The following is a 43008-nucleotide window of genomic DNA, read 5'->3' on the forward strand; positions in this document are numbered from 1 at the left end:
GAACCGTTCACGTAAGTAAAAATAAAAATGATATAACAATAAAATATTTTAGATAAGTTATTAAAAAAACTTTCAAGTCATGGTGATGGAAGAAGTCACACCAAGTTTAGAAGATATGATTCGTGCGATTTTAATGCGAATTATGGAAAAAGATCAGGACTTTCAAGTCGAGGCCCTTAGAAAATCTCTTTTATCACGCGAAAAATGGGGTGGGTTTGGGGATAAGTGGGGACTGAAAATGGCGCTATTTCATGCACGTAATGAGCATATATCAAAACCGCTTTTTCAAATTTTCCCGRTTAAAAGGGAAAGTGAATGTGCTGGAATGAACGGGATGGACGTGGAAGTCGAAACATTTATTGTGCTACTTGCCCCTGAAAAGTTGTCACCACAAGGATTAGAAGTGTTAAGTTACATTAGCAAGCCTTTTAATTGAAAAGCGAGGAAACGATTCGTCTTTTTGAATCACGTGATACAAAGCGGATGACACAATTTGTCATTCAAAAATTAAATTATTTCTTAGATGAAGGAAAATAAATGGAGGTTTACAAAATGGTTGAATTAACAAATAGTGATGTTCGTCTAAACCAAACGTTTGGAACAAAAGAAGAAGCAATTCGTGCAGCAGGAAACCTACTTTTGGAACAAGGATATGTAGAAGAAAGTTATATTGAATCCATGATTAAGCGAGATGCCTTAACATCTACGTTTATTGGAAATATGGTCGCTATTCCACACGGGACTGACGATTCCAAGAAGGCGATAAAAAAATCAGGCATTGTACTGTTACAAGTGCCAGAAGGTGTGTCTTTTGATGGGAATGAAGCGAAAGTGATTATTGGAATAGCAGGAATTGACGGGCAACATATGGATTTATTATCCAATATTGCCATCGTATGCTCAGAAGAAGAGAATGTGCAAAAATTAGTTGAAGCGAAAAACGGAAAAAGCTATTATTGAATGTTTTGAAGGGAGCGAGATTGCATGAATCAAGTAGCTGTGCATTTTGGAGCTGGAAATATCGGTCGCGGATTTATCGGATTACTCCTAAGTCAAGCAGGCTATCATGTGATATTTTCAGATGTCAATGAAAATATTACAAACGAACTACACGCCAGAAAATCCTATAAAGTGGTACTCGCCGCAAACGAAAAAGAAGAAATTATGGTAACAAATGTAGATGCGATTAATAGTCTAACAGAACCTGAAAAATTAACAGACGCCATTCGTCAAGCGAAAATTGTTACAACAGCTGTTGGGCCTAATATTTTACCGAAAATTGCGAAAAGTATATCGTTAGGGCTGGAAAATCGACCAAACGAACCACTGCTCATCATCGCCTGTGAAAATATGATTGGCGGCTCCGAACTCTTAAAAGAAGAGGTCTATAAGTACTTATCTCCTGAAGGAAAAAAACACGCCGATTTATACGTTCGCTTCCCAAATGCAGCGGTTGACCGTATTGTCCCGAATCAAACGAATATTGATCCGCTAGAAGTGCTCGTCGAACCATTTTTTGAATGGGTAGTCGAAAAACCAGCTCATTTTGCGTTACCGGAAATTGAAGGCCTTCATTTCGTAGATGACCTAACCCCGTACATTGAAAGAAAATTATTCACTGTGAATACAGGACATGCTGTGACTGCTTATCTTGGTTATATGCGCGAGATTGATTCCATTCTATCTGCCATTCATAATGAACGCATCTTATTTGCAGTTAGAAGTGCTTTAGAAGAAACAGGTGCTCTCCTTGAGAAAAAATTTAATTTCTCTCACGAAGAACATCAACTATACATTGATAAAATCATTGATCGGTTTAAAAACCCCAATATTTCTGATTATGTCGACCGTGTAGGACGTTCGCCAATTCGTAAAATAGGGGAGAATGATCGTTTTGTACAACCCGCAAGACAGTTTGTTGAAGCGTTTAATGAAACGCCAAAAGCACTGGCAAAAGCTATTGCAGCTGCCCTTCATTTTAAAAATCCAACTGATGAAGAAGCCTGCTTGTTACAAAAATCAATTGAAGAAGAAGGGCTCGAGCAAACCATTTCGAATTACACAGGATTAAAACCTTATTCCATGCTCTTTGAACGTGTCAAAGAATCTTATTATGAACAAGTTTAACATGTAATTCAGGTGACAAGACACTTAAAGTTAGCTTTTTTCTATAAAACCATTTATAATGGAAAAGAATTTATAGAAAAAGGGGTAAGGAACATGAAAGAATATTTTATCGATCGATCGTACAAGGCATCTATGGGAATTGCAAACGCCGTTTTAGTTACACTTGGCATGGGATTATTACTGCAAACTATCGGAAATTTAGTTGGTCTCGATTTTCTTGTGAAAATTGGAGCAATTGGAAAAAATATGTTAATTCCGGGTTTAGGAATTGGAATTGCCATTTGTTTAAGAGCAAATACTCTCGTTGTGATTAGTGCTGCTGCCTCTGCAGTCATTGGGGGCGGCGGTATTTTAGCACTTGAAAATGGTGGTTTTGCAATCGCAGGCGGTGAGCCAGTAGGGGCCATTTTAGCCGTTCTTGTAGCCGTATGGACTGGGAAGCGCGTGAGTGGAAAGACGAAATTTGACATGATTGTTATACCAGGCGTTTCTCTATTAGCAGGAGGGCTTTCAGGCATTCTCTTTGCTAAAATTATGACGCCTATTTTAGTGACCGCAAGCGGTTTTATTACGTCGCTCGTGTCTGGTTCGCCGATTATTTCCTCAATGGTGATTGCCGCCGTTTTTGGTCTGCTAATTTTAAGTCCAGCTTCATCCGCTGCACTAGCCATTGCACTTCAATTGGACCCAACCGCAAGCGCCGCCGCATTAATAGGCTGTAGCGTTCAATTCGCCTCCTTTGCCATTCTAAGTTTTCGTGATAACAATTGGGGTGGCTTTTTTGCCCAACTAATCATTACGCCAAAACTACAAACGGCGAATATTATTCGAAAGCCAAGCCTCATGTTAATCCCCCTTTTAACAGCCCTAGTCGCTGGTCCCATTGGCGTCCTCGTTTTTAACTTACAAGCTACCGCAGAAATTGCCGGTATTGGCTTGTGCGCCTTTGTTGCCCCGCTCTACCTTATTGCTAATTACGGAATTGAAACATTCCTAGCGTTTGTCCTTGTCGCCGTCATCTTCCCAGCGGCAGTAGCCTTAATTGTACGTCCCATTTTATTACGTAACGAGAAACTTAAAATGGGCGATTTAAAAATCGAATTAGAATAAGAAGGCAACATAAAATCCCCTATTACATGTGTAATAGGGGATTTCAGACTGCTGACAAACGGCAATCTTCGTTGTTAAGCCTTCCGTTCCGGTGCTCACGTACTCAAGTACGCTCCACTCCGGTACTCGGCACTGCTAGAATCTCACCATTTGTCAGCAGTCTGATTTTGGTGAGAATCGTTTTGTTTTGCGTAACCTTTGAGTTTTCTACAAGCTGTCATAAAATCCCCTATTACATGTGTAATAGGGGATTTTACCGATGAGTTGTCTTGCCACTCACCTGATGGCCGGTTTGCCCGATGTTTCTGTATAAACATGTTCACTTGAGATAAAGATAACGGTTAGACTTTGAGTATGCAAGTAGAGAAGTGAAGTCTTACTAATTGGAAAATAACTTAGCATCAATTAGTTGGGAAAAAAGTTAATTTACATGTTCCCTGACTTTGACCGAATGATAATTATCATTTGGTAGCTACTTAACATATCGCCATCTTTTTAAATACGATACTGTATTCAACTACTTCAAGATTAAAATCGAAGTACTTGACGTAACGAAAATCCGTTTCTCAAGCCGTTTTCGAATTTGAACTTTGGTCTTAGTCGCGGCTATTCACCATCGCCTTCCTCCTGCCATCCAAGTTCGAAAAACCATCCATCAGACGTTACCGGCATATGACAAAGCTGAAAATTCAGCTTGTACACACACTATTTTAACGTAGAAGCGACTTTTTTGCGATGTGTGCGTAATGAACTAAAAAATCTTTCATTCGCAACGCCTCTCTTTCTTTTGTTACTATATTATATCCGTTTCGCCAATTTGTAAACGCTTTATAAGTAAAATAAGCCAAAAGATTAGTTTTTGGGAAAAATTGGCATTGAATTGCGCCTTACGTACTAGTTTTAAACCGAAAAAAGATTGACAGCCTTATTAAATTCTATTATGATAAATATCAGTGAGAATGATTATCAGTCTCGCAAATGAATTAAAAAAGGAGTAAAGAAATGAAAAAAATAGTATTAGGTATACTCGTTATTCTTACACTTGCGCTTGCGGCATGTGGGACTAGTGATTCAGATAAAGCAAATTCTAAATCTGAGGGAAGCAAAACGATTACATATCAGTCGGAAAATGGGGCGATTAAAGTTCCGAAAAATCCAAAACGCGTGGTCGTCTTAACTGGTTATGCGGGAGATTTAATTCAACTAGGTGTTCCAATTGTGGGAGCAGATTCGTATAGCATGGATAATCCGAACTTTAAAGAGGGGCTAAAAGATGCTAAACTTATCTCAGAGGAAAATGTAGAAGATATCATTGCTTTAAAGCCAGATCTAATCATTGGAGCGAGTACTTCAAAAAATCAAGATAAATTGAAAAAAATTGCGCCACTTGTTACTTTTACATATGGAAAAAATGATTATTTACAACAACATATTGAAATTGGTAAAACTGTAAATAAAGAAAAAGAAGCAACAGACTGGGCAAATGATTTTGAAAAACGAGCTGAGGAAGCTGGAAAAGAAATTAAAGATAAAATTGGTGCGGATACGACGATTTCAGTCGCTGAAAACTTTGACAAACAGCTTTATGTATTTGGCGATAATTGGGGACGTGGCACAGAGATTCTTTATCAAGCAATGGGTCTTAAAATGCCGCAAACAGTAAAAGATGCTGCCTTAAAAGCAGGATATTATGCCGTTTCACCTGAAGAACTTGGAAAATATACAGGGGATTACATGGTATTAAGTAAAACGAAAGGTCAAGATGCTTCCTTCATGGATACGGCTACCTATAAAGAAATTCCTGCTGTTAAAAATAACCGTGTATTACAAGTTAAAGCAAATGAATTCTATTTCAATGATGCTCTAACATTAGAATTCCAATTAAAAACATTTAAAAATTACTTTTTAGGAAAATAGAAAAGGTGGGTTGACATGTCCGTTAAAATACCGATCTGGTCCAGATTCGTCCTTGTGTTTTTATTACTTATAGCTATGTTCGGTCTTGCTTTATCGTTTGGATCCGTTCATTATTCATTTGGATTTCTCATTGACGGTTTTTTTCACGGACAAAACCAAAAAGAAATCACAACACTATATGAGCTCAGGTTGCCGCGAAACATCGCGGCAATTCTGATTGGCGCAGCGCTTGGAGTTTCAGGTAGCATCATGCAAGCTCTGACACGAAATCCACTCGCTGACCCCGGAATTCTAGGCGTTTCTGCTGGCGGAAATTTAAGTTTAGCGCTCATCATTGCATTTATGCCAAACCTTGCTTTCCCCGGAAAAATGCTTGCTTCATTTTTAGGCGCTGCCGCAGGGACGATATTTGTTTTAGCGATTAGCAAACAAGGTAATATCTATAAAATTATTTTGGCGGGTGCTGCCGTTTCAGCATTTTTAACAGCGATTGCAAGTGCGGTTAGCATCCTGTTTAAAACGTCAAAAGAAATGAATATGTGGACGTCTGGTGGACTTGTAGGGACAACGTTTCATGAAGTGGCTTTGATTGCCCCAGTCATTTTACTTGCTCTTGTTGTAAGCTTATTTTTTTCTAAACAAATTGGCATTTTAACTATGAGCGATGAGGTGGCTGTGGGGCTTGGCATTTCAATTCATCGTACGCGACTCCTGCTCTTTTTCTTTGTCGCTATTTTAACGGGTGCTTCCGTCGCACTAATTGGTGAGATTGCATTTGTCGGTTTAATCGTACCGCATTTTGCCCGTTTTATTGTAGGTGCCAACTATAAATACATATTGCCGATGTCCGCTTTAGTCGGCGCCTTATTTTTACTTATTGCTGATACACTTAGCCGTACGCTAAATCCGCCGTTTGAAATTCCAATTGTGGCGATTTTGTCCGTTATCGGTTTACCATTCTTTATTTACATCGTGAGAGGGGGATTAAAAGGATGAACAAATCACGTTTTATGCTTTTCTTTTTCTCCGGTCTTATCATCCTCCTTTTAACGGCCCTGTTTAATTTAACAGTGGGAACAGAAGCCTTGCCGTTTTCGCGTGTTCTCGCCGTTTTAACTGGGCAAGGTGAGATGCTTGAAAACTTTATTTTATTCGACCTGCGACTTCCGAGATTGCTTATCGTTTTATTCGGAGGTATGGCGCTCGTTTTATCGGGGAGTCTTCTTCAAACGCTGATGAAAAACGACTTAGCCGATCCAGGCATTATCGGCGTCAATTCAGGCGCCGGCGTAGGCGTAGCCATTTTTTTCTTGTTTATGCCATTTAGTGCGGTAAGTGTGAATTTGATGCTTCCGTTAGCTGGCGTCATTGGCGGGCTTGTGACCGCTTTTCTTATCATCCTTTTATCACGAAATAATCCGCAGTACCTCATTTTAAACGGAATCGGTTTCTCTTTTGCCATGAGTGGCTTGATGGTTGTGCTCATGTCCTCGGCGAACCGAGAGAAAGTCGATTTTCTAGCCAAGTGGCTGTCGGGTTCCATTTGGGGTGTTGAATGGCCGTATGTCTGGGTCATGTTTATAATGCTTCTGCTCCTTGTGCCGATTGTCTTTTTATACGGGCACAAATTAGACCTTTTAACTTTGGATGAAAATACCATTATTAATTTAGGCTTGCGGGCAGGTATTTGGCGCATTCTTTTTATTGGTGTTGCCGTCGTTTTTGCAGCCGTAACCGTATCAATAACAGGAGCGATAACGTTTTTAGGTTTAATTGGCCCGCATATCGCGAGGTCACTTGTTGGCCCTAAACACCGCTTTTTCTTACCTATCGCCATGTTAGTAGGGGCGGAATTATTTCTTATTGCAGATACCATCGCAAAACCCCTTCAACTACCAGCTGGCATTATCGTTTCGATTATCGGCAGTCCGTATTTTATTTACCTCTTATTTAAAAAATGAGGAAAAAACCAGTCGCATCTCATTGCGACTGGTTTTCAGACTGCTGACAAACGGCAATCTTCGTCGTTAAACCTTCCGTTCCGGTGCTCACGTACTCGAGTACGCTCCGCTCCGGTACTCGGCCCTGTCTAGAATCTCACCATTTGTCAGCAGTCTGATTTTGGCGTGCGTCGTTTTGTTTTGCGTAAACTTTGTGTTCTTCTACAAGCTGAAACCAGTCGCATTTCATTGCGACTGGTTTTTTTTTTAATCTTCTATAAAAAAGGCCATGATGATATCATCTACAGGTTCCCCATCTAAAATAAATTCTTTTTCCAAGCGGCCTTCTTCGTGGAAGCCGTTTTTCTGATAGAAACGAATGGCTTTTTCATTTTTAGAAAGCACACGCAATTGTAATTTCGTATACCCTTCTTTTTTAGCATATTCCTTTAAATAAGCCATAAGTTCTTGCGCAATGCCTTGCTTTTGATAATCTGGATGAACCGCAATATCAAGTGTGGCAACATGCTGATTGGATTTTAGAGGAGTGGGTGAATGATAGCCTAAAATCCCAACCACAACTCCGTCTTTAACAGCCACGACTTTTTCACCGGCAGGGTTTTTAGCTAAATATTCGGCGGGGGAGTCGAAATGGATGGTGCTAGGTGTGGTTCCTTTTGTCCAAACTAAATGTTCTAGCGTCATCATATCTTTTGCATCTTCTTTTTTCGAGTATCTGATTTCCAAAATTGCATCACCTTCTAATTGTATTTTTTAGCATAAGAAAAAGATTTTTTTAGTGTTTTAACGAGACCGTCATTCGAATAGAGTAGCACATTTCCTTTATAGAGTTTAAGTGTAAGTAAAAAGGCAAGCGCTGTTGTAAGGATTAAAATACCGAGCGAGATAAATATACCTGCGTTTGAGACGGATAATAAGTCCATGCGCGCGAGCATCATCATCGGTGAAAACATCGGCACATATGAACCTATAATGACGAGAATATTATCTGGAACATTGCTCGCTGCAATTGATCCCCAGTAGCCGAGAATTGAGAGCATCGTAAGCGGATAAATAAACTGCGCCACCGTTTCAACATTTGGAACCATCGACCCGACCATAGCCGACAAAATAATGTAAAGGAGCAGGCCAAACAAAATAAAGAGCAGGTTTAGGATTAAATAGTAGGGTGGGAATGCCGATAATTGATCGAGTATGCCCTTTACAAGGTCCGTGTTTTTCATAGCGAGCATCACACTGATTGAAACCACTGCATAAAAGCCAATTTGCGTGAGTAGCATTAAAATAATCGCTGTTAATTTAGCTAACAAATGGGTAGTCGCTGTCACACTGGATAAAATGACTTCCATAATACGCGTTCCTTTTTCTGTTGCAATTTCAGATGCGACAATATTCGCATAGCTCATGACGAAAATAAAAATAAGCAAGGTTAAAACGAGAATAGCGGCGTTCATAACTTCTTTTTGTTTATTCGTCAATTGGTCAGTTGATTCAACATGGTTTTTGACAGGCACAGGGGAGGTAATATCTTGCAACTGAGCTTCTGTAATTTTATAATCCTCTGCTTTTATGGCCACCTTGGCAGCCGTTAAGTCGGTTGTAATACGTGAGAGGACTTCTTGACCGGCTGTTTCTTCTGTTGTATAAACAGCTGAAATTTGGCCTTCTGTATCGGTGATTTTGAGGTAGCCGTCTAATTTGCCAGCGCTAAGTGCCTTTTTGGCAGACTCTTCCGTTTGAATGTTCGTTTTAACTTGAAAGTAATCCTTGTCTTTTTCAAACGGCGCGATAAAGGCTTCATTATCACTTAAAATCGCGATTTTTGTCATATCACCACTATCAAAATAATCAATAATTTTCGGAAGTCCTACGATAAAAGCAGCAATTAGAATAGGGAAGAGTAATGAAAATAGAAATGATTTTGTTTTCACACGACGTTTGTAGACTTGTCTTGTTATCACCCAAAATTTATTCATTTTCTTCACCCGCTTTCCATTTGAAAATTTCTTCTAGTGTTGGCGGTTCTAGACTGAACATGGGAATAAAACCATCTTTTGTTACGTATTGAAAGATAGGTTCGGCAAAGGTTTCATTTTCTAATTCAAGCTGCAAAATATCACCTGGTTTTTCGGAAATTTGCACAACGCCTGGTAAGCCAAGTAATTCTGCTTTTTGATAGGGGGATTTTAGTCGGATACGTTTATGACCAAAACTTTCCTTCACAGAATCTGTATTGCCACGCAGCACGGTTTTCCCTTTTTTTAGCATGAGTAATGAATCGCACAGTTCTTCTACATTCTCCATGCGATGACTGGAAAAAATAATCGCTGTGCCTCGCGCGCTCATTTCAAACACAATGCTTTTAAGAATTTCAGCATTAACGGGGTCAAGGCCGCTAAAGGGTTCGTCTAAAATAAGTAATTTGGGATTATGTAGCACGGTGCTGATGAGCTGGATTTTTTGCTGATTTCCTTTGGATAGGGTTTTAACGAGATCTGTTTTTTTGCCGACTACCTCTGCATGGGCAAGCCACCGGTCGATTTCAGGAAGAACGTGCTTTCTAGACATCCCTTTTAACTCTGCGAAAAATAGGAGCTGTTCTTCAATTGTGACGTTTGGATAGAGGCCACGTTCTTCGGGTAAATAGCCAATTAAGTTGGGGTCGATTTTAGTTGTGGGCTGGCCTTTCCACGTAATTTCTCCACTTGTTGCTTCTATAAAATGTAATACTAGGCGAAAGGTTGTGGTCTTACCAGCGCCATTTTGCCCGATTAAACCGAGAATTTTTCCGGGCTCAATTTTAAATGAAAGGTCATCCACTGCGGTTTTAGCGCCAAATTGTTTGGTGACGTGTTGCAATTCTAGTGACATCAATTCTCCTCCTTTTAAATCTATACCTTCTATTTTACCAAAAAATCTGAATAAATTACGGATTTTTTAAAATTCACGTGAAAATTTTTAATTTTTTCCTTTTATAGTGAAAAGATTGATTTAATATTCACATAAGATTTCGATATGATAAGAATAGCTCAAACTATTTAAAAACTTTTTAAAGAGGGTTGTAATATGAGGAATAAATTAACTTTCGTTGCCGACGAAATTTATGCAGAAATGAAAAAAGATATTTTAAATCATAAGTTCGAGCGTGAAGAACAGATTACAGAAGACTATATCGCGCGCAGGTTTAATGTTTGCCGGCCATTTGCGACAGAAGTCCTTGAAAATCTTGTTGAGACTGGGTTACTCAGTTATAGCTATAAAGTACATACCGTTAGTGAGGCGGATTTTCGTTTTATGTCACGTATTAAAATGACATTTTATAATTTAAGTTATGCCGTTCAAAAATTAGAAGAAAAAGATGTTCCAGTTTGTTTTGATTGTTTGAAACAAGAATTAACGAAAATCAAACTAGCCGCACGTGAGCAAAATTTAGAGGCTTTTATAGCTGGTATTCAAAACTTCTATGGCTGTATGATTGAGCACACAGAAATGCCAAGCTTAGAAAATAATATAAAATATTTAATTGATACATTAATTTTTCTGGAAAAAGAAAACGAAGATACATTTTTTAGTCATATCGCTTATGGCGTTATCGATTATTTAAGTGAACTAACAGATTCGCTTATTAAATACGAATTTGAGAAATGTCATCAAACTTTAAATCAATTTTATACCCATAATGTTAATCTGCTTTTTAACGCATAAAGAGGAGACCGCACGCGGTCTCCTCTTTTAATTACCCATCTTAAATTCATCGCTCGTTAATTCGAATTTTCCTTTTAAACCAGAAGTAATATAGACTTTTTTATCTTTGCTTACAAAGATAGCTTCTACGCCTTTATGTGATTCAATAAATTGGAGTCCTTCTTGAATGCCTTTTGAAAAAGCAGCGGAAGAAAGGCCGTCTCCTGTAATTGATTTTTTACTAATAATAGAAACACCAGCAATATCATTATCAAACGGATAACCTGTTTTCGGATCAAATAAATGATGGTATTTTTTGCCATCTACTTCCAAGTACCGTTCATAAATGCCTGAGGTTACGATAGATTTATCTTGTTCAGGTAATTTTCCAAGAATCGTATTGCGCGGAGAGAAGGGGTCTTGGATACCCACGTTCCAATCGCCGCCTTTTGGACTTTCACCTTGAAGTAAAATATTACCACCTAAATCAATAATAGAAGTAGTCACACCATTTTCCTTAAATACTTTACCAACCTCATCAGCGATAAAGCCCTTTGCGATACCACCTAAATCAAGTTCCATCCCTTTTTTTTTCTAAATAAATGGTTTTATTTTGTTCATCTAATTCAACGTTTTTATAATTGATAAGTGGCAAACGTTCATCAATTTCATTTTGAGAAGGTTTTCTCGCATCTGGAAAACCAATATGCCACAGTGACGTAATCGGTCCAATTGTAATATCTTTTGTCCCGCCTGTTTGTTTACTATATTTAATACCTTCTTTGACAAGATAAAAAATATCATCATCAACTTTAACCGGAGCAATGCCGCTTTTCGCATTGACGTTATCAATTTCGGATGTCCTCTTTTGTTCATCATTGACGTCAATTTTATCAGCTAGTTCACGCACACGGTCGAATCCTTTATCTAAAACGTCCTCTTTTCCCTTATCATAAATTTTGAGGGTTACAACAGTCCCCATCAAAAATTCAGTTTTCGTATACGGACTTGATGCTAAATCACGCTCAGTTTGGCTTGTTTCGTTTTTCGTCGCCTGTGAATTTTCGCCACATGCTGACAAGAGAAGAACTGAGCAAGCTGCTATACTAATAAGGAGTTTACTTTTTTTCATTATGTCACCTCGAATTTTTTCTTACGCTATAAATGTAACTTGTTGGGCTCACTAAGTCAATAAGGCTAGTGAACTATAGTCTGCGATTTTTTAGCCGAAAAAACCCATGTTCATAAATAAAAGCAGAAAGTGTAATGGTCCCGATTCCAACTAAACAACCAGCAATAACATCACTTGGATAATGCACGGACAAGTAAACGCGAGAAATCATAATAAGTAAGATAAAAAGAGCAAACAAAATCGGCACAACCACTTTACTGCTTTTTTTCTTTAAATAAAAAAGAAGAAGTAAAATAGCCAAAAAACCATAAAATGTCGTGGAGCCTGCGGCGTGTCCGCTTGGAAAACTGTAACCAGAAATGGGAATAAGGGGATCATCTGGCCGCTGTCTTAAAGTAATATGTTTGAAAATTTGAGGAATCAAAAGTTCGCCAGTAAAAAAGGTAGCACCAGCCCAAATCGCAAGCCTAACGCCTAATTTGCGCCACACAATGATAACCGTAATCAGCGAAAATAAAATCATCGCTATCGTCCCGCCAAGTTGTGTTAAAATTGTAAAAAATAGCGTCTTAGAATCCGTCACCCCACCCTGAAGGAGAGGAATCAATGTGTCATCTATTTGCGTAATAAAAGAAAGGTGAAAACTAACACCAATCCATAAAAAAAGAAAGAGTAAATAAGAAACCAAACTAATAATAAGTAATAAATACTTTTGCCCGCCTGAGTTAGCCATAAACATCCACCTCATTATTTTATAGTAAGAAAAAAGGATGAAAGAAAAATCTTTCATCCTCAATTTGATGAGCCATGATGGGCTCGAACCATCGACCCTCTGATTAAAAGTCAGATGCTCTACCAACTGAGCTAATGGCTCAAAAATGGCTGGGCTAGCTGGATTCGAACCAGCGCATGACGGAATCAAAATCCGTTGCCTTACCGCTTGGCTATAGCCCAATACTGGTGGAGGAGAGTGGATTCGAACCACTGAACCCTAAGGAACGGATTTACAGTCCGTCGCGTTTAGCCACTTCGCTACTCCTCCAAATATTAATAAATGCCGACTGCAGGAATTGAACCCGCAACCTACTGATTACGATTCAGTTGCTCTACCAGATTGAGCTAAGTCGGCACAAGCACATCTGAAAGTAGAGGCAATCTATATACAATCCGTCTCTTTAAATATCAGATGTCAAACAACTTCAATCAAAAGTTACTTCATTATAATAAACTATTTTGACCCATAATGCCAGCTTTATGATACCACATTATGAGAATGACCCGTACGGGATTCGAACCCGTGTTACCGCCGTGAAAGGGCGGTGTCTTAACCGCTTGACCAACGGGCCGTAGTGAAAAGTAATTTTACAGCCAAAATCTATTATATAAACATCTACCAAATTTGTAAATACCTAAATTAAAGTTTTATTTTTCTGAAAATAATTTTGATTTTGTTTGAGAAAAAAGGGTATATAGTGTTAAAATCAAGGGTTATTTTCGCACTTATTTTCCGTAGATAAAAAATAACGTTACAAGCTTGACGAGCTGTGCTATAATTTGTCATATTGTTTTTTATATCATTTAAATTTAAATAAAAAGGTAGGGAATATCATGGCTTCGCCTCTTAAAAGATTATTAATTGGCCGACCGCTTAAAAGTACTGAAGCTGGGGAGCAAAAACTAGGGAAATTAAAGGCACTTGCTGTTCTTTCATCAGATGCCTTATCATCGATTGCTTATGGAACAGAACAAATTTTACTTGTTCTTGTCACGGTAAGTGCTGCTGCAATGTGGTACTCACTTCCAATCGCACTATGCGTCTTAATATTGTTATTTGCACTTAATCTATCTTATAAACAAATTATTTATTCTTATCCACATGGTGGTGGGGCTTATGTAGTTTCAAGAGAAAATTTAGGGAAAAATGCCGGTCTTGTAGCGGGTGGTTCGCTTTTAGTTGACTACATGCTCACGGTTGCAGTTAGTGTTTCCTCTGGGACAGATGCCATCATTTCAGCAATACCATCTTTATTTCCATTTGCTGTTCCTATTGCAGTTGTACTTGTTATTGGCGTGACCATAATTAATTTACGAGGTATTACAGAATCCGCTAGCATATTAGCTATTCCGGTGTATCTATTTGTTTTCTCTATTATTGTGCTTATTTTTACCGGCTTAATTAAATTAATGCTTGGAATAGATGCTACCCATGAAACAGCTTCAGTTGGGACGCACGTTCAAGGTGTGACAGTGTTCCTATTGCTACGCGCATTTGCATCTGGCTCTGCTTCTTTAACAGGTGTCGAAGCGATTTCAAATGCTGTGCCACTTTTTAAAAAAACCTCAAGCCAAAAATGCCGCTAAAACGTTAACGATTATGGCTTCTTTATTAGGGTTTTTCTTTTTAGGGATTACCGTTCTAGCTTTTATGTACGGAACTGTACCAGAACTCAAGGTAACCGTATTATCGCAAATTGCAGAAAATGTCTTTGGTCGTAATTTTATGTTTTATTTTATTCAGGCTACAACAGCACTGATTTTAGTACTAGCAGCCAACACAGGTTTTTCGGCCTTCCCTTTACTAGCTTTTAATTTAGCTAAAGATAAATATATGCCGCGAATGTATTTAGCTAGAGGTGACCGTCTAGGTTATTCAAATGGCATTATAACACTAGCCATTGGTTCGATTGTGCTTATTATTTTATTTAAAGGTAAAACAGAGTTACTAGTGCCATTATATTCTGTAGGGGTGTTTATTCCATTTACCTTATCTCAATCAGGTATGATTATAAAATGGTGGAGAGAAAGATCAGAAGGATGGAAGAAAAAATTAGCCGCGAATTTATTAGGTGCGATTATTTCTTTCACAGTATTAATTGTTCTCTTTTTAACACGTATTGAATCTGTATGGCCTGTTTTTATCTTCCTACCGATTATGATTTATGTATTCCATAGGACAAGAAGCCATTATGTCAAACTTGGTCCACAATTAAGGGTCGATGAAACAATGGATTTAGATGTTCCCGACTTCAAAGGGAATGCAGTTATTGTAGCCGTTTCTGACACGACCAAAGTTGTAGAAGGTGCTCTAAAGTATGCTAAGTCAATTGGTGACACAGTTATAGCGGTCCATGTTTCAGTAGACCGTGAACAAGGGAAGGAGTTTGTTGAAAGATGGAATAGAGTTCATCCAGAAGTAAGAATTGCTCATCTCTATTCTACTTACAGGTCTATCTCTGAACCGCTTATGAAATTTATTGATACTGCAAAGCAAAAAGCAGATCAAGACAACTATTCATTAACTGTGCTCATTCCGCAGTTTATTCCTAAAAAAGGCTGGGAGAACATACTTCACAACCAGACTAGCTTAATGATACGCACTAGGCTCATGATGAAACGCGATGTAGTAGTGGCAACCTATCCGTATCATTTAAAGGAATAGTTTTCTTCGGGGGAAAGAAAATGTTGTGGAATAGGTCAAGCATAGCAAGATTTTCATTTGATGTAAAAAGTAGAAAATGATATTTTATGTCATAAAAACATTGAAAAACACTCTTTTCGTTAATTGAAAAGAGTGTTTTATTTTAGGATAGGTAAGTAAAAATTTAAAATTACTCATTTTGTCAATTATTTTTTCACTGTTATGAAATAAAAAATAAACAAAAAAATAAGTTTGAGTGGGTATTTTTTTTAATAAAACCTTCAAACTTGACAAATTTGTGACGTTTTGAAAAAGGCTTGAAATATGAGGTTTATCGGAGTATACTTGTCTTGTAAGCGAGAGATTTTCACAAAGAAAGGAAAGTAAGGGGTGCGTTTAATGTCGGAGCAAGATATACGGTATTTTTTATTACCAGCTTGTATTATTTTTATTCTCGGAATAGCGGCTATGAATAGCGTAGCTTCCCCGTTATTAAACTTTTTTATTGTGACACTCATTTCGTGTATAACTGGGATAATCATTGGAACAGCCCATCAACTTGTTAAATTGATTACGGGGAACATTCGTACATATCGTGCTAAAGAGTCTCCGAAAAAAAAGATGGGTACACAGTATAACAAAGCATAATTTAGTCAGATAATGGATTGAATCATAAAAATTATTCAGACAACAAGCAACAGTAAATTGAGAATGAAAGTTCTCTTACCAATCGGTAAAACTTTCATTCTCAATTTGCAAAGTGCTTGTTGTCTATTTTTATTTTACGGACGCCCTTGTTCTCGAAAGAAAAAATGATACAATTAAAAGTATAAGATTTGAAGTGAAAGGGGATTTTGATGGCCACATTAGCAGATGTCGCAAAAAAAGCGAATGTCTCAAAAATGACAGTTTCGCGTGTTATCAACCATCCTGATCAAGTATCTGATGAACTTAAGGAACTTGTGTTTAAAGCAATGAAAGAACTTGATTATGTACCTAATTTTGCAGCAAGAGCACTTGTACAAAATCGAACGCAAGTAATAAAATTTTTAATCTTAGAAGAAATTGATACGGTTGAACCTTATTATATGAATTTATTAACGGGAATTAGCCGCGAATTAGATAAACATTATTATTCTCTACAACTTGTAACTAGAAAATCTAAAAATATCGGTTCCTATGATGGTCTTATTGTTACAGGAATACGTGATGAAGATTTCGAAATCGGTGTTTTAGACATTGAAAAACCCGTTATTTTATATGGCGAAAATACACGCGGTTATGACTTTATTGATGTGAATAATAAAAAAGGCACGGAGATTGCAACAGAACATGTAATAAAACGCGGGTTTAAACGTATTGTGTTTTTAGGAATTGATCTATTAGAGGAACAATTTATGATTTCTCGTTTGGCGGGGTATGAAGAAATGATGAGGCGGCATGGGCTCTCGCCTGAATCCTATTTCTTAAAAAATAGCTCTCGTGTTGCGGAACAAAAAGGGATTGAGTTGTTACGGTATAATTCAGAAGATATCGCTTTTGTGTGTGCTTCGGACCGGATTGCGATTGGTGTTGTGCGAGCGGGGCTGAGCTTTGGCCGTAAATTTGGGGAAAACTTTGCTGTAACGGGATTTGATGGTGTTTTTTTAGACCGGATTTCTTCGCCGCATATTACAACCGTTCGTTCGCCTGTTATTGAAATGGGGGAAGAGCTTGCTAGAATGCTTTTGCGAAAAATAAATGATGCTGGTGCCTCGCAAGATAATATTTTGTTTGAGCCAGAATTAATTGTACGCGGCTCAACAACTGGAATTGATACAAGTTTTTAAATTGTGGACAGCTTCCTTTTTAGGGGGGCTGTTTTTTTGTTATCGTTAACGAGTGAAAAAAGATTGCGAGCGTTTACATAGTTTGCTAACGTTAAAGTAGAAAATAAAAAGGAGGCGATAAATGTGGAGAGAGCAGCCATTTATCATCAACCAGCTAGTCATTATGCATTTAGTTACGATGGATCAGATTTATATATTCGAATTCGGGCAAAAAAAGAGGATATAAAACAGGTAACACTTATTTATGCAGATCCATATGAGTATGATAATGGAAAATGGATGGGTGAAAAGCTTTCCATGAAGAAAATTGCTAGGACGGAAGAACACGATTATTTTGGATGCATCATAAAACCAGAGCGTAGACGTGTTCAATATGGCTTTATTTTGGAGGATTTTGAAGGGGAAACGATATTTTACGGTGGACGAGGCTTTTTTGCGAATACTTTAGTAAATTTAAATACAATGGACTACTATTTTAAATTTCCTTTTATTCATAAAATTGATACTTTCCAGGCACCGGATTGGGTTAAAAATACTATTTGGTACCAAATATTCCCTGAACGTTTTGCTAACGGAGATCCTAGTTTATCTCCTAAAGATGTTTTACCATGGGGAAGTAAAGATCCAAGTACGACGGATTTCTTTGGTGGGGATTTAGTGGGCATCACCGAGCACTTGGATTATCTTGAAGATTTAGGCATTAACGGAATTTATTTGACGCCTATTTTTGAAGCGCCGACGAATCATAAATATGATACTTTGGATTATATGAAAATTGATCCGCATTTTGGCGATAAAAAAATCTTTAGACAACTTGTAGACGAAGCGCATAAACGCGGTATAAAGGTCATGCTCGATGCCGTCTTTAATCATATTGGCGATACAAGTGAAATTTGGCAGGATATCGTTAAGCACGAGGAGAAATCAAAATATAAAGATTGGTTCCATATACATAGTTTCCCTGTGCGCTACGGAGAAAATGGTAATGTGGAAAATGCCACTTCGATTTCCTATGATACCTTTGCTTTTACAACACATATGCCAAAGTTAAACACTAGCCATCCAGAAGTTCAGCAGTACCTACTTGATATTGCAACGTACTGGATTCGGGAGTTTGATATTGACGGTTGGCGTCTTGACGTTGCCAATGAAGTAGACCATGCTTTTTGGAAAAAATTCCGCCAAGCTGTGCGAAAAGAAAAAGCAGATGTATATATTCTTGGTGAAATTTGGCATGATTCTTGGATTTGGCTACTCGGAGACGAATTTGATGCGGTGATGAATTATCCATTTACTCAAACGATTATTGAAAATTATATTGAAAATAAAATTTCACCTTTAAAAATGGTGGAAACCATCAATGAACAATATATGCGCTATCCGAAACAAGTGAGTGAAGTCATGTTTAATATGCTAGATAGTCATGATACAGCCCGAATTTTAACACGAGCAAATGGGAATAAAAACAAAGCCAAACTTGCTTTAGCCTTTATGTTTGCCCACACAGGTTCGCCTTGTATTTATTACGGGACTGAAATTGGCCTTGACGGCGCTAATGATCCGCTTTGCCGAAAATGTATGGTATGGGAGGAGTCCAATCAAGATTTAGATATGTTGGCATTTACCAAACAATTAATCTCGACTCGAAAAAAATACCAAGATATACTTTCTCTCGGGGATTTAACTTGGGATGTTAGTCGCGCTGAGGAAGGCCTTATTAGCTTTACAAGAGCGTTAAATGGTGAGGCGCTTACCTTTATTTTTAACCAAGCGAGTGAAGAAAAGAAAGTCCCAACAACCGCAACCCACGATGTTTTTGAAAATAGGGATATCAGCGGGGAAATTAGTGTTCCGAAAGAAAGCTTTAAAATTGTGAGGTAAGTGGATTTATTCACAAGTAAGATGATGTTATTTTGTTATCGGTAACATCAAAAATTGTATTGAAAACGTTTTCGTAACCTGCCTATAATACAAATAAGGTTAACCTAGTTTTACAAAAGGAGCGTCAAACTGATTTTTTAAATTTGAGGAGGAAAAGGTAATGGATTTGAAAAAGAAACTTGGTGTTTTGGGTTTAGCAACAGGTCTTGTTCTTAGTTTAGCGGCATGTGGAGGGGGAGCATCAGACGATAAAGCAAGTAGTGGTGATGCTAAAACATTAACCATTTCAGTGGATAGTGGCTACAAAAAATATATGGATGCCATAAAAGGTGATTTTGAAAAAGAGAATAATGCAAAAATCAAAATAGTAGAAAAAGATATGTTTGAGCAACTAGAAGCTTTACCACTTGATGGGCCTGCTGGAACGGCGCCTGATGTCATGATGTCAGCATACGACCGTATTGGCGGATTAGGACAACAAGGTCACTTAGCTGAAGTAAAACTAGGTAATAAAGATGCGTATGATGAAAAAGATAAAAAACAAGTTACAATAGACGGAAAAGTATACGGTGCGCCGGCCGTTATTGAAACACTTGTCCTTTATTATAATAAAGATTTACTCGACAAAGCGCCAGAAACATTTGGTGATTTAGAAAACTTATCCAAAGATGCTCGTTTTAATTTTAGCTCTGAAAAAGGTAAAAATATCGGTTTCTTAGCAAAATGGACTGACTTTTACTTCTCGTACGGATTATTAGCAGGTTATGGTGGTTATGTCTTCGGTGATGATGGTACGAATCCAAAAGATATTGGTCTAAACAATGAGGGCTCTGTAGAAGGCATTACCTATGCGACAAAATGGTTCCAAGATGTATGGCCAAAAGGTATGCAAGATAATAAGAGCGCAGATGACTTTATTCAAGACCAATTTGTTAAAGGGAAAACAGCAGCCATTATTGGAGGACCTTGGTCAGCAGCCAATTATAAAGAAGCGAAGTTAAATTACGGCGTTGCTAAAATCCCCACACTTCCAAATGGGAAAGAGTATTCTCCGTTTGGTGGGGGTAAAGGCTGGGTGATTAGCAATTATTCGAAAGAAAAAGAGTTAGCGCAAAAATTTGTTGATTATGCGACAAACGAAAAAAAATCAAACCAAGTTCTATGATGAAACAAATGAAGTCCCTGCCAACAAAGCGGCAAGAGCAGCAGCACTTGATAAAAACGATGAATTAACCAATGCGGTTATTGGACAATATGAAAATGCCCAACCAATGCCAAACATTCCAGAAATGGCAGAAGTTTGGACAGGTGCAGAAAACTTAATGTTTGATGCGGCTTCTGGTAAGAAAACACCGCAAAAATCAGCTGATGACGCTGTCAAAGTTATTGAAGACAACATTTCACAAAAATATACCAAATAAATAGGCTTGTAGGATGGAGTGGAAACACGTATTTATGCGTGTTTCCACCATGTCCTGCATGAGTCTAAAAGAAGTGTGAGGGTAACAAAATGGATATCGAACCAAAAGAAATAAAAAATGTCCGTAAAGCGACTTTGTTATCAATCATCCCAGGACTTGGCCAGTTTTATAATAAGCAAAATTTTAAAGGAATCATTTTTTTAACTTATTTTCATTTTGTTTATGATAGAACTTGGAATGTTTGGCATTCGAGCTTTATATAATTTGATTACACTTGGGAGTGTCCCGGGCGTTGATCATTCGCTCTTTTTACTGATTGAAGGCACGTTGCAACTGATTATTACATTGATTTTTATTGGCTTTTACATACTTAATTTGTATGATGCGAATCGCGTAGCAAAGCAGTGGAATCTAGGCGAGAGTGTTAATATAAGCACCAAAGCTATTTTAAAAAATATGGTAGATAAAGGATTCCCATATCTTTTCACCATGCCAGCTTATATTGTGATGACATTTGTTATCATTTTCCCGGTACTAGTAACACTTTTTATGGCTTTTACAAATTATGATTTTTACCATATCCCACCAGCCAATTTAATTGACTGGGTTGGATTTAAAAATTTCTTTAATATTTTCTTCTTAAGTGCTTACAGAGACACCTTTATGAGTGTGTTTTCTTGGACAATTATATGGACTCTTTGTGCGACAACGCTTCAAATTGTTGTGGGAGTATTCACCGCGATTGTGGCCAACCAAAGCTTTATTAAAGGAAAACGCCTTTTTGGTGTTATCTTCCTCTTACCATGGGCGGTTCCAGCTTTTATTACGATTATGAGTTTTTCGAATATGTTTAATGACAGTATTGGCGCGATTAATTCGCAAGTCATTCCACTTTTAAATCATTTGCCATTTGTAGACATTGGCGCCATTTCATGGAAGACAGATCCTTTTTGGACGAAGGTAGCCCTTATTTCCATCCAAGGGTGGCTCGGGTTTCCGTACATTTATGTGATGGTGACAGGCGTCTTACAAGCGATTCCTGGCGAGCTTTATGAGGCGGCACGAATTGACGGAGCGAGTGCTATGGCGCGTTTTAGAAAGATTACGCTACCGATGATTTTATTTGTCACAGCTCCTGTTTTTATTACGCAATATACGTTTAACTTTAATAACTTTTCGATTATTTACCTCTTTAATGAAGGGGGACCGGGAAGTGTTGGCGGTGGTGCCGGCTCGACGGATATTTTAATTTCTTGGATTTATAAACTAACAACGGGTACATCCCCGCAATATGCACTGGCAGCGGCTGTCACGCTAATTATTTCAGCCATTGTTATCACGGTTTCAATGATTGCCTTTAAGAAAACGAATGCCTTTGGAAATGAGGAGATGATGTAATGAAAGCTTTTTTTCAAGATCAACGGACGTCGCGCTTTTTAACTAAATTTTTCACCTATTTATTTTTACTTGCGCTATCTGTCGTCATCCTTTATCCGATTTTAATTACAGCATCGTCGGCTTTTAAACCCGGAAATATTGCCGCGTTTTCTCTTGAATGGGCGGATGACTGGACATTAAATAACTTTACACGGCTATTTAATGAGACGCTCTACTTAGATTGGTATAAAAATACGCTCATTATTGCGACCTTTACAATGATTTTGCAAGTCACGATTGTAACATTCGCAGGCTACACGTACAGTAGATACCGTTTTAAAGGGCGGAAAAATAGTTTAGTTTTCTTTTTAATCATTCAAATGGTGCCCACAATGGCAGCGCTAACGGCCTTTTATGTACTTGCAATGCTGCTCGGTGCACTGGATCACTACTGGTTCCTGACCTTAATTTATATCGGTGGCGGAATTCCGATGAACACCTGGCTGATGAAAGGCTATTTCGATACAGTTCCACGTGACTTAGATGAATCGGCTAAGCTGGACGGGGCCGGACATTTCCGGATTTTCGGACAAATTATTTTACCACTCGTTAGACCTATGATAGCTGTACAAGCACTTTGGGCCTTCATGGGGCCATTCGGAGACTTCTTGCTTGCCAAATTTTTACTCCGTACACCAGAAAATTTAACCATCGCTGTCGGATTGCAAAGTTTTATCTCAAACCCACAGCAACAAAAAGTGGCGCTGTTCGCGGCCGGAGCTATACTTGCCGCACTGCCAATTTGTCTTCTTTTCTTCTTCTTGCAAAAAAACTTTGTTTCTGGTTTAACGGCAGGCGGAACAAAAGGTTAATCACGTTATGAAAGGAGTCCCAAAATGAAAAAGCCAAACTTCCCTGAGCTCTACTTTCCAAATATCATAAGTCCTAAACGGATTTTTGCAGCTCGAAAAAATCTTTCGTGGTTTAAAATGGTATTTTGTTTTATTTTACTAAACGCCATTTTACTCATCCCCATCTCACTCCATCAAGCGAAACAAAATGATTTTGAGATATTGAAATGGACGAGCGGACTAGATTCGCTTGCAACAAATGAATCAGCAAGTCAATTTAACGGGCTTCAAATAGCAGACGGGAAACTTGTGAGCGGAAGCGAAATGGTGTTTCAAGATACTGGAGGCGTATCCGGTGTTTTTATTCCCAAAAAAAGTTTTGACGCTTCTAAAAATGCCATTTCGTTTGATGAAAAGAGGTTGCGTGTGAAAGATGCATCAGGCTATTCCTTTTCGTTAGCCTATCCAGATTCTGCGGTTGTGACGGATTTAGAGGAGTTTATAAATACGACATGGTACGCTCAGTATAAGCCAGTTGTATTTCTTGGGATGGTCTTTGTTTTAGGGACTTTAACGCTCGTGAGCTCGCTTATGCTTGTCTTATTTAGTTCGATTTGCTTAGCGCTTACGAAAAAAAGCTCGTTTTCAAAAATAAATTCATTTAAAGAGGCAATGAATTTAACCTTGAATGCGACCGGACTACCGACAATTATCGCGGCTGTTCTGGGACTCATTTATTTTGATATTACAGTAATGATTGGGATTCAGTCACTCGGTGCGGTCTTACTCATTGCAATGACATTTTTAAAAACACGTTTTTATAAAGAAGACGTGAGGTTAGTTTAGGAGGATTTAGCATGAGGCAACGATTATTTGAAATAGACCCATGGAAACTGAAAACAAAAGAATTAAACAAAAAGCACAAACGGCTTCAAGAAAGTCTTACATCCATAGGGAATGGCTATATGGGAATGCGCGGCAATTTTGAAGAAGGTTATTCAGGGGATACCCACCAAGGTACATATATTGCAGGAGTTTGGTTCCCTGATAAAACTCGTGTCGGCTGGTGGAAAAATGGCTATCCGGATTATTTTGGAAAAGTCATTAACGCGCTAAATTTTATCGGTATCGAAGTCATCATTGACGGCGAAAAACTAGATTTATATACCGATGTCGTGCTCGATTTTGATTTAACGCTTGATATGAAAAACGGCTTATTGACAAGAAGCTTTATTGTTCAAAAAAATGAAAAGCGCTATCAAATTGAGGCCACTCGCTTTCTGAGTATAAAACGCGCGAATTAGCGGTTATGAAATATTGTGTCACGCCACTTGATGGGGATGCAGAACTTGTTTTAGCTCCGTTTTTAGACGGAGAAGTGCAAAATGAGGATGCGAATTATGAAGAAATGTTCTGGGAGCCTGTTAATGTTCATGCGGGAGAAGCTAACGGGTTTTTAACCACAAGAACCATCCCGAATGACTTTCAAACAGAACGCTTTACAGTTCATGCGCTTATGGAAAACCATCTAACAGGCGTTATTTTAAATGAAACAGTAAGCCAAACCCCCTTTTATACAGAGAAACGCTACCAAATAAAGGCCGAACAAAACGAGACGGTAACGCTTGAAAAACGGGTCATCATCACCACATCACGAGACACAGAGAATCTCGAAGAAAAAGCGATGGAAATCTTAAAGAGCCTTGCTCACGTGTCCTACGAAGAACTTGTAACGGCTCATAAAGAAGCATGGCAAGAGCGCTTTATGAAAGCGGATGTGGTAATAACAGGTGATGATTCAGCGCAACAAGGCATTCGGTTTAATATTTTCCAATTGTTTTCCACTTATTACGGCGAGGATGCACGTCTAAACATCGGTCCAAAAGGCTTCACAGGAGAAAAATACGGCGGCGCCACCTATTGGGATACAGAAGCATTTGCGCTTCCTATGTATTTAGCACTCACAAACGAAGAAGTCCCGCGAAACCTTCTAAAATATCGTTTTAATCAACTGGAAGAAGCCAAACAAAATGCCCGAAAAATAGGGCTTGACGGCGCGCTTTATCCCATGGTTACCTTTACAGGAATTGAATGCCACAACGAATGGGAAATTACGTTTGAAGAAATCCATCGAAACGGTACAATCGCGTATGCCATTTACAATTATATGACGTATACAGGCGACCAAAATTATTTGAACGAATACGGAATCGACGTTTTAGTTGAAATAAGTCGTTTTTGGGCGGACCGTGTCCATTTATCTGACCGATTAAGTAAATATATGATTCACGGCGTAACAGGGCCTAATGAATATGAAAATAACGTTAACAATAATTGGTTCACCAACTATATCGCCACATGGACGCTAAAATTCACGCTCGAAAATTTGGATCAAAAAGCGCAAACGCGATTACATGTTAGGGACGAGGAGATTCAAAAATGGCAAGATATCATCAAACGCATGTATTTTCCTTACGATGAAAAGTGGCAAATTTTTATTCAGCACGACACCTTCCTAGACAAGGAGCTACGTGCGACCGACACGCTAACAGAGGCGGATCTGCCTTTAAATCAAAACTGGTCTTGGGATAAAATATTACGCTCCTGCTTTATCAAGCAGGCGGACGTGCTACAAGGCATTTACTATTTCCCGAATCATTTTGATTTCGACACCAAACAGCGCAACTTCGAATTTTACGAACCGTTAACGGTACATGAATCCAGTTTATCTCCAGCCATTCATGCGGTGCTTGCCTCTGAGATTGGTAAGTATGATAAAGCGGTTGAGATGTACGAAAGGACGGCACGCCTTGATTTAGATAATTATAATCAGGATACAGAAGACGGCTTGCACATTACTTCGATGGCAGGAAGCTGGCTTGCGATTGTCCAAGGGTTTGCAGGAATGCGGACCACAAGTGGGAAACTTGAGTTTGCGCCATTTTTACCAGAATCATGGCAAAACTATAGTTTTAAAATTAATTATCGAAACGCCCGCATTGAAGTCTTGGTAGAAAAAGAACAAGTACGCTTAAAATTACTAAAAGGAACCGAACTTGCTGTTTTTATCTACGGAGAAAAATATCTGCTGTCAAAAGAAGATTTAATTGTGACTTCCAAATAGAAAAAAGCCCCCTTAACGATTTTAGCGGGGCTTTTTTTCTTATACAAATCTTTAAAAAAAGCGACCTTTCGATTTCTTTTTATGCTCGTCTTGTTATGCTATAATGAAAACTATGAAAGTAGAGCGTTTAGCTGCTCTTATAAAAATTTAGCACATAAATATTTGGTTGCTTTAGTGATGGAGGCGAAAAGATGAGTTTTGCAAACATTTCACTTTTACATTATTTAGCTAACATTGTGGACATACTTGTCGTGTGGTTTGTTATTTATAAAGTGATTATGCTCATCCGTGGAACAAAAGCGGTGCAGCTTTTAAAAGGTATTTTTATTATTATTGTTGTAAAGGTTGTCAGTAGTTTTCTTCAATTGCAAACGGTCGAATGGATTACGGATCAGGCGCTAACTTGGGGATTTCTTGCGATTATTATTATTTTTCAACCTGAACTCCGTCGTGCACTTGAATCATTAGGACGTGGGAATATTTTTATTCGTCTCGGTTCTAGGATTGAAAAAGAGCAACATAATTTAGTGGATTCAATTATTAAATCAACGAAATATATGGCCAAACGTCGTATTGGGGCCTTAATTTCAATTGCGAAGGATACTGGAATGGAAGATTATATTGAAACGGGTATTCCGTTACATGCAAGTATTTCTTCCCAACTTTTAATTAACATTTTTATTCCGAATACACCACTTCATGATGGTGCCGTTATTATTAGAGGAAATGAAATAGCGTCTGCTGCTAGTTATTTACCTTTATCCGATAGCCCGTTCCTTTCTAAAGAATTAGGAACAAGACACCGTGCTGCACTTGGCATTAGTGAAGTAACGGATAGTCTAACAATTGTCGTGTCAGAAGAAACAGGTGGAATTTCCGTAACGAAAAACGGTGAGTTATTCCGCGATGTTTCTGAGGAGCGTTTACAAGAAATTTTGGAGAAAGAATTAGTCACACAAGTTGAGACAAAAAAATCCTTCTTTTCCCGTTTTAAAGGAGGTCATAAAAAATGATGGATCGTATTTTAAATAATAAGTGGTCAATTCGAATTATCTCACTTATTTTAGCAGCCATATTATTTACTTCTGTAACTGCAGATAATAACGCTGGCGATGGCTCATTTCAAACGTCTTCACAAACGGATACTGAAACAATTCAAAATGTTCCTGTTGAAGTCTATTATGACAAAGAAAATCTATATGTATCAGGGGTTCCTGACACGGTGACCGTCACCATTTCAGGCCCAAGAAGCATTGTTCAAAATACACGAGCACAACAAGATTTTAAAGTGTATGCAGATTTACGAAATGCGTCTATTGGCGAACAAAATGTCAAATTACAGGTCAAAGATATTTCTGAACGTTTAAAAGTCACAATAAGTCCTGAAACCGCCAAAGTAAATGTTCAAGAGAAAGTGACAAAGAAATTTTCCGTTGAAGCAGAAATCAATAAATCGGCCGTAGCAGATGGATATGAGGCTGGAACACCAAAAGTTAATCCGGCAAAAGTTTCCATTACGGGTGCGAAAGATACGATTGAACAAATTGCTTACGTAAAAGCAAACGTTGACTCTGACAAAGCGCATAAAGAAGATTTTACTGCGGAAGCAACGGTTTCTGCTTTTGATAGTCATTTAAACAAACTCGATGTTGAAATTAGTCCCGAAAAAGTAGATGTTTCGGTTCCGATTGAAAAAGTTGGGAAATCTGTTCCGCTAAAAATCAACCAAACTGGCAAGCCGAGTGATGATATTACGATTTCAAGCATAACGCCTGACAGTTCAGAAGTGATTGTGATGGGGGATGCGGATGTTTTAGCTAAGATAAATGAAATTAGTGTGGATGTGAGTGTCGCAAGCATTACTGCTGATACAGTTCGTGAAGTGACAATTCCTGTTCCTGACGGGGCAAAATCTGTTCAACCACAGACGGTCGAGGTGCGAATTAAGACTGCAAAAAAGTCGAATAGTGATTCAGAAAATCGAAATACCGATCAAAATGAATCTGATTCCAATACAAATGATAATGAAACACCAGACGGGAATACAAACGGGAATAGCGACTCGAGTACAGACACAAAAGATACATCAAAAACTTTTTCCAATTTAGACGTATTTACACGCGGTTTGCCGGATAAATATACGGCGCAAATGATTACACCGGCAAATGGAAAGGTAAATATTACACTAAACGGACCGCAAAACACAATCAATCAAATCAGTGCCTCTAGCGTCACGGCCATTGCGGATTTATCAAATGTTAAAGAGGGAGAGTATTCCACTAAAATTCAAGTTAACAATTTACCGAGTCAAGTGACATACAAACTTTCTGTTAGTAACGCGGAGTTTTTGATTAAGCTAAAAGAGGAAGAAGATTCGAGGAGCTAGACGCTAGTTTTTATGTTTAGATGAATTTTTTAGTAAAAACTAGTATAATGAAATGTGCAGCAATTTTTAAAAAATAAAAAGTGAAATGGATAGGCTATTTTAAAGCCTGATAAGAAATCCAATGTTTTGATACAGAAGGAGAGAATTAGAATGGGAAAATATTTTGGAACGGACGGGGTTCGAGGAGTTGCTAATCAAGAGCTATCACCAGAACTTGCTTTCCGATTAGGACGAATGGGAGGCTACGTTCTAACCAAACACGTGGGTGAGCATCCGAGAGTACTAGTCGGAAGAGATACACGAATTTCAGGAGAGATGTTAGAATCAGCACTTATTGCAGGACTTGTTTCTGTTGGTATTGAAGTTATGCGTTTAGGCGTTATTTCTACACCAGGCGTTGCGTATCTGACACGCGCGCAAGGCGCTTCTGCAAGTGTTATGATTTCTGCATCACATAACCCTGTTGAAGATAATGGTATTAAATTCTTTGGTTCGGACGGATTTAAACTATCAGATGACCAAGAGCTTGAAATTGAAGCCTTACTTGATCAAGAAAAAGATGACTTGCCACGTCCGAGTGCAGAAGGACTTGGAACTGTTAGCGATTATTTGGAAGGTAAACAAAAATATTTACAATTTTTAAAGCAAACAGTCGATCAAGATTTCTCTGGCTTACTTGTTGCGCTTGATTGTGCGCATGGTGCTACTTCTAGCTTAGCGAATCATCTATTTGCCGATTTAGAGGCAGAAACGGTTTCAATGGGTGCATCCCCTAATGGTTTAAATATCAATGAGGACGTTGGCTCCACGCATCCAGAAGCATTAGCTCAATTTGTAAAAGAAAAAGAAGCAGATGTTGGCCTCGCGTTCGATGGTGACGGTGACCGAGTGATTGCAATTGATGAAAATGGCGACATTGTAGATGGAGATAAGATTATGTTCATTTGCGCTAAATATTTAAATGAACATGGTTCCTTAAATCAAAATACAGTTGTTTCAACCGTTATGAGTAACTTAGGCTTTTATAAAGGTCTACAAGAGTTGCAAATTGCGGACGTTCAAACAGCTGTAGGAGATCGTTATGTCGTTGAAGCTATGCGTGCTGGGAATTATAACCTTGGCGGTGAACAATCGGGTCACATTATTTTCCTTGACCATAACACAACAGGAGATGGATTGTTATCCGGAATCCAGCTGATTAATGTTATGAAAGCGACTGGTAAAAAATTATCTGAATTAGCCGCTGATATGCAAACTTTCCCACAAAAATTAGTAAATATTCGTGTGACAGATAAAAATGCAGTAGAGAGTAATCCAAAAGTAAGCGAAGCTATTAGTCTTGTTGAAAAAGACATGGGAGATAACGGACGAGTTTTAGTTCGTCCTTCTGGAACAGAACCGCTCGTTCGCGTAATGGTAGAAGCTGAAACAGTTGAACAAACCGAAAATTACTGTGAACAAATTGCTAGCGTTGTGCGTACCGAAATGGGTCTCGACTAAGACATATAAAATACCGTTATCGATTGTGATAACGGTATTTTTATGAAAGAAAGGATTTTTTTATGTTAAGAAAAGTACGTCAAATTGCTGCAAGCTTTGTTATTATGTTAGGCTTTACCCAATTGTATAGCTTTTCTAGTGCGGCATATGGCTATTTTATGAGTGATTCAGGGGATTATCGATTTGTCTGGAATTATTGGATCATTGGTCTATTTGCCGTTCTATTGCTAATTGGCGGGGCTATGATGATTCAAAATGACAGGTTCAGACTTCATGTAGCGATTATTTTATTAGCTTTTACAGCATTCCAAGCTTTTTCAGTTTATTTTTACCAAATTAAAACTTTACTAGACAATACGGAAGACCTAAAGGGGCCATTTAATTATACGAATCTTATTCTAACAGCGATTAGCTTATGTTTATTTTTTTCTTTTTTCTTTTGGCTAAAAAAAGGGACGAATCACTTTTGGAGACAAGAGAACAGGGCTGGAAGACAAAATGGCTTATTTCAAGCATCGTATTTTCAATTAGTGGGGCAGGGTTAGCGATTTTTCTCTCAGCTATTATTATCAAACACTTCCAAAATCCAAAAGTAAGCGATGTTTACATTTTCACAAATGATTTTGATGCTGCTTTTGCGATTTTTAGTGCCCTTCTATTGATTCTTATTGCCTTTTCGAGTTTGAAAAGAGGTTCGTATTTTATGGCAGGCATTGCAATGGGAATTGGTTTTCTTTATTTAATGAATTATTTGTGGTTCGAACAATGGATGACATTTTCTATTCAAAATGGATATGAGATTGCTAAAAATGAAAATCGCTTGTTTGGCATTCAATTTGTTATCGGAGTCGTTGCTTTTTTATCAGGAATACTCATTTTTGTAGGAAAAAAAGAGAAAAAATATTAACTTTTAAGAGAAAAATGACCTATTCTGTGAATAATAGGTGAATTTTCTAGGATAGCTATTGTCCGCTTGTCTAAAAATGGTATACTAAGTGAGTAAGTAACAAACCAAAAAGGGAGGAACTATTTTGAAGAAAAAGGGAATTATTAGTCTAATTTTAGTTTTCGTCATGTCTGTATTTTTAACAGCATGTGGAAATGACCGTGTTGAACCAAAAGAAGCAGCCGATGTAACGGCTAATGCACTGGTTTACGGTAAAGATATGGATAAAGTGAAGAAAGTATTTGGTCAAGATGGATCGGATTCTGAAAAAGATTTCGAAAAAGGATTTAAACAAAGCTTTAAATCTACCATTACTAGTTCTACTGGTACAACAGCAAATATTGACAAACAAGTCGATGAACTTTATACAGCTCTTCGTAATCGTGTAAAAGAAAAAGCAACGTACACAACGAAAGTAACGAAAGAAGACAAAGAGAACCCAGAAGTAACCTACTCCATTAAAGGGCTTGATATGGGAGCGGTTCAACAAAAATTAGCTAGTGAAATTCAAAAAGAAGTAACTAGCGATGCGTCACTTGCGGCTGATCAAGACAAACTTATGCCAAAAGTACTTGAAATTTATACGAACGAAATTAAAAAAGCAGAGGCAGTTTCTACACCAACAGATGTGAAACTAAAGCTTAAAGTGAACTCAAAAGATGAAGGTAAATGGCAAATGGAAAATGAAACCACATTTGTTCAAAATCTTATGCAAGCCTTCTATATGGGTAATATGTAAGAAAAAAACAAGTTTCTCTATTGGATGAGAAACTTGTTTTTTAGTATAAAAGAAGATAAGTCTATGATTTAGCGCTCTCCTTTTAAGCCCCGCAAAAAGCTTCTCACTAAGTAAGATGTAAAATATATTAATTAGTATATACCAATTTAACCAAATTGGCTTAATAAAAATACTTGACCAACTATACATTTTAATGTAGAATGATTTTGTTTCCTTGAAAAAAAAGAAGGAGGATCGCTAAAAATTAAATAAAAGCGCCAGAACTAATTGAATGGAACGAAAAGCGAGTGAAATTCTAGCTTTTTCTGAAATTAGTTGACGAGGAGGAGATTAATCGAAGTTTCGGCGGGAGTCTCCCGGCTGTGCATGCAGTCGTTATGCCTTAGCTACAAACCATTTGGGTAACCAGATGAACAGAGTGCTATGGATCATGCGTGTGTCTCCAAGGAAACGAAAAAAATTGGGGGCAAGAAAATTGGTTTCGTCTGCCCTTTTTAACTATTGGAGGACAAAATTATGTGTGGAATTGTTGGATTTATTGGAAGTAAAAATGCGAAAGATGTTTTATTAAATGGATTAGAAAAATTAGAATATCGTGGTTACGATTCAGCGGGAATCGCCCTTTTAAACCATAATGAAGTGTACGTTGTGAAAGAAAAGGGACGAATTGCAGACCTTTCTGAAAAAGTAGCAGAAAATGCATTTGGAGAAGTGGGAATTGGCCATACGCGCTGGGCAACACACGGAAAGCCAAGCCACGAAAATGCGCACCCTCATCAAAGTACATCTGGACGGTTTACAATGGTGCATAATGGTGTGATTGAAAATTATTCTCTCTTAAAAGAAGAGTATTTAAAAGAAGCAACCTTTATAAGTGATACGGACACAGAAGTGATTGTACAGCTTGTTGAGAAATTTGTAGAAGAAGGCCTAAATACAGAAAGTGCCCTTCGAAAAACACTGTCTCTTTTACACGGCTCATATGCCATCAGCTTGATTGATAAAGAGGATAGTCAAACCTTATATGCTGCAAAAAGCAAAAGCCCTCTTTTAATCGGAAAAGGAGAAGGCTTTAATGTCATCGCAAGTGATGCAATGGCTGCACTAAAAGAAACCGATCAGTTCATTGAAATTATGGACGGGGAAATGGTAATTTTAACACGTTCTGGCGTTCAAATTTTAAGCGCTGAAGGTGAAGAAATCGAACGCGCCGCCTATACCGCTACAATCGATGCTACTGATATCGAAAAAGGAACATATCCGCACTATATGTTAAAAGAAATCGATGAGCAACCAGCTGTGACACGCCGTATTATTCAGTCGTATCAAAACGAAGATGGTGAGCTTACCGTTGAACAGCCGATTCTAGATGCCATTTTAGAAGCCGACCGCGTGCATATTATTGCTTGTGGAACGAGTTATCATGCCGGACTAGTTGGGAAAAATCTTATTGAGAAGCTAGCTCATATTCCTGTAGAAGTACACGTTTCTAGTGAATTTGGGTATAATATGCCACTACTATCTGAACGCCCGTTATTCCTCTTTATTACGCAAAGTGGTGAAACAGCAGATAGTCGACAAGTTTTAGTAAAAGTGAAAGAAATGGGTTATAAAACTTTAACGTTAACGAATGTTTCAGGCTCCACTTTGGACCGTGAAGCGGATCACGCGATGTACTTGTTTGCCGGCCCTGAAATTGCTGTGGCTTCAACTAAAGCTTATACGGCTCAAATTGCGGTTTTAAGCATACTGGCAGTAACTCTTGGACGTGAAAAGGGTATTGCAGCGGCTAAGGAACTGGATCTTGCTGTTGAACTTGGTATTGTAGCAACGGCAATGGAAGCAATGGTTGCATCAAAGGAATTAGTGGAACATATTGCAGGTGAGTTTTTAGCCACTACGCGAAATGCCTTTTTCTTAGGAAGAAGTGTAGACTACTTTGTGGCGATGGAAGCGGCTTTAAAATTAAAAGAAATCTCCTATATTCAAGCTGAAGGATTTGCAAGCGGTGAGTTAAAACATGGTACAATCGCATTAATTGAGGATGAAACGCCTGTTTTAGCGATTGTGACACAAGAGAATATCAATTGGAATATCCGCGGCAATGTGAATGAGGTTCTAGCGCGTGGGGCAAATGCCTGTGTGTTTGCGATGGAAGGCTTGGAACAGCCGGAGGACCGACTTGTGATTCCGCATGTCCATCCACTACTAACATCTCTAGCAAGCGTTATCCCGTGCCAGCTACTCGCTTATTATGCTGCGCTACACCGCGAATGTGATGTAGATAAACCACGTAATTTAGCTAAAAGTGTAACTGTAGAATAAAAAGAAGCAGATAAAAAAGGTTTTCCCGTAGTGCGGGAAAACCTTTTTTTTAGTTATCATCATCAGATGGTGGTGTATCTTTTTTAAAGCCTTGGATAATGAAACGAGCGCCTGTCACAAAATCGACAGCGGCCATACCTGCAATCACATAGGCGAAAAAGCCCCAACCATTAAGATTGACTTGTTGCAACGTAAAATAAACAAAAACGACACCTAAAATAATATAAAGTAACCCTTGTGCTAAAAAACGTCGATTCATATAAAATTTTTACCCCCAATTTAATAGACTTAAAACTAAAACGAAAGTATTCATTAAAATATGTGCACACATAGGTACGATGATACGCTTTGTTTTGGTATAAAGAAAACAAAGAATAAGTCCAATTAAAAAGTAAGAGAGTAAATACTGGATGTCCCCATGTAGTAATCCAAAAATAAAGGAACTAATAACCGCAGCACCGTGAATATTCATTCGATTCGCTAGACCACCGTATAAAACCTTCCGAAATACTAATTCTTCCAAAATTGGACCAAGAATGCTAATAAAAATAAGGAAAACAGGCGCAGCTTTTGTAAATTCTAGCAGTTTTGCTGTGTTTTCTGAACCACTAGGCAAACCGATAAAAATAGAGATTACAAGAACAGCTAAATATTGCGCAATCAGTAATACAAAAAAGCCGCCAACCGCATAAAGAATACTTTGGGATAAATTCGTTTTTTCTCCCATAGCAATTTTATTGAATTCCGGCTGATTATGAAGTAAGAGCCAAATAATACAAAGCGTTGCAATATTGGATAATATGCTCCAAATTACAACGGAATAGGCTGTAATTTCAGCATTTGAGGCAGAACTAAACCCGTGAAAAATAGCTGCGACTAAAGGTACGCCCAAAATACCAGAAAATAAAAGAATAAAATAACTTACAACAATTGTGATATATCGTTTTGTCAAAAAACCGCTTCCTTCCAAGAAACATAGCGTTTCGTATCAATTCTGTTCTATTGTACTAAGAAATAGGCGTTCGTTGCAAATAAGAAAGAAATTTTTTAATAAAAATGAGCCCTTTATACTTGCAATTTTAACCTATTTTGACTAATATAAGAATTGTGTTAGCACTCAAGTGTACCGAGTGCTAAAAAGATTGAAGGAGGTTATGGAATTGTTAAAACCATTAGGAGATCGCGTTATTATTGAAGTTGTAGAGGCTGAAGAAAAAACAGCGAGTGGGATTGTTTTACCAGATTCTGCTAAAGAAAAACCACAAGAAGGTAAAGTTGTCGCAGTAGGCTCTGGTCGAATTCTTGATAACGGTGCAAAAGAAGCGCTAGAAGTAGAAACAGGCGACCACATTATTTTCTCCAAGTACTCTGGAACGGAAGTAACCTTTGAAGGAAAAGATTTATTAATCATTCGCGAAAGCGACATTTTAGCAGTTATTAAATAGAATTTTTTGAATGAAAATGGAGGTATTGACTTATGGCAAAAGATATTAAATTTAGTGAAGACGCTCGTCGCGCAATGTTACGCGGCGTTGACCAATTAGCTGATGCAGTGAAAGTAACACTTGGTCCAAAAGGACGTAACGTTGTACTTGAGAAAAAATTCGGTTCCCCTTTAATTACAAATGATGGGGTAACGATTGCAAAAGAAATCGAGTTAGAAGACGCATTTGAAAATATGGGTGCGAAACTTGTTTCTGAAGTGGCTTCTAAAACAAATGATGTAGCGGGTGATGGAACTACAACAGCGACCGTTTTAGCACAGGCTATGATTCAGGAAGGCCTTAAAAATGTAACGGCTGGAGCAAATCCGGTTGGCATTCGTCGCGGAATTGAAAAAGCAGTAGCTACGGCTATTGAAGAACTTAAATCAATTTCAAAACCTATTGAAGGCAAAGATTCAATCGCACAAGTTGCGGCCATTTCTTCTGGAGATGAGGAAGTTGGGAAATTAATTGCTGAGGCGATGGAACGCGTTGGAAATGATGGCGTTATTACCATTGAAGAATCAAAAGGCTTCGCTACTGAACTTGATGTTGTAGAGGGGATGCAATTTGATCGCGGCTATACTAGTCCTTATATGGTTACAGACTCTGATAAAATGGAAGCTGTCCTAGAAAAACCTTATATTTTAATCACAGATAAAAAAATCTCTAACATTCAAGAAATTTTACCAATTTTAGAGCAAGTGGTTCAACAAGGTCGTCCGCTTTTAATTATTGCGGAAGATGTTGATGGCGAAGCACAAGCTACTTTAGTGTTAAATAAACTTCGCGGTACGTTTAATGTTGTGGCTGTTAAAGCGCCTGGCTTCGGTGATCGTCGTAAAGCTATGCTTGAAGATATTAGCATTTTAACAGGAGCTCAAGTTATTACAGAAGATCTGGGCCTTGAATTAAAATCTACAACAATGGAACAACTCGGAACAGCTCAAAAAGTGGTTGTTACAAAAGATGATACAACAATCGTAGAAGGAGCAGGTGAAAAAGATCAAATTTCTGCTCGTGTAAATCAAATTCGTGCACAAATGGAAGAAACAACTTCAGAATTTGATAAAGAAAAACTACAAGAACGCTTAGCAAAATTAGCTGGTGGTGTGGCAGTTATTAAAGTAGGTGCTGCGACTGAAACAGAATTAAAAGAACGTAAACTTCGTATTGAAGATGCTCTAAACTCAACACGTGCAGCCGTTGAGGAAGGGATTGTTTCTGGTGGTGGTACTGCGCTTGTAAATGTTTATAACAAAGTAGCAGCAATTGAAGCAACAGGAGATGAGGCGACTGGTGTGAAAATTGTACTTCGCTCTCTTGAAGAACCAGTTCGTCAAATCGCGCATAATGCTGGTTTAGAAGGTTCTGTTATTGTTGAGCGACTTAAAAATGAAAAAGTAGGCGTTGGCTTTAATGCTGCTAACGGCGAATGGGTTAACATGATTGAAGCAGGTATTGTAGATCCAACGAAAGTAACGCGTTCTGCTCTTCAAAACGCTTCTTCTGTTGCAGCACTTCTTCTTACAACAGAAGCTGTAGTAGCTGATCAACCAGAAGAAAATTCTCCAGCTGTTCCTGATATGGGCGGCATGGGTGGAATGGGCGGTATGATGTAATCTGGTTTTTAAAACCACTCTATGAAAGAGAATAAAAATTACTTCATCTTTTTTCCATTTTAAATAATAAGCTAAAGAGGTCTTTGGAATTTTCCAAGGATCTCTTTTTTTAAATCTTTCTCTCTTAAAATACATTATTATAGAAGAAACTAGAAATTTTGGCTTATAATTTATAAGAAAAAGAAGGAAATACAAGCCTTTTTTTAGGCTAAAAAGAAAGACTGAGAAATAAAATCAGGATGGTTTTTGGTTGATTTACAAGAAAAAAAAGCGAATTTCAAGAAAAAATTTGAGGAATAAAACAAATTTTTTTCAAGCTTTAATATCACTAAAAGTCTGAAAATTCAATTTTTCAAAAAGGGCTTTAGAGTAAGAATTTGCGAGCTCTATAGTCTTTTGGACCTATTATCCATTTAGGTATGTGACTTTGTTTTGAAATAAAATGAAATGGAACAGTAGTTGTTTTGAAATGTTTCTATGTTATGATGAATCCCGTAGAAAATTTAAGGAGTTGTTTTTAAGGAATGAAAAAAAATGCACTAAGAATGGCTGTATCCACTTTTGTAGTAGGAACTGTGATTGTAGCTGGAGGCCAATTCGCAGACGCAAAACAAATCAATGTAGCAAAGGGAGACACGTTATCCGCAATTGCCAAGAACAATAATACAACTGTCGACAAAATTGCCAAAGACAACAACATTTCTAACATTAATCTTATTTATATAGGTCAAACACTTGAAGTTGGAGAAAATGGAACTGGAGTATCAGTAGCACCAGCACAAACGCAATCAAATGCTGCAGCAGCTCCTAGCCAAGCGCAGACTAGTCAACCAGCACAACAACAAACTAGAACTGCAGCTCCAGCTCAAAAAGCACAACCAAGTCAAAGTGCTAGCACATCAAATGCAAGCTCTTCTGAACAACAAGCGAAACAATGGATTGCACAAAAAGAATCTGGTGGTAACTACGGTGCTGTAAGTTCCACTGGTAAATACATTGGTCGTTACCAATTAACGAATTCTTACTTAAAAGGTGATTATTCTGCTGCTAACCAAGAACGTGTTGCAGATAATTATGTCAAGAGCCGTTATGGTTCTTGGGCAAATGCTAAAGCACATCATTTACAAACTGGTTGGTATTAATCAAAAGGAACAGATTCCTCTGGGGTCTGTTCTTTTTTTGTATAAAAAAGCTATTTAATTATTGCTTACTTTCACGTATAATAGAAGTAGAATAATAGAAAGTAGGGCAAATATGAATAATAGAAAAGCAGAATTTATTTTAGGCATTATTGGATCAAGCCTAGCAGCAGTTGGCGTATTGCTTACCGGAATAATTACGATGTTTGTTGTTCTAGCGACTTCTGCCGACCATGGTATGATGACGCAAGATGAAATCATCGGTATATCATTTAGCATTGGTTTTATAGGGCTCAATCTTTTATTAGCTCTTGTGTCATGTGTGTTTGGTTTTATTGCTTCCTTTAAACTGAAAAATGGAGTTAACGTAAAGGGCTGGTCAATTTTATTAATTGTGATAGGAGCACTGTGCTTCTTCAGTTACGGCTTTATTACGGGCGTTTTATTCCTTATTGCTGGTATTATGTCGGTTTCAAAACGGCAGAGTGAAAAAAATCAATTTGATTCCTTTGAATAAAAAAGAAACCTGCTAGGTGAGCTAGGTTTCTTTTTTTTAATCCTCATAAATTTCAATTCGGTCTTTTAGGTTTTGTTTAGATAAATTATTTTCTTTCATGTAGCGCAGTGCACGCTTTACGGTATAATGATAATCAAATACGAGTGCTGCAATTCCTAAAATGATAATACTAGTTAGAATAAGAGCTTCTTGCATAACTACACCTCACTTTTCTTTTTAAGTGTAGCATAAGAATGGTTTTTTTTTACAAAAATCGTGCGGTGGTTGTATGAAAAAAAGTGGAATTATTGCTATAATAAGAACATCTTAACAAAAAGGAGTAGACAAATGAAAAATTCATGGAAAGTGATTATTGGAATTGCGATAGTCGTATTAGTACTGGGTATTCCCTTTATTACTACATACAATTCTTTAAATAAAAAGGAAAATGAAGTAGATGCACAATGGGCGAATGTAGAAAGCAAGTTACAACGCCGTTATGATTTAATTCCCAATTTAGTGAATGCTGTAAAGGGGAGTATGACACAAGAAAAAGAAGTTTTTGGACAAATTGCTGAAGCTAGAACGGCTGTGTCTAAAGCGGGGACGCAAAACGAGCAAATTAAAGCGGCCAATCAAATGGATCAAGCGGTGACACGCTTAATTGCTACTGTTGAAAATTATCCGGAACTAAAATCGAGTGACAATGTGACGCGTTTGATGGATGAACTTGCAGGCAGTGAAAATCGAATTTCGGTTGAGCGTGATAAATATAATGATGCGGTGCGTGCTTATAATACAAAAGTGAAGAGTGCGCCAACAAGTTTTGTGGCCGGGATGCTAGGCTTTGAAGCGAAACCTTATTTTAAAGCCGTAGAAGGAGCTGACAAGGCACCCGAAGTGAATTTTGACTAAAAGGGAGGAGACTTACTTTGAAACGGTTAGCCTTATGTATAAGTTTTCTTTCAGTTTTAGTGATGTTGTTAGTTCCCTATACAGTGGAAGCCGCTAAATTTCCGCAGCCTACTCAGGACTTTTATGTGGCAGACTATGCGAATATTTTAGATGGTAAAACAAAAGAAATGATCATGTCTGTTAATTATGCGTACCAAAAAGAAAGTGAAAAACCACAAATTGTGGTCGCTACGGTTGATTCTTTTGATGGCTTATCTAAAGAAGAATATGCGAATCAATTATTTAATAAGTGGGAGATTGGAAATAAATCGTCGGATAATGGGATTTTAATTCTTCTATCAACGGGTGAGCGAGAAATTAAAATAGAAGTGGGCTACGGTCTTGAAGGTGCTGTAACGGACGGGACAGCTGGCGAGATTTTAGACCATAATTTATCGTATCTTAAAAAAGATGATTTTAGTGCAGGCTTAAGCAATATTTTTTCGGAAGTTGCTCTAAAAGTCAACCAAGAGTATGACTATAAAGATGAAACCATTTTTAAAAATTATACGGACGAAATGAATACGGCTAAATCGAGTATGGACGCTAATAATTCGAACCGGCTTAGCCCAGGCATGATTGCACTTATTGTGATTGGTGTTATTACCTTTATCATTATCGGAGGCATAAATGGTAGAGGAAGAGGCGGCGGCCCACGTGGTCCTTATAATAGCGGACGACGAGGCGGCGGACCATTTATTGGGGGCGGCGGTTCCTTCGGCGGAGGCTCTCGAGGCTCTGGTGGTGGTTTTGGCGGTTTCGGCGGCGGCGGAAGTTCTGGTGGCGGTGGAGCTGGAAGAGGTTTTTAAAAAAATTAAATTAACGACTTTTAAAAGGCTGATGCATAGGTGTCAGCCTTTTTAGGTGGCAAAGTGCATATTGCTTTAAATAAAAAAAGAATTCAGGTATCTTAAAATTAGATGATAGTGATTCAAAAAAAGGGGGAAATTATGAGTTTACGGCGATTTTGGCAATTCTTTTTTGTCTTTTTATTATTTCTCCTCATTCCAGTCATACATGTAGATGCACATGCTTATTTGCAAAGTTCTACACCTCAAGATGGTAGCCATGTTACGAAAATGCCGCCAGAAATTGTACTTACATATAATGAATCTATAAAATCCGATTTTCCGTCGATTACAGTGATGAATTCAAAGGGGGAGCGAATTGCTACGGGGGAAACGGTTGTCAAGAAGGATAATGATCATGTTGTTTCTGTTAAAATAAAAGGTGTCGCAAAACCGGACGTATATACGGCTGAATGGCGGGTTGTATCGGCGGACGGGCATCCCGTCTCTGGAGTCCTAGCTTTTAAAGTCGGTCAAACGAATAAAGAGCTATTAAAAACGTCTGCTGAAGCCCAAAACTCGGAGACTATGAGCACAATCTTAAAAGTTTTTCTTTACACAAGTTTTAGTCTTGTTCTGGGTGTTTTACTTGTGTTATTTGCTCTTTTCCCGTTTAAAAAAGAGTTTCCGCTGCAAATGCTAAAACGTACGAAAATACTTGCTGTAGTAGGCATTAGTATGATGGGGCTAGTCATTTTAATTTCGCTGCCTGTTCAAATTAACACGATGATGCTTGGTGCTCGTTTTAATATGCAAAATGTCTTAAGTTTTTTTGGCACCTCAACAGGCAAACTCTACCTTGCACAAGTTATTTTATGGCTCATACTAGCTATCCTGTTCTTCTTTTTATTTAAAAGGAAAAGTCGTGTCGTATTGCCGATTCTATCCGCGCTTACTTTACTCGCTTTATTTATGACTAAGGCGCTTAGTGGGCACAGTCAGGCACAGGCGGACCGAGTTGTTGCAACGACTGCGGATTTCTTACATCTTACAGCAGCAAGCTTGTGGGTAGGTGGCATTGTCGTTTTGCTCTTCATTTGGAAGGGACCAGATGTTAAAGAAATGTGGACTCGCTTTGCCGTTTATGCGATGGCCGCGTTTGGCACGCTTCTTTTGTCGGGCGTTTTAATGTCCGTTATGAATGTAGGGGCGATGAAAAACCTTGTTGAAACAGATTATGGCCTGACACTACTCATTAAAATTGGGCTTGTTATTCTGATGGCTCTGCTTGGTTTAGGTCATTATGTTTATTTCAAACAGACAGGGAAGCAAATTCCGGTGAAGACGATTTTGGTTGAAATGATAGTTGGTCTTGTCATTTTAAGCGTCGCAGGCGTTCTGTCAGATACGAAAACACCAAAACCGGAGCCTAGTAAGCCGTATAGCGAAATTGCGAGGGATAAAAGCGGTCAAGCGAAAATTCGGCTACAAATTACGCCAGCTAAAGTGGGGGAGAATACCTTTAGCGCTAGCTTTTTAACAAAAGAAGGGGCTGATTTTGGTTCACTTGAACAGGTCACTTTTGTGGTGAAGCATGCGGGAAGTGAGGCGAAGGAATTTCAAGGGACACGTTCTTCAAATGGAGATTATGTGGCGAGCGGTTTATACATCAATCAAGTTGGTCAGTGGGAAGTTTTGGTTCGCGGTTTAACAACGGATTTTAATACGACAGAGCAAGTATTTAATTTAAAAATAAAGGAGTAGACAATGAAAAAATGGCTAATAGCAAGTGGATTAATGGTAGGTTTATTGGGAAGTTTTCCGGCATTTGTAAGCGCGCATGTGAGTGTCACACCGAGTGAGTCGAAAACAGGGGCGTACGAAACCTATACAGTGAAAGTACCTGTTGAAAAAGAGAGTAATACGACTAAAATTGTTCTCAAAATACCAGAAGGCGCAAAATATGTATCGTATGAGCCAGTCGCTGGATTTGAAACCACTTTTGATAAAACGAAAAATATTTTAACGTGGAAGGCAACAGGTGAGGGGATTAAACCGGGGCAATTCATGCGGTTTAGCTTTATTTCAAGTAATCCTGAAAAGAGTACGACATTAAAATGGGATGCGTTTCAGTATTCCGAAGATGGTTCAATTGTGGAGTGGACGGGGGACGAAAATTCCGATACGCCACATGCTGAAACGAAAATAACAACATCGAACGCACCGAAGGAAGATGCGCACGGAAATGTTGCAATAAGTAAGCCGGACGAAAAACAAGAAGTTGCCGCTTGGTTTCTCTACACCACACTTGGAATTAGCGTTTTAGCCATTGCAATGAGTTTATTTACTTTATTCCGTAAGAAAAAATAAGGCCGAATGGAGGGTGCTAGAAATGAGACAAGTCCATCATGTCGCAATTGGAAAACCTAAAGAAATGATGATTTCAAACCGGTCGAAAATGATGACGGGAATTGAGAAAACAGGCGTACTAGAAGCCCATCTCACTCTCCAAGGTTTTACTGGCGATGGCCCTTTCAATATGAAGCATCACGGAGGGCCAGACCGAACCGTTTGCATTTTCCCTATTGAACATTATGCGTATTTTGAAGAAAAATTTCAAAAAACATTACCAAAAAGCGCTTTTGGGGAAAATTTAATGGTTTCAGGTATGCTAGAAAAAGATGTTTCGATTGGCGATATTTTTCAAATTGGGGAGGCTGTCATTCAAGTGACCGAAGCACGTAACCCGTGCTCGACCATTGCTAAATATAATCATATGCCCGAACTTTATAAAGAA

36 protein-coding genes, 5 tRNA genes and 5 pseudogenes are annotated in these 43008 nt (G+C 38.2%); 33 read left to right on the top strand and 13 right to left on the bottom strand.

Going from position 1 to position 43008, the window contains the following annotated elements; genetic code table 11:
* Nucleotides 1-85: 85 nt before the first annotated feature.
* The 7 genes from LFLEISCH_RS08355 to LFLEISCH_RS08385 all read left to right on the top strand — a co-directional run bounded on the left by LFLEISCH_RS08355 (nt 86) and on the right by LFLEISCH_RS08385 (nt 7115).
* On the top strand, nt 86-436 hold the full coding sequence (locus LFLEISCH_RS08355; RefSeq protein ID WP_040504812.1) for a PTS sugar transporter subunit IIA: 351 nt from the start codon (nt 86-88) through the stop codon (nt 434-436).
* 116 nt (nt 437-552) lie between these two features.
* Nucleotides 553-960: a PTS mannitol transporter subunit IIA gene (locus LFLEISCH_RS08360; RefSeq protein WP_007475422.1), complete on the top strand. Its 408-nt coding sequence runs from the start codon at nt 553-555 to the stop codon at nt 958-960.
* Nucleotides 961-984: 24 nt separating this feature from the next.
* Nucleotides 985-2127, top strand: a complete 1143-nt coding sequence (locus tag LFLEISCH_RS08365; RefSeq protein ID WP_007475424.1) for a mannitol-1-phosphate 5-dehydrogenase — start codon at nt 985-987, stop codon at nt 2125-2127.
* A gap of 93 nt (nt 2128-2220) precedes the next feature.
* Nucleotides 2221-3237: a PTS sugar transporter subunit IIC gene (locus tag LFLEISCH_RS08370; protein ID WP_007475427.1), complete on the top strand. Its 1017-nt coding sequence runs from the start codon at nt 2221-2223 to the stop codon at nt 3235-3237.
* A gap of 1002 nt (nt 3238-4239) precedes the next feature.
* Nucleotides 4240-5154 (top strand): iron-hydroxamate ABC transporter substrate-binding protein, encoded by a 915-nt coding sequence (locus LFLEISCH_RS08375; protein ID WP_007475428.1) that lies wholly within the window; start codon nt 4240-4242, stop codon nt 5152-5154.
* Between the two features lie 15 nt (nt 5155-5169).
* Nucleotides 5170-6150: a FecCD family ABC transporter permease gene (locus tag LFLEISCH_RS08380; protein WP_007475430.1), complete on the top strand. Its 981-nt coding sequence runs from the start codon at nt 5170-5172 to the stop codon at nt 6148-6150.
* Nucleotides 6147-7115: a FecCD family ABC transporter permease gene (locus LFLEISCH_RS08385; protein ID WP_007475432.1), complete on the top strand. Its 969-nt coding sequence runs from the start codon at nt 6147-6149 to the stop codon at nt 7113-7115. Before LFLEISCH_RS08380 ends, LFLEISCH_RS08385 begins: the two co-directional genes overlap by 4 nt.
* Nucleotides 7116-7361: 246 nt before the next feature.
* On the opposite strand, the gene LFLEISCH_RS08390 is transcribed toward LFLEISCH_RS08385, so the two are convergent.
* Genes LFLEISCH_RS08390 through LFLEISCH_RS08400 form a run of 3 tightly spaced genes read right to left on the bottom strand, consistent with a single transcriptional unit; the run spans nt 7362 to nt 9986 of the window.
* On the bottom strand, nt 7362-7841 hold the full coding sequence (locus LFLEISCH_RS08390; RefSeq protein WP_007475434.1) for a GNAT family N-acetyltransferase: 480 nt from the start codon (nt 7839-7841) through the stop codon (nt 7362-7364).
* Between the two features lie 14 nt (nt 7842-7855).
* Complete coding sequence (locus tag LFLEISCH_RS08395; protein ID WP_007475436.1) at nt 7856-9091, bottom strand: ABC transporter permease; 1236 nt, start codon at nt 9089-9091, stop codon at nt 7856-7858.
* Entirely contained in the window at nt 9084-9986 is a 903-nt protein-coding gene (locus LFLEISCH_RS08400) for an ABC transporter ATP-binding protein (RefSeq protein ID WP_007475438.1), read from the bottom strand. Before LFLEISCH_RS08400 ends, LFLEISCH_RS08395 begins: the two co-directional genes overlap by 8 nt.
* 195 nt (nt 9987-10181) lie before the next feature.
* Between LFLEISCH_RS08400 and LFLEISCH_RS08405 the strand changes: the two genes are divergently transcribed.
* Complete coding sequence (locus LFLEISCH_RS08405) at nt 10182-10820, top strand: GntR family transcriptional regulator (RefSeq protein WP_007475440.1); 639 nt, start codon at nt 10182-10184, stop codon at nt 10818-10820.
* Nucleotides 10821-10847: 27 nt separating this feature from the next.
* Here the strand turns inward: LFLEISCH_RS08405 and LFLEISCH_RS08410 are convergent.
* The 7 genes and pseudogenes from LFLEISCH_RS08410 to LFLEISCH_RS08440 form a co-directional block, all read right to left on the bottom strand.
* Nucleotides 10848-11931: pseudogene (locus LFLEISCH_RS08410) on the bottom strand (FAD:protein FMN transferase).
* A gap of 73 nt (nt 11932-12004) precedes the next feature.
* Nucleotides 12005-12664: a phosphatase PAP2 family protein gene (locus LFLEISCH_RS08415; RefSeq protein WP_007475442.1), complete on the bottom strand. Its 660-nt coding sequence runs from the start codon at nt 12662-12664 to the stop codon at nt 12005-12007.
* A 68-nt stretch (nt 12665-12732) separates the two neighbouring features.
* Nucleotides 12733-12805 (bottom strand) — tRNA-Lys (locus LFLEISCH_RS08420).
* A gap of 5 nt (nt 12806-12810) precedes the next feature.
* Nucleotides 12811-12885 (bottom strand) — tRNA-Gln (locus LFLEISCH_RS08425).
* Nucleotides 12886-12889: 4 nt separating this feature from the next.
* A tRNA-Tyr gene (locus LFLEISCH_RS08430) sits at nt 12890-12973 on the bottom strand.
* A gap of 13 nt (nt 12974-12986) precedes the next feature.
* A tRNA-Thr gene (locus LFLEISCH_RS08435) sits at nt 12987-13060 on the bottom strand.
* Between the two features lie 145 nt (nt 13061-13205).
* Nucleotides 13206-13277 (bottom strand) — tRNA-Glu (locus tag LFLEISCH_RS08440).
* Nucleotides 13278-13539: 262 nt separating this feature from the next.
* Here LFLEISCH_RS08440 and LFLEISCH_RS08445 point away from each other — a divergent pair.
* The 16 genes and pseudogenes from LFLEISCH_RS08445 (at nt 13540) to glmS (ending at nt 33728) form a co-directional block, all read left to right on the top strand.
* Nucleotides 13540-15370 (top strand): annotated as a pseudogene (locus tag LFLEISCH_RS08445) (APC family permease).
* Nucleotides 15371-15748: 378 nt separating this feature from the next.
* A complete protein-coding gene (locus LFLEISCH_RS08450; protein WP_007475444.1) occupies nt 15749-15997 on the top strand; it encodes a hypothetical protein in 249 nt (82 codons plus the stop codon).
* Nucleotides 15998-16206: 209 nt separating this feature from the next.
* Complete coding sequence (locus LFLEISCH_RS08455; protein ID WP_007475446.1) at nt 16207-17178, top strand: LacI family DNA-binding transcriptional regulator; 972 nt, start codon at nt 16207-16209, stop codon at nt 17176-17178.
* 123 nt (nt 17179-17301) lie between these two features.
* The gene (locus LFLEISCH_RS08460; protein WP_007475447.1) at nt 17302-19059 is read left to right on the top strand and encodes a glycoside hydrolase family 13 protein; all 1758 of its coding nucleotides are present in this window, start codon (nt 17302-17304) and stop codon (nt 19057-19059) included.
* Nucleotides 19060-19219: 160 nt separating this feature from the next.
* Nucleotides 19220-20480: pseudogene (locus LFLEISCH_RS08465) on the top strand (extracellular solute-binding protein).
* A gap of 89 nt (nt 20481-20569) precedes the next feature.
* Nucleotides 20570-21878, top strand: a pseudogene (locus LFLEISCH_RS08470) (sugar ABC transporter permease).
* Entirely contained in the window at nt 21878-22729 is an 852-nt protein-coding gene (locus tag LFLEISCH_RS08475) for a sugar ABC transporter permease (protein WP_007475449.1), read from the top strand. The pseudogene LFLEISCH_RS08470 and the gene LFLEISCH_RS08475 overlap by 1 nt, the downstream one beginning before the upstream one ends.
* Before the next feature lie 24 nt (nt 22730-22753).
* A complete protein-coding gene (locus LFLEISCH_RS08480) occupies nt 22754-23554 on the top strand; it encodes a DUF1189 family protein (protein WP_007475451.1) in 801 nt (266 codons plus the stop codon).
* An 11-nt stretch (nt 23555-23565) separates the two neighbouring features.
* Nucleotides 23566-25832: pseudogene (locus LFLEISCH_RS08485) on the top strand (glycoside hydrolase family 65 protein).
* Nucleotides 25833-26023: 191 nt separating this feature from the next.
* Nucleotides 26024-26845 carry a diadenylate cyclase CdaA gene (cdaA, locus tag LFLEISCH_RS08490; RefSeq protein WP_007475457.1) on the top strand — a complete coding sequence of 274 codons (822 nt, stop codon included), beginning with the start codon at nt 26024-26026 and terminating at the stop codon, nt 26843-26845.
* Entirely contained in the window at nt 26842-28218 is a 1377-nt protein-coding gene (locus tag LFLEISCH_RS08495; RefSeq protein WP_007475459.1) for a CdaR family protein, read from the top strand. The genes cdaA and LFLEISCH_RS08495 overlap by 4 nt, the downstream gene beginning before the upstream one ends.
* Before the next feature lie 150 nt (nt 28219-28368).
* Nucleotides 28369-29718, top strand: coding sequence for a phosphoglucosamine mutase (gene glmM / locus LFLEISCH_RS08500; RefSeq protein WP_007475461.1), 1350 nt, complete (start codon nt 28369-28371; stop codon nt 29716-29718).
* Nucleotides 29719-29780: 62 nt separating this feature from the next.
* Nucleotides 29781-30263 carry a hypothetical protein gene (locus LFLEISCH_RS08505; protein WP_040504813.1) on the top strand — a complete coding sequence of 161 codons (483 nt, stop codon included), beginning with the start codon at nt 29781-29783 and terminating at the stop codon, nt 30261-30263.
* A complete protein-coding gene (locus LFLEISCH_RS15265; protein ID WP_149022051.1) occupies nt 30185-30625 on the top strand; it encodes a hypothetical protein in 441 nt (146 codons plus the stop codon). The genes LFLEISCH_RS08505 and LFLEISCH_RS15265 overlap by 79 nt, the downstream gene beginning before the upstream one ends.
* A gap of 166 nt (nt 30626-30791) precedes the next feature.
* Nucleotides 30792-31403: a DUF5105 domain-containing protein gene (locus tag LFLEISCH_RS08515; RefSeq protein WP_223196451.1), complete on the top strand. Its 612-nt coding sequence runs from the start codon at nt 30792-30794 to the stop codon at nt 31401-31403.
* 516 nt (nt 31404-31919) lie between these two features.
* On the top strand, nt 31920-33728 hold the full coding sequence (glmS, locus tag LFLEISCH_RS08520) for a glutamine--fructose-6-phosphate transaminase (isomerizing) (protein ID WP_007475465.1): 1809 nt from the start codon (nt 31920-31922) through the stop codon (nt 33726-33728).
* 49 nt (nt 33729-33777) lie between these two features.
* On the opposite strand, the gene LFLEISCH_RS08525 is transcribed toward glmS, so the two are convergent.
* Entirely contained in the window at nt 33778-33987 is a 210-nt protein-coding gene (locus LFLEISCH_RS08525; RefSeq protein ID WP_007475467.1) for a YdiK family protein, read from the bottom strand.
* Between the two features lie 9 nt (nt 33988-33996).
* Nucleotides 33997-34680, bottom strand: a complete 684-nt coding sequence (locus tag LFLEISCH_RS08530; protein WP_007475469.1) for a CPBP family intramembrane glutamic endopeptidase — start codon at nt 34678-34680, stop codon at nt 33997-33999.
* 208 nt (nt 34681-34888) lie between these two features.
* Here LFLEISCH_RS08530 and groES point away from each other — a divergent pair, with 208 nt between their 5' ends.
* The 4 genes from groES to LFLEISCH_RS08550 all read left to right on the top strand — a co-directional run bounded on the left by groES (nt 34889) and on the right by LFLEISCH_RS08550 (nt 38490).
* Entirely contained in the window at nt 34889-35173 is a 285-nt protein-coding gene (gene groES / locus LFLEISCH_RS08535; protein WP_007475470.1) for a co-chaperone GroES, read from the top strand.
* Between the two features lie 32 nt (nt 35174-35205).
* Nucleotides 35206-36834, top strand: a complete 1629-nt coding sequence (groL, locus tag LFLEISCH_RS08540) for a chaperonin GroEL (RefSeq protein WP_007475471.1) — start codon at nt 35206-35208, stop codon at nt 36832-36834.
* Between the two features lie 524 nt (nt 36835-37358).
* The gene (gene apf / locus LFLEISCH_RS08545; RefSeq protein WP_007475472.1) at nt 37359-37976 is read left to right on the top strand and encodes an aggregation-promoting factor; all 618 of its coding nucleotides are present in this window, start codon (nt 37359-37361) and stop codon (nt 37974-37976) included.
* A gap of 112 nt (nt 37977-38088) precedes the next feature.
* Nucleotides 38089-38490 carry a DUF4064 domain-containing protein gene (locus tag LFLEISCH_RS08550; protein ID WP_007475473.1) on the top strand — a complete coding sequence of 134 codons (402 nt, stop codon included), beginning with the start codon at nt 38089-38091 and terminating at the stop codon, nt 38488-38490.
* Between the two features lie 36 nt (nt 38491-38526).
* On the opposite strand, the gene LFLEISCH_RS15385 is transcribed toward LFLEISCH_RS08550, so the two are convergent.
* Nucleotides 38527-38685 (bottom strand): hypothetical protein, encoded by a 159-nt coding sequence (locus tag LFLEISCH_RS15385; RefSeq protein ID WP_159099762.1) that lies wholly within the window; start codon nt 38683-38685, stop codon nt 38527-38529.
* 132 nt (nt 38686-38817) lie between these two features.
* Between LFLEISCH_RS15385 and LFLEISCH_RS08555 the strand changes: the two genes are divergently transcribed.
* The 5 genes from LFLEISCH_RS08555 to LFLEISCH_RS08575 form a co-directional block, all read left to right on the top strand.
* Nucleotides 38818-39384, top strand: coding sequence for a LemA family protein (locus LFLEISCH_RS08555; protein WP_007475474.1), 567 nt, complete (start codon nt 38818-38820; stop codon nt 39382-39384).
* Between the two features lie 17 nt (nt 39385-39401).
* Complete coding sequence (locus LFLEISCH_RS08560) at nt 39402-40232, top strand: TPM domain-containing protein (RefSeq protein ID WP_007475475.1); 831 nt, start codon at nt 39402-39404, stop codon at nt 40230-40232.
* Between the two features lie 141 nt (nt 40233-40373).
* Nucleotides 40374-41975, top strand: a complete 1602-nt coding sequence (locus LFLEISCH_RS08565) for a copper resistance CopC/CopD family protein (protein ID WP_007475476.1) — start codon at nt 40374-40376, stop codon at nt 41973-41975.
* Nucleotides 41976-41978: 3 nt separating this feature from the next.
* On the top strand, nt 41979-42581 hold the full coding sequence (locus LFLEISCH_RS08570; RefSeq protein ID WP_007475477.1) for a DUF1775 domain-containing protein: 603 nt from the start codon (nt 41979-41981) through the stop codon (nt 42579-42581).
* Between the two features lie 22 nt (nt 42582-42603).
* The coding region (locus LFLEISCH_RS08575; protein WP_007475478.1) for an MOSC domain-containing protein at nt 42604-43008 on the top strand (405 nt) is incomplete at its 3' end.

The sequence above is a fragment of the Listeria fleischmannii subsp. fleischmannii LU2006-1 genome (genome assembly GCF_000344175.1).
Lineage (GTDB): Bacteria > Bacillota > Bacilli > Lactobacillales > Listeriaceae > Listeria > Listeria fleischmannii.

What these genes read in the sequence shown, in the direction of transcription:
- LFLEISCH_RS08360 (WP_007475422.1), top strand. Translation starts at nt 553, where the DNA reads ATGGTTGAATTAACAAATAGTGATGTTCGTCTAAACCAAACGTTTGGA.
- LFLEISCH_RS08365 (WP_007475424.1), top strand. Translation starts at nt 985, where the DNA reads ATGAATCAAGTAGCTGTGCATTTTGGAGCTGGAAATATCGGTCGCGGA.
- LFLEISCH_RS08370 (WP_007475427.1), top strand. Translation starts at nt 2,221, where the DNA reads ATGAAAGAATATTTTATCGATCGATCGTACAAGGCATCTATGGGAATT.
- LFLEISCH_RS08375 (WP_007475428.1), top strand. Translation starts at nt 4,240, where the DNA reads ATGAAAAAAATAGTATTAGGTATACTCGTTATTCTTACACTTGCGCTT.
- LFLEISCH_RS08380 (WP_007475430.1), top strand. Translation starts at nt 5,170, where the DNA reads ATGTCCGTTAAAATACCGATCTGGTCCAGATTCGTCCTTGTGTTTTTA.
- LFLEISCH_RS08385 (WP_007475432.1), top strand. Translation starts at nt 6,147, where the DNA reads ATGAACAAATCACGTTTTATGCTTTTCTTTTTCTCCGGTCTTATCATC.
- LFLEISCH_RS08395 (WP_007475436.1), bottom strand. Translation starts at nt 9,091, where the DNA reads ATGAATAAATTTTGGGTGATAACAAGACAAGTCTACAAACGTCGTGTG.
- LFLEISCH_RS08400 (WP_007475438.1), bottom strand. Translation starts at nt 9,986, where the DNA reads ATGTCACTAGAATTGCAACACGTCACCAAACAATTTGGCGCTAAAACC.
- LFLEISCH_RS08405 (WP_007475440.1), top strand. Translation starts at nt 10,182, where the DNA reads ATGAGGAATAAATTAACTTTCGTTGCCGACGAAATTTATGCAGAAATG.
- LFLEISCH_RS08415 (WP_007475442.1), bottom strand. Translation starts at nt 12,664, where the DNA reads ATGGCTAACTCAGGCGGGCAAAAGTATTTATTACTTATTATTAGTTTG.
- LFLEISCH_RS08450 (WP_007475444.1), top strand. Translation starts at nt 15,749, where the DNA reads ATGTCGGAGCAAGATATACGGTATTTTTTATTACCAGCTTGTATTATT.
- LFLEISCH_RS08455 (WP_007475446.1), top strand. Translation starts at nt 16,207, where the DNA reads ATGGCCACATTAGCAGATGTCGCAAAAAAAGCGAATGTCTCAAAAATG.
- LFLEISCH_RS08475 (WP_007475449.1), top strand. Translation starts at nt 21,878, where the DNA reads ATGAAAGCTTTTTTTCAAGATCAACGGACGTCGCGCTTTTTAACTAAA.
- LFLEISCH_RS08480 (WP_007475451.1), top strand. Translation starts at nt 22,754, where the DNA reads ATGAAAAAGCCAAACTTCCCTGAGCTCTACTTTCCAAATATCATAAGT.
- cdaA (WP_007475457.1), top strand. Translation starts at nt 26,024, where the DNA reads ATGAGTTTTGCAAACATTTCACTTTTACATTATTTAGCTAACATTGTG.
- LFLEISCH_RS08495 (WP_007475459.1), top strand. Translation starts at nt 26,842, where the DNA reads ATGATGGATCGTATTTTAAATAATAAGTGGTCAATTCGAATTATCTCA.
- glmM (WP_007475461.1), top strand. Translation starts at nt 28,369, where the DNA reads ATGGGAAAATATTTTGGAACGGACGGGGTTCGAGGAGTTGCTAATCAA.
- LFLEISCH_RS08505 (WP_040504813.1), top strand. Translation starts at nt 29,781, where the DNA reads ATGTTAAGAAAAGTACGTCAAATTGCTGCAAGCTTTGTTATTATGTTA.
- LFLEISCH_RS08515 (WP_223196451.1), top strand. Translation starts at nt 30,792, where the DNA reads ATGTCTGTATTTTTAACAGCATGTGGAAATGACCGTGTTGAACCAAAA.
- glmS (WP_007475465.1), top strand. Translation starts at nt 31,920, where the DNA reads ATGTGTGGAATTGTTGGATTTATTGGAAGTAAAAATGCGAAAGATGTT.
- LFLEISCH_RS08525 (WP_007475467.1), bottom strand. Translation starts at nt 33,987, where the DNA reads ATGAATCGACGTTTTTTAGCACAAGGGTTACTTTATATTATTTTAGGT.
- groL (WP_007475471.1), top strand. Translation starts at nt 35,206, where the DNA reads ATGGCAAAAGATATTAAATTTAGTGAAGACGCTCGTCGCGCAATGTTA.
- apf (WP_007475472.1), top strand. Translation starts at nt 37,359, where the DNA reads ATGAAAAAAAATGCACTAAGAATGGCTGTATCCACTTTTGTAGTAGGA.
- LFLEISCH_RS08550 (WP_007475473.1), top strand. Translation starts at nt 38,089, where the DNA reads ATGAATAATAGAAAAGCAGAATTTATTTTAGGCATTATTGGATCAAGC.
- LFLEISCH_RS15385 (WP_159099762.1), bottom strand. Translation starts at nt 38,685, where the DNA reads ATGCAAGAAGCTCTTATTCTAACTAGTATTATCATTTTAGGAATTGCA.
- LFLEISCH_RS08555 (WP_007475474.1), top strand. Translation starts at nt 38,818, where the DNA reads ATGAAAAATTCATGGAAAGTGATTATTGGAATTGCGATAGTCGTATTA.
- LFLEISCH_RS08565 (WP_007475476.1), top strand. Translation starts at nt 40,374, where the DNA reads ATGAGTTTACGGCGATTTTGGCAATTCTTTTTTGTCTTTTTATTATTT.
- LFLEISCH_RS08570 (WP_007475477.1), top strand. Translation starts at nt 41,979, where the DNA reads ATGAAAAAATGGCTAATAGCAAGTGGATTAATGGTAGGTTTATTGGGA.